Origin of the sequence: Phenylobacterium kunshanense, assembly GCF_003254525.1 — a bacterium.
Taxonomy (GTDB): Bacteria; Pseudomonadota; Alphaproteobacteria; order Caulobacterales; family Caulobacteraceae; genus Phenylobacterium; species Phenylobacterium kunshanense.
The window spans coordinates 56,143-98,663 of sequence record NZ_QFYS01000012.1 but is presented as its reverse complement, the minus strand read 5'-3'; the positions used below and the strand labels follow the sequence as shown (position 1 = coordinate 98,663).

38 protein-coding genes and 1 tRNA gene (1 of these 39 running past the window's edge) are annotated in these 42,521 nt (G+C 70.3%); 26 read left to right on the top strand and 13 right to left on the bottom strand.

What is annotated here, in order from left to right; genetic code table 11:
- The 6 genes from DJ019_RS19695 to DJ019_RS19670 all read left to right on the top strand — a co-directional run bounded on the left by DJ019_RS19695 (nt 1) and on the right by DJ019_RS19670 (nt 7,015).
- Nucleotides 1-77, top strand: a tRNA-Met gene (locus DJ019_RS19695).
- Nucleotides 78-260: 183 nt separating this feature from the next.
- The gene (locus DJ019_RS19690) at nt 261-959 is read left to right on the top strand and encodes an ABC transporter ATP-binding protein (protein WP_240606554.1); all 699 of its coding nucleotides are present in this window, start codon (nt 261-263) and stop codon (nt 957-959) included.
- On the top strand, nt 956-3,325 hold the full coding sequence (locus DJ019_RS19685; protein WP_111278356.1) for an FtsX-like permease family protein: 2,370 nt from the start codon (nt 956-958) through the stop codon (nt 3,323-3,325). The genes DJ019_RS19690 and DJ019_RS19685 overlap by 4 nt, the downstream gene beginning before the upstream one ends.
- A 3-nt stretch (nt 3,326-3,328) precedes the next feature.
- Nucleotides 3,329-4,531 (top strand): efflux RND transporter periplasmic adaptor subunit, encoded by a 1,203-nt coding sequence (locus tag DJ019_RS19680; RefSeq protein ID WP_240606553.1) that lies wholly within the window; start codon nt 3,329-3,331, stop codon nt 4,529-4,531.
- 67 nt (nt 4,532-4,598) lie between these two features.
- The gene (locus DJ019_RS19675) at nt 4,599-6,137 is read left to right on the top strand and encodes a thymidine phosphorylase family protein (RefSeq protein ID WP_111278353.1); all 1,539 of its coding nucleotides are present in this window, start codon (nt 4,599-4,601) and stop codon (nt 6,135-6,137) included.
- On the top strand, nt 6,134-7,015 hold the full coding sequence (locus DJ019_RS19670; RefSeq protein ID WP_111278351.1) for a ribose-phosphate diphosphokinase: 882 nt from the start codon (nt 6,134-6,136) through the stop codon (nt 7,013-7,015). The genes DJ019_RS19675 and DJ019_RS19670 overlap by 4 nt, the downstream gene beginning before the upstream one ends.
- A 1-nt stretch (nt 7,016) precedes the next feature.
- Here the strand turns inward: DJ019_RS19670 and hutU are convergent, their stop codons facing one another.
- Genes hutU through hutI form a run of 4 tightly spaced genes read right to left on the bottom strand, consistent with a single transcriptional unit; the run spans nt 7,017 to nt 12,215 of the window.
- Nucleotides 7,017-8,684, bottom strand: coding sequence for a urocanate hydratase (gene hutU / locus DJ019_RS19665; RefSeq protein ID WP_111278348.1), 1,668 nt, complete (start codon nt 8,682-8,684; stop codon nt 7,017-7,019).
- Nucleotides 8,681-9,493, bottom strand: a complete 813-nt coding sequence (gene hutG / locus DJ019_RS19660) for an N-formylglutamate deformylase (protein ID WP_111278346.1) — start codon at nt 9,491-9,493, stop codon at nt 8,681-8,683. Before hutG ends, hutU begins: the two co-directional genes overlap by 4 nt.
- Entirely contained in the window at nt 9,490-11,019 is a 1,530-nt protein-coding gene (gene hutH / locus DJ019_RS19655) for a histidine ammonia-lyase (protein WP_111278343.1), read from the bottom strand. The genes hutG and hutH overlap by 4 nt, the downstream gene beginning before the upstream one ends.
- A complete protein-coding gene (hutI, locus tag DJ019_RS19650) occupies nt 11,016-12,215 on the bottom strand; it encodes an imidazolonepropionase (RefSeq protein ID WP_111278340.1) in 1,200 nt (399 codons plus the stop codon). Before hutI ends, hutH begins: the two co-directional genes overlap by 4 nt.
- A gap of 59 nt (nt 12,216-12,274) precedes the next feature.
- Between hutI and DJ019_RS19645 the strand changes: the two genes are divergently transcribed.
- Both DJ019_RS19645 and hutC read left to right on the top strand, forming a co-directional pair.
- The gene (locus DJ019_RS19645; RefSeq protein ID WP_111278338.1) at nt 12,275-13,639 is read left to right on the top strand and encodes a formimidoylglutamate deiminase; all 1,365 of its coding nucleotides are present in this window, start codon (nt 12,275-12,277) and stop codon (nt 13,637-13,639) included.
- Nucleotides 13,636-14,340 (top strand): histidine utilization repressor, encoded by a 705-nt coding sequence (hutC, locus tag DJ019_RS19640; protein ID WP_111278335.1) that lies wholly within the window; start codon nt 13,636-13,638, stop codon nt 14,338-14,340. The genes DJ019_RS19645 and hutC overlap by 4 nt, the downstream gene beginning before the upstream one ends.
- A gap of 12 nt (nt 14,341-14,352) precedes the next feature.
- Here the strand turns inward: hutC and pyk are convergent, their stop codons facing one another.
- Complete coding sequence (gene pyk / locus DJ019_RS19635; protein ID WP_111278332.1) at nt 14,353-15,780, bottom strand: pyruvate kinase; 1,428 nt, start codon at nt 15,778-15,780, stop codon at nt 14,353-14,355.
- A 158-nt stretch (nt 15,781-15,938) separates the two neighbouring features.
- Between pyk and DJ019_RS19630 the strand changes: the two genes are divergently transcribed.
- The 6 genes from DJ019_RS19630 (at nt 15,939) to DJ019_RS19605 (ending at nt 22,884) form a co-directional block, all read left to right on the top strand.
- Nucleotides 15,939-16,292 (top strand): DUF1428 domain-containing protein, encoded by a 354-nt coding sequence (locus tag DJ019_RS19630; protein WP_111278329.1) that lies wholly within the window; start codon nt 15,939-15,941, stop codon nt 16,290-16,292.
- Nucleotides 16,293-16,421: 129 nt separating this feature from the next.
- Nucleotides 16,422-18,242 carry a transglycosylase domain-containing protein gene (locus DJ019_RS19625; RefSeq protein WP_111278323.1) on the top strand — a complete coding sequence of 607 codons (1,821 nt, stop codon included), beginning with the start codon at nt 16,422-16,424 and terminating at the stop codon, nt 18,240-18,242.
- Between the two features lie 97 nt (nt 18,243-18,339).
- Complete coding sequence (locus DJ019_RS19620; protein WP_165844090.1) at nt 18,340-20,484, top strand: hybrid sensor histidine kinase/response regulator; 2,145 nt, start codon at nt 18,340-18,342, stop codon at nt 20,482-20,484.
- A 157-nt stretch (nt 20,485-20,641) separates the two neighbouring features.
- On the top strand, nt 20,642-21,313 hold the full coding sequence (locus tag DJ019_RS19615) for a bifunctional 4-hydroxy-2-oxoglutarate aldolase/2-dehydro-3-deoxy-phosphogluconate aldolase (RefSeq protein WP_111278318.1): 672 nt from the start codon (nt 20,642-20,644) through the stop codon (nt 21,311-21,313).
- Between the two features lie 96 nt (nt 21,314-21,409).
- A complete protein-coding gene (locus DJ019_RS19610) occupies nt 21,410-22,003 on the top strand; it encodes a hypothetical protein (protein WP_133255339.1) in 594 nt (197 codons plus the stop codon).
- A 68-nt stretch (nt 22,004-22,071) separates the two neighbouring features.
- The gene (locus tag DJ019_RS19605; RefSeq protein WP_165844089.1) at nt 22,072-22,884 is read left to right on the top strand and encodes an enoyl-CoA hydratase/isomerase family protein; all 813 of its coding nucleotides are present in this window, start codon (nt 22,072-22,074) and stop codon (nt 22,882-22,884) included.
- Between the two features lie 6 nt (nt 22,885-22,890).
- On the opposite strand, the gene DJ019_RS19600 is transcribed toward DJ019_RS19605, so the two are convergent.
- The 3 genes from DJ019_RS19600 to DJ019_RS19590 form a co-directional block, all read right to left on the bottom strand.
- Nucleotides 22,891-23,532: a PEPxxWA-CTERM sorting domain-containing protein gene (locus DJ019_RS19600; protein WP_111278308.1), complete on the bottom strand. Its 642-nt coding sequence runs from the start codon at nt 23,530-23,532 to the stop codon at nt 22,891-22,893.
- Between the two features lie 137 nt (nt 23,533-23,669).
- Nucleotides 23,670-24,434: an SDR family NAD(P)-dependent oxidoreductase gene (locus DJ019_RS19595; RefSeq protein ID WP_111278305.1), complete on the bottom strand. Its 765-nt coding sequence runs from the start codon at nt 24,432-24,434 to the stop codon at nt 23,670-23,672.
- Between the two features lie 5 nt (nt 24,435-24,439).
- A complete protein-coding gene (locus DJ019_RS19590; RefSeq protein WP_111278302.1) occupies nt 24,440-25,252 on the bottom strand; it encodes an enoyl-CoA hydratase/isomerase family protein in 813 nt (270 codons plus the stop codon).
- A gap of 118 nt (nt 25,253-25,370) precedes the next feature.
- Between DJ019_RS19590 and DJ019_RS19585 the strand changes: the two genes are divergently transcribed.
- The 7 genes from DJ019_RS19585 to DJ019_RS19555 all read left to right on the top strand — a co-directional run bounded on the left by DJ019_RS19585 (nt 25,371) and on the right by DJ019_RS19555 (nt 32,294).
- Complete coding sequence (locus tag DJ019_RS19585; RefSeq protein ID WP_111278300.1) at nt 25,371-26,336, top strand: alpha/beta fold hydrolase; 966 nt, start codon at nt 25,371-25,373, stop codon at nt 26,334-26,336.
- Nucleotides 26,337-26,338: 2 nt separating this feature from the next.
- The gene (locus DJ019_RS19580; protein ID WP_111278298.1) at nt 26,339-27,139 is read left to right on the top strand and encodes an enoyl-CoA hydratase/isomerase family protein; all 801 of its coding nucleotides are present in this window, start codon (nt 26,339-26,341) and stop codon (nt 27,137-27,139) included.
- Nucleotides 27,140-27,141: 2 nt separating this feature from the next.
- Entirely contained in the window at nt 27,142-27,780 is a 639-nt protein-coding gene (locus tag DJ019_RS19575; RefSeq protein WP_111278295.1) for a glutathione S-transferase family protein, read from the top strand.
- Entirely contained in the window at nt 27,777-28,571 is a 795-nt protein-coding gene (locus DJ019_RS19570) for a glutathione S-transferase family protein (protein WP_111278291.1), read from the top strand. The genes DJ019_RS19575 and DJ019_RS19570 overlap by 4 nt, the downstream gene beginning before the upstream one ends.
- A 99-nt stretch (nt 28,572-28,670) precedes the next feature.
- Nucleotides 28,671-30,515, top strand: a complete 1,845-nt coding sequence (locus tag DJ019_RS19565; RefSeq protein WP_111278288.1) for an AMP-binding protein — start codon at nt 28,671-28,673, stop codon at nt 30,513-30,515.
- Entirely contained in the window at nt 30,516-31,424 is a 909-nt protein-coding gene (locus tag DJ019_RS19560; RefSeq protein ID WP_111278286.1) for a glutathione S-transferase family protein, read from the top strand.
- 12 nt (nt 31,425-31,436) lie between these two features.
- A complete protein-coding gene (locus DJ019_RS19555) occupies nt 31,437-32,294 on the top strand; it encodes a crotonase/enoyl-CoA hydratase family protein (protein WP_111278283.1) in 858 nt (285 codons plus the stop codon).
- A gap of 4 nt (nt 32,295-32,298) precedes the next feature.
- Here DJ019_RS19555 and DJ019_RS19550 read toward each other — a convergent pair whose 3' ends face one another.
- From DJ019_RS19550 to DJ019_RS19540, 3 genes are all read right to left on the bottom strand, one after another.
- Nucleotides 32,299-32,577 carry a hypothetical protein gene (locus DJ019_RS19550; protein WP_111278280.1) on the bottom strand — a complete coding sequence of 93 codons (279 nt, stop codon included), beginning with the start codon at nt 32,575-32,577 and terminating at the stop codon, nt 32,299-32,301.
- Between the two features lie 159 nt (nt 32,578-32,736).
- The gene (locus DJ019_RS19545) at nt 32,737-33,015 is read right to left on the bottom strand and encodes a hypothetical protein (protein WP_111278277.1); all 279 of its coding nucleotides are present in this window, start codon (nt 33,013-33,015) and stop codon (nt 32,737-32,739) included.
- A gap of 184 nt (nt 33,016-33,199) precedes the next feature.
- On the bottom strand, nt 33,200-33,943 hold the full coding sequence (locus DJ019_RS19540; protein ID WP_111278275.1) for an SDR family oxidoreductase: 744 nt from the start codon (nt 33,941-33,943) through the stop codon (nt 33,200-33,202).
- A 63-nt stretch (nt 33,944-34,006) separates the two neighbouring features.
- Between DJ019_RS19540 and DJ019_RS19535 the strand changes: the two genes are divergently transcribed.
- Nucleotides 34,007-36,007: a TonB-dependent receptor gene (locus DJ019_RS19535; protein ID WP_111278272.1), complete on the top strand. Its 2,001-nt coding sequence runs from the start codon at nt 34,007-34,009 to the stop codon at nt 36,005-36,007.
- On the opposite strand, the gene DJ019_RS19530 is transcribed toward DJ019_RS19535, so the two are convergent.
- Both DJ019_RS19530 and DJ019_RS19525 read right to left on the bottom strand, forming a co-directional pair.
- Nucleotides 36,008-37,222, bottom strand: a complete 1,215-nt coding sequence (locus DJ019_RS19530) for an LLM class flavin-dependent oxidoreductase (protein ID WP_111278269.1) — start codon at nt 37,220-37,222, stop codon at nt 36,008-36,010.
- Between the two features lie 86 nt (nt 37,223-37,308).
- Nucleotides 37,309-38,376: a DNA topoisomerase IB gene (locus tag DJ019_RS19525; protein WP_111278266.1), complete on the bottom strand. Its 1,068-nt coding sequence runs from the start codon at nt 38,374-38,376 to the stop codon at nt 37,309-37,311.
- Between the two features lie 73 nt (nt 38,377-38,449).
- Here DJ019_RS19525 and rlmJ point away from each other — a divergent pair, with 73 nt between their 5' ends.
- The 4 genes from rlmJ to DJ019_RS19505 form a co-directional block, all read left to right on the top strand.
- Nucleotides 38,450-39,277 (top strand): 23S rRNA (adenine(2030)-N(6))-methyltransferase RlmJ, encoded by an 828-nt coding sequence (gene rlmJ / locus DJ019_RS19520; protein WP_111278263.1) that lies wholly within the window; start codon nt 38,450-38,452, stop codon nt 39,275-39,277.
- Between the two features lie 104 nt (nt 39,278-39,381).
- Nucleotides 39,382-39,807: a hypothetical protein gene (locus DJ019_RS19515; RefSeq protein ID WP_111278260.1), complete on the top strand. Its 426-nt coding sequence runs from the start codon at nt 39,382-39,384 to the stop codon at nt 39,805-39,807.
- Nucleotides 39,808-39,847: 40 nt separating this feature from the next.
- Complete coding sequence (locus tag DJ019_RS19510) at nt 39,848-40,408, top strand: sugar transferase (RefSeq protein ID WP_111278380.1); 561 nt, start codon at nt 39,848-39,850, stop codon at nt 40,406-40,408.
- A gap of 138 nt (nt 40,409-40,546) precedes the next feature.
- A protein-coding gene (locus DJ019_RS19505) for an AsmA family protein (protein ID WP_240606552.1) crosses the window boundary here: on the top strand, nt 40,547-42,521 show its 5' portion. 53 nt of this gene lie beyond the right edge of the window; 1,975 of the gene's 2,028 nt are visible here — the first part of the coding sequence; its start codon is at nt 40,547-40,549; the stop codon falls past the right edge of the window.

The following is a 42,521-nucleotide window of genomic DNA, read 5'->3' as shown; positions in this document are numbered from 1 at the left end:
CGCGGGGTGGAGCAGCCCGGTAGCTCGTCAGGCTCATAACCTGAAGGTCACAGGTTCAAATCCTGTCCCCGCACCCAAGCCACATCGGCCCCCGCCCCCAAGCGGGGGCCGTTTGCGTATCCGGAGATGGGCAGAGCAGCGGGTTTTCGCTTGCGGGGGCGCGCCGCGAGACTCCAGGTTGAGCCCGGTCAAGGCCGTGGGACGGCGGACTGGGGCAGGAATGGCGCATGTCGGCGCAGGGCTCATGCAGCAGGAGCGAGGTGGCCTTCGAGGTCCGCGGGCTGTCGAAGGTCTATCGTAGCGGCGCGGGCGACGTGCATGCCCTTCGGAGCGTGGATCTCGACATCCTGGCCGGCGAAACGCTGGTGCTGCTTGGGCCGTCGGGGTCGGGCAAGTCCACCCTGCTCAACATCCTGGGGGGGCTGGACCGGGCGAGCAGCGGCTCGGCGCGGTTCCACGGATTCGAGCTGGCCAGCGCGAGCGAGGTGGAACTGACCCGCTACCGCCGACGGTCGGTCGGTTTCATCTTCCAGTTCTTCAATCTCGTCCCCAGTCTGACCGCGCGCGAGAACGTGGCGCTGATCACCGAGATCGCCGCGGACCCGATGAAGCCGGAAGAGGCGCTGGCGCGGGTGGGCCTCGGCGACCGGATGGATCACTTTCCCTCCCAACTCTCGGGCGGCCAGCAGCAGCGCGTGGCGGTGGCGCGCGCGATCGCCAAGCGGCCCGAACTGCTGCTGTGCGACGAGCCGACCGGCTCGCTCGACAGCGAGAGCGGCGTCCAGGTGCTGGAGGCGATCGCGGACGTGACCCGTGAAGTCGGGGCGACGACGATGATCGTGTCCCACAACACCGGGATCGCCGCCATGGCGGACCGCGTCATCCGCTGCCGCGACGGCGCGATCCAGCGGATCGAGACCAATGCGACCAGGGCGACGCCACGGGAGATGAGCTGGTGAGGCCGGCCCCGCTGGACAGGAAGCTGGCGCGGGATCTCTGGCGACTGAAATGGCAGGTGATGGCCATCGGGCTCCTGGTGGCGTGCGGCGTGGCGGTGGCGGTGATGTCGTTCTCCGCGCAGCAGGCGCTGGGCGAGGCGCAGCGCGCCTTCTATGCCGAGAGCCGCTTCGCGGATGTCTTCGCCCAGGCCAAGCGGATTCCTGTGTCCCGCGTGCGCGACCTGGCGCGGCTGGAAGGGGTGACCGCTGTCGACGGGCGGATCGTCGAGGCCGGCTTGATGGACGTGCCGGGACTGGCGCGTCCGGCCACGGCGCGGCTGGTCTCGCTGCCGGACGATGATCGGGGCGCGCTGGATCGGGTCCGGCTGGTCGCGGGCCGGATGCCGGATCCGAGGCGGGTCGACGAGGCCCTCGCGCTGAGGACCTTCATGGACGCGGCGGGCGTTCGGCTTGGCGACCGGCTGACCGCTGTGATCGAAGGGCGCGCCTTCACCTTCACCATCGTCGGCGCGGCGCTGTCGCCCGAGTACGTCTATGTCCCGGCGCCGCAGTCGATGATGCCGGACGATGCGCACCAGGCGGTCATCTGGGCGCCGCGCCCGGCGGTCGAGCAGGCCACGGGGATGAACGGCGCGGTCAACGCCATCGCCCTGCGTCTCGCGCCAGGCGCGTCCGCTGAGGCGGTCATCCAGCAACTCGACCGGACCCTTGCAAGGTATGGGGGGCGGTCGGCCTACGCGCGCGCGGACCAGCCTTCGCACGCGTTCCTCGACGCGGAGCTGAAGGAGCTGTCGACCTCCGCCTCGATCCTGCCGCCGATATTCCTGATCGTCGCGGCGGCGCTGGTGCATCTGACCATGACGCGCCTGGTCGAGGCCGAGCGCGAGCAGATCGGCCTGTTGAAGGCCTTCGGCTACGGAGACCGGGAGGCCACGGCGCCCTACCTTCGGATGGCGGCGGTCATAGGGCTTTTCGGCGCGGCTGGCGGAGGGCTGGCGGGCGGCCTGCTCGCGGCGGCGGTCGTTGAGCAGTATCGGGAATACTTCCGGTTCCCGGTGCTGGAGATACGTTTCCACTGGGGCGCCTTCGCCGGCGCGGCGGCGGTGGCGGTCGGCGCCACATTGGCGGGATCGGTCGCGGCGGTCCGCCGGGCGGCGGCGCTGTCGCCAGCCATCGCCATGCAGCCGCTGCGTCCGACCGCGTACCGGGAAGGCGTGCTGGACCGGATCGTCCGCGACGGCGCCGTCGACCAGGCGACCCGGATCATCGCGCGCAACCTGGAGCGTTTTCCGCTTCGGGCGACGTTCGCGATCGCGGGCCTGGCGTCCAGTCTCGCGTTGCTGGTCGGGACCCAGTTCCTCTTCGACAGCATCGATAGGATCGTGGAGCAGGCCTACTATCGAAGCCAGCGATGGAGCGAGGCGATCGGCTTCGCCGAAGCGAGGAGCATCGCGGCGATCGGCGCCGTCCGGCGCCTGCCGGGCGTCTTCGCCGCGGAGCCGGTCCGCGCCGTCTCGGCGCGCATCAAGGCGAGCGGCCGCGAGGATCGGATCCGCATCGTCGGAGTGGAGCCGGATGCCTCATTCCAGCGTCCTCTGGACGGCCTGGACCGGCCGGTCCCCATCAAGGGCCACGGCCTGGTGATCAGCGAGGCGCTGGCCGCACGGCTGGGGCTGCAGCCCGGCGAAAGCGCGCGGATCGAGGTGGTGGACGGTTCCGGCCCGACGGCGGATGTTCCGATCACGGGCCTTGCCCGGGACTACAGCGGCTTCACCGCGTACATGGACCGGCGGGCGCTCAACCGGCTCATGGGGGAGGGCGACGTCGCGAATGGCGCCCAGCTTCTGGTCGCCGCCGACCAGCGCCCGGCGTTCTATAGCGCCATCGAGCGGACCCCTCAGATCATAGGCTCGTCGTCGCGGGACGAGACCGTCGCCGGCTGGCGCCAGGCGATGGCGGAAGCCTTCCGGGTGATGATCATGTTCTACGTCAGCTTCGCCGCGGCGATCGCCTTCGGCGTGGCCTACAACACGAGCCGCATCGCGCTGTCGGAAAGATCGCGTGACCTGGCGACCCTGCGCGTGCTGGGCTTCGGCCAGGGGGAGTGCGCGTACATCCTGGTGGGCGAGCTGGCGGTCCTGGCGCTGGTGGCCACGCCGATCGGGGTGATCGGCGGGCAGGCGCTGGCCCACGGGCTGGTGCTGGCCTACTCCCGCGACGAGATGAGGCTCCCGGAGGTGATCAGCGCAAGGAGCTACGGGATATCGATCGTCGCCTATCTGTCGGCGGTGATCCTGGCGGCGGCAATGGTCGGGCGGCGCATCTGGGGCTTCGACCTCGTCGCCGTGCTGAAGACGAGGGAGTAGGGCGTGGCGGGCAAGGTCAGGTGGGTTCGCTGGGCCCTCGGAGGCGGGGTGGCGGCCCTTGCCGTCGCCGCCGTGGTCATGCTGCTGGCGCCCCGGCCCGTGGAGGTGGGAACCGCTGTCGTATCCGTCGGCCCGATCGCCGAGAGTGTCGCCGACCAGGGCTATGCACGGGTGCGCGAAGCCTATGTGATCGCAGCGCCGGTTTCGGGTCGGCTGGAACGGATCGCCCTGCACGTCGGCGACAGGGTGGTGGCGGGCCAGACGGTCGTGGCGCGGATTGCGCCAGCCAGCGCCGACCTGCTCGATCCTCGCACCCGGGCTCAGGCGCAGGCGACCGTCGCGGCCGCACAGGCCGCGGTCGGCGCGGCGGCGGCGCAGCAGGAGCAACTCGCAGCCGAGTCGAGGAAGGCGGACGCCGATCTGCGGCGGGTGAGAACCCTGGCCGAGAAGGGCTATGCGGCGAACCAGGCGCTCGATGCGGCCGAGGCGCAGGCCCGCGCGGCCCGGGCGGCGGTCCGCGCGGCGGCGGCGCAGCTCGCGGTGCGGCGGTCGGAACTGACGGCGGCGCGCTCCGCGCTCCTCGGGCCGGAAGCCGACGGCGGCGGTGCGGTTCCGGTGACGTCGCCCTCGTCCGGCTATGTCACCCGGGTCCTGCAGGAGAGCGAACGCACCGTGGCGATGGGGGCGCCCCTCGTCGAGATCGGCGACCAGAGCGGCCTGGAGGCGGCGGTGGAGTTCCTGACCCAGGACGCCGTGCGAATCCGCGAGGGAATGCCCGCGGAGATCTTCGACTGGGGCGGAGAAGGGACCATCCCCGCGGTCGTCCGCCGCGTCGAGCCCCAGGCCTTCACGAAGGTCTCGGCGCTGGGCGTCGAGGAGCAGCGGGTGCTGGTGCTGCTGCAGTTCGCCGGCGACCCGGCCGGCTGGGCGCGCCTGGGCCCGGGGTACCGGGTCTGGGGGCGGGTCATCCTCCGGCGCGAGCCCAAGGCGGTGAAGGCGCCGCTGGGCGCGCTCGTGCGGGAGGGCGGGCGTTGGGCCGTGTTCCGGGCCGAGGGCGGACGCGCGCGGCTCACGGTCGTCGAGGTCGGGGCGATGACGGACAAGGAGGCCGAGATCCGCAAGGGGCTGAAGGCCGGCGAGCGGGTCGTGGTCTTCCCGTCGGACAAGGTCGGCGACGGTGTCCGGCTCCGGGACCGGGGCGAGTGAGCTCGCAGCACATCGGCAAATACATGTTACGCTGCAACATCATCGGCGCGACTCCTGAGGAGCCTTGATGGACGGCGACAGTTCCTCGGCGGGCCAAAGGCCGACGATAGCCCCAGCAACGCTCGTGGCCCGGCCGCTGGCGCTGGACACCTTCCGCGAGAACGTGGTGCTCCTGGCGCGCAACAACCCGGTCGTCCGACCGGAACGTCTGGCCGGCGTGCGCAAGGTCGAGGTGGTCGCCGGAAGCCTTCGCCTGCTTGCGGTCCCGATGATCTGTGACGATCCCAGCGTGGTGGGGCCCGGCGAGATCGGCCTGCCCCAGCCCGTGTTCCGGCGCCTGGGGGTGACATCGGGCGACGCGATCCACGTCGCGCCGGCGCGCGCGCCCAAGACGCTGGATCTGGTGAAGGCCAAGATCGCCGGCGAGTCCCTGACGGACGACGACTACCGGGCGATCACCCGCGACCTTGCGGGACACCAGTGGTCGGACATGGAGGTCGCGGCCTTTCTCGTCGCCTGCGCCGCCTTCATGACTACCGAGGAGACGCTCGCGCTGACGCGGGCGATGATCGGCGCCGGCGCCCGTCTGGACTGGGGTCGGCCGATGGTGGTGGACAAGCACTGCATCGGCGGCATCCCGGGGAACCGGACCTCGCTGATCGTGACCCCGATCGTGGCGGCGCACGGGCTCACGATGCCGAAGACGTCCTCGCGCGCGATCACCTCGCCGGCCGGCACGGCTGACACCATGGAGGTGTTCGCGCGGGTCGACCTGAACGAGGCCGAGATGCGGAGCGTCGTGGAAGCCTGCGGAGCCTGCGTGGTCTGGGGCGGGCGCGTGAACCTGTCACCCGCCGACGACGTGCTGATCTCGGTGGAGCGTCCGTTGTCGATCGACACGCCCGAGCAGATGGTCGCGTCGATCCTGTCGAAGAAGACCGCCGCCGGTTCGACCCACCTGATCCTTGATGTCCCGGTGGGCCCGACGGCAAAGGTCCGGGACCGCCGGTCAGCCCTTCGGTTGAAGAAGTTGTTCGAATATGTCGCGGACGGAATTGGACTTTCTCTTGAGGTGATGATCACCGAGGCACCAGAGCCGATCGGCCGTGGCGTAGGGCCGGTGCTCGAGGCTCGGGATGTGGAGGCCGTGCTGGCGGGCCGCGCAGATGCGCCGAGCGACTTGAAGGAAAAGGCCGTCTGGCTGGCCGGCCGGGTGCTGGAATTCGATCCCGCGCTTCACGGCGGCGCCGGTGAGCGGCGCGCTCGGGACCTGCTGGAGAGCGGCGCCGCCATGGCCAAGATGGAGGAAATCTGCGCTGCACAGGGCGCTTCACCGATCGCCCGTCGGACCGGGGCGCTGACGCACGAGGTATGCGCGGCCACGGACGGACACGTCGCAAGCATCGATTGTCTCAGGATCGCATCCGTGGCGCGGCTCGCCGGCGCGCCGACTGACCCCGGCGCGGGACTCGAACTCCTGCGGAAAATGGGGGAGCCGGTGCGGGCAGGCGAGCCGGTCTACCGGATCCACGCCTCGGAGCCCGCAGACTTCGGCTTCGCCATAGAAGCCGCCGGCGAGGACAGCGGCGTCAGGATCAGCCGGTGACCGGTCCCGTCCACGCCTTTGCCGATGAAGCCGCGGCGGCGGGGCGCCTCGCCGACGCGCTGGGCGTCGGGCTCGGCCTGGTGTCGGTTCATCGTTTTCCGGACGAGGAGACCCTGCCGACCGTGCCGGAGGCGGGCGCGACGGTGATCGTCTATCGCTCCCTGGATCGGCCCAATCCCAAGCTGATGCCGCTGCTGCAGGCCTGCGACGCCTGGCGGAGGGCAGGGGTCCAGCGCCTCGTGCTGGTGGCCCCCTACATGAGCTATCTCCGCCAGGACAAGGTGTTCGCGCCGGGCCAGCCCCTAAGTCGGGATGTGATGGGCGATCTGCTTGCCCGCAGGTTCGACAGGATCGTGACGGTGGATCCGCACCTGCACCGGACGCCCGACCTCAGCGCGGCCTGGGGCGTGCCGGTCACGGTGCTGTCCGCGGCGCCGGTTCTGGCCAGCGCGCTGGCGGACGGAGGCGCGACGCTGGTGGTGGGGCCGGACGTGGAGGCCGGGCCATGGGCGGCGGCCGTGGCGGCCGAGCTCCGCACCCCGCATCTGACATTGCAGAAGTCGCGGCACGGCGACCGCGACGTTCGCATCTCCCTGGCCGATCCGTCAGCGGTGGAGGGGCAGGCCGTTGCGCTGGCGGACGACGTCTGCTCCAGCGGCTCCACGCTCGCGCGGGCCGTGGAGCTGCTGCTCAAGGCGGGCGCGGCGAGTGTCGAGGTGGCGGTCACCCACGCCCTGATGGAGGACGGCGCAATGGCGCGCCTGCGGGACGCCGGGGCCAGCCGTGTGGTCTCCACCGACTCCTGCATCCATCCGACCAACGCCGCGCCGCTCGCCGACCTGCTGGCGGCGGCCCTGCGCGAGGAACTGACGCCCTAGCTCAGCCGAGGATTCCCGGCAGATCGAGCTGCTTCTCCCGCGCCACCTCGAGCGCGATCTCGTAGCCGGCGTCGGCATGGCGCATGACTCCCGTGGCCGGGTCGTTCCAGAGCACGCGCTCGATGCGGCGGGCCGCGGCATCGGAGCCATCGCACACGATGACCATGCCGGCGTGCTGGGAGTAGCCCATCCCGACCCCGCCGCCATGGTGCAACGAGACCCAGGTGGCGCCCGAGGCGGTGTTGAGCAGGGCGTTCAGCAATGGCCAGTCGGAGACGGCGTCGGATCCGTCCCGCATCGCCTCGGTCTCCCGGTTGGGGGAGGCGACCGAGCCGCTATCCAGGTGGTCGCGGCCGATGACGACGGGGGCCTTGAGCTCGCCCCGGGCGACCATCTCGTTGAACGCCAGGCCCAGCCGGTGGCGATCGCCAAGGCCCACCCAGCAGATGCGGGCGGGCAGGCCCTGGAACCGGATGCGCTCGCGGGCCATGTCCAGCCAGTTGTGCAGGTGCGGGTTGTCGGGGATCAGCTCCTTCACCTTGGCGTCGGTGCGGTAGATGTCCTCGGGATCGCCCGATAGGGCCGCCCAGCGGAAGGGGCCGATCCCCCGGCAGAACAGCGGGCGGATGTAGGCCGGCACGAAGCCCGGGAAGTCGAAGGCGTTCGCGACGCCAGCGTCCTTGGCCACCTGGCGGATGTTGTTGCCGTAGTCGACGGTGGGCACGCCCGCCGCGCGAAAGGCCAGCATGGCCTCGACGTGCTCAGCCATGGAGGCGCGTGCCGCGTCCTCCACCTGGTCCGGCGCCTGCTCGCGCATGGCGGCCCAGCGCTCCAGGCTCCAGCCCTTGGGCAGGTAGCCGTTCACCGGGTCATGGGCCGAGGTCTGGTCGGTGAGCAGGTCGGGCCTCACCCCGCGGGCGTAGATCTCCGGGAGGAGTTCGCAGGCGTTGCCCAGCAGGCCCACCGAGACGGGCGCCCTGTCCCGACAGGACTGCTCGATGATCGCCAGCGCCTCGTCCAGACTCTCGGTGGCCCGGTCCAGGTAGCCGGTGCGCAGGCGCATCTCGATCCGCGACGGCTGGCACTCGATGGCCAGGCACGAGGCGCCCGCCATCACCGCAGCCAGCGGCTGGGCCGCGCCCATGCCGCCCAGCCCCGCGGTCAGCAGCCAGCGGCCGGAAAGGTCGCCGGCGTAATGCTGGCGGCCCATTTCGACGAAGGTCTCGTAGGTGCCCTGAACGATGCCCTGGGCGCCGATGTAGATCCACGAGCCGGCGGTCATCTGGCCGTACATGGCCAGGCCCTTCCGATCGAGCTCGTTGAAGTGCTCCCAGGTGGCCCAGCGGGGAACGAGGTTGGAATTGGCGATGAGCACCCGCGGCGCGTCGGCATGGGTGCGGAAGACGCCGACCGGTTTGCCGGACTGGACCAGCAGGGTCTCGTCGTCGCCCAGGCGGCGGAGGGTCTCCACGATCCGGTCATAGCTCTCCCAGTCGCGCGCGGCGCGGCCGACGCCGCCGTACACGACCAGGTCTTCCGGGCGCTCGGCGACGTCAGGGTGGAGGTTGTTCATCAGCATCCGCAGCGGCGCCTCGGTGAGCCAGCTTCGGCAGGTGAGGTCGCTTCCCATCGGGGGGCGGATGACGCGGGTGGGATCGTGGCGGGTCATGCGGCGGCGAAGTCCAGGCAGGCGGTGAGGACGTGGGCGAGCGCCTGGCGCATCGGCGCGGCGCGGACGGGGTCGTAGGCCGTGGGCCAGACGAGCGAGGTGAGCAGGCCCTCCGGCTCGTCCATGTAGCTGCGGCAGGCAAGCTCCATCTGGATCGCATGGACCCCCTCGCTCGGTCGGCCGTAGTGTCGGGTCGTCCAGCCGCCCTTGAACCGGCCGTTGGTCACGCGCGTGAACCCGCTGGCGTCGCAGGCCGCCTCGACCGCTGCGGCCAGCGCCGGGTCGCAACTCGCCCCTGAGTTTGTGCCGATGTTGAAATCGGGGAGTTGGCCGTCGAACAGGCGCGGGATCACCGAGCGGATCGAATGGGCCTCGTAGAGGACGACCTTGCCATGTCGCGCCCGCAGTCGGTCGAGCTCGGCGCCCAGGGCGGCGTGGTACGGCTCGAACCACTGGGCCCGGCGCTGGGCGACCTCGGCGCTGTCCGGCTCGCCGGTGCGATACAGCGGCTCGCCGTCGAAGGTCGTCGTCGGGCAAAGGTCCGTGGTGGCCTGACCGGGGTAGAGCGACGCGCCCGACGGGTCGCGGTTCACGTCGATCACCGTGCGGCTGATGCCCGTGCGGATCGTGGTCGCGCCGAGCGAGGGCGCGAAGTCGTAGAGCTGGTGGATCCACCAGTCGGCGTCCTTGCGGGCCAGCCAGGGCGAGATCATCCGCGCGGCGACGGCGGAGGGAAGCTCGGTTCCCGTGTGGGGGAAGCTCACGACCAGCGGCGCCTCGCCGCGGTGGATTTCCAGCCAGTCCGTCATGCGACCGCCGGAAGCGGCAGGGCCGCCGCCGAGACGACGGCGCCCGTGCGGACCATGGCGTTGGCCGCCTCCATGTCGGGATGGAACAGGCGGTCAAGGTCGAGGGCCGGGACGCTACGGCGGACCAGCTTCCGCACGGCTTCCAGCGCGTCGCTGGACTGCAGGGGCGCATGGAAGTCACAGCCCTGGGCGGCCGCGAGGAGCTCGATGCCGATGACCGCGGTGGCGTTTTCCGCCATGGCGAGCAGGCGTCGGGCGCCGTGGGCGGCCATGGACACATGATCCTCCTGGTTGGCGGAGGTCGGGATGGAGTCGACGCTGGCAGGATGGGCGCGCTGCTTGTTCTCCGACACGAGCGCGGCGGCGGTGACCTGCGGGATCATGAAGCCGGAGTTCAGCCCCGGGCGCGGGGTGAGGAAGGCGGGCAGGCCCGAGAGGGCCGGATCGACCAGCATCGCCAGGCGCCGCTCCGCGATGGACCCGATTTCGCACACGGCCAGGGCGATCATGTCGGCGGCGAAGGCCACAGGTTCGGCGTGGAAGTTGCCGCCCGAGAGGGCCACGTCTTCGCCGGCGAAGATCAGCGGATTGTCCGACACGCCGTTCGCCTCGAAACCGAGCGTCTGCGCCGCTTGGCGCAGGACGTCCAGGGCGGCTCCCATCACCTGCGGCTGGCAGCGCAGGCAGTAGGGGTCCTGTATGCGCTCGTCGTCCTTCAGGTGAGAGGCGCGGATCGCCGATCCGGCCATGAGCTGGCGGAGGGCCGCGGCGGCCTCGATCTGGCCAGGCTGGCGGCGCAGCGCGTGGATCCGCGGATCGAAGGGCGCATCCGAGCCCTTCGCGGCCTCCGTCGACAGGGCGCCCGTGATCAGCGCGGTCTGGAACAGCCGCTCGGCCTCGAACAGGCCGGCGAGCGCATAGGCCGTCGAGAACTGGGTGCCGTTCAGGAGGGCCAGGCCCTCCTTCGGCCCGAGTACGAGGGGGGGCAGGCCCGCGGCGCGCAGGGCCTCGGCGGCGGGCCGGCGGCCGGCCGGCGTGTCGATCTCGCCCTCGCCAATCAGGGCGCAGGTCATGTGCGCCAGGGGCGCCAGATCGCCTGACGCGCCCACGGAGCCCTGCGCCGGAACGACCGGGATCAGCCCGGCCCCCAGCATCCGCTCGAGCAACTCGACCGTGGCTGGCCGTACCCCCGAGGCGCCCTGGGCCAGGCTGCCCAGCTTCAGCGCCATCATCAGGCACACGACAGGCTTCGGGGTCGGCTCCCCGACGCCGGCGGCGTGGGAGAGGACGAGGTTCCGCTGAAGCGTCTCCAGGTCGGCGTCGTCGATCCGCACGCTGGCGAGTTTTCCGAAGCCGGTGTTGATCCCATAGACCGGCTCATGGCGCGCGAGGATGCGTTCCACGGCGCGCGCGCCCTCCGCTATGACCGGGAGCGAGGCCGGGTCCAGCCTCACCGGCGCTCCAGCGTATATCCGGCGCCACTCGGGCAGCGGCGTATCGCCGGGTTTCAGGACGACGTGGCTCAAATTCCCCTCCAGACGCGCGCATGGAGCGGGTTGAACCCCATGCGGTAGACGAGTTCGGCCGGGCGCTCGATGTCCCAGATCGCGAGGTCGCAGCGGTTGCCGGCCTCCAGCGTCCCGACCTCCCCAGACAGGCCCAGGGCGCGGGCGGCGTTGCGCGTCACGGCGGTGAGGCATTCCTCGACCGTCAGGCGGAACAGGGTGGCCCCCATGTTCAGCGTCAGCAGGAGCGAGGTCAGGGGCGAGGTGCCCGGATTGCAGTCCGTGGCGAGGGCCATGGGCACGCCGGCCGCGCGCAGGGCCTCGACGGGCGGCAGCCTGGTCTCGCGGAGGAAGTAGAAGGCGCCGGGCAGCAGCGTCGCCACCGTGCCGGCCCTTGCCATCGCCTCGATGCCTGTCGAATCCAGATGTTCCAGGTGATCGGCGGACAGCGCGCCGAACTCGGCCGCGAGCGCGGCCCCATTGAGGTTCGAAAGCTGCTCGGCGTGCAGCTTCACCGGCAGGCCATGGCCCCGGGCGGCCTCGAAGACCCGGCGCGTCTGGGCCGCTGTGAAGCCGATACCCTCGCAGAAGGCGTCGACAGCGTCGGCGAGCCCCAACTCGACCGCGGCGGGGATCATCTCAGCGCAGACGAGATCGACATAGCCGTCCGCGTCATCGGCGAACTCCGGGGGCAGGGCGTGGGCGCCCAGGAGGGTGGTGACGATGCTGGCCCGGTCGCCCAGTCCCCGCGCGGCGCGCAGCATCTTCAACTCGTCGTCGGTGGTGAGGCCGTATCCCGACTTGATCTCGACGGTGGTGACGCCTTCCGCGACGAGCGCCTCCAGCCGGGGACGGGCCGTCGCGACGAGGTCGGATTCCGTGGCCGCGCGCGTCGCCGCGACCGTGGCGGCGATGCCGCCGCCAGATCTGGCGATCTCTTCATAGGAGGCGCCCGCCAGCCGCAGCTCGAACTCATGGGCGCGGTCGCCAGCGTGGACGAGGTGGGTGTGGCAGTCGATGAGGCCGGGCGTAATCCAGCGGCCCTCGCAGTCGATGGTCTCGGCCGCGTCGAAGGAGGGCGCGTCCTCCAGGGCGCCGGCATAGACGATGCGATCGCCGGTGGACGCGACCACGCCCCGGTCGATCTCGCCGAGTCCCGCGCGGCTCGTGGCCAGGGTGGCGAGCCGGGCGTTGGCCCAGACGCGATCGCAGCGCATCCCTGTCCTCCGGCTGAAGTCTATTGTATAGACAATAGCGCGCCGAGGGAGGGAGTCCAGTGACCGCAGGCCCCACGACTGTGTGGTTTCAGGAAGCGTTGCTGGAGGACGGCTGGGTCCCGGACGTGCGCCTGACCTTGGCCGATGGGCTTATCGCGCGGATCGAGACGAACGTGCGGCGCGAAGCGGGGGAAGCGAGCCACGGCGTCGCCGTGCCGGGGCTCTGCAACCTGCACAGTCACGCCTTCCAGCGCGGCATGGCGGGCCTGGCCGAGGTCGCGGGGCCGGTAAGCGACAACTTCTGGACCTGGCGGGAGGCGATGTACCGCTTCGTCGATCGCCTGACGCCTGAGGACAACGCCGCCATCGCAGCCTTCGCCTTCGCGGAGATGCTGGAGGCCGGGTTCACGCGGGTGGGGGAATTCCACTATCTGCACAATGACCTGGACGGGACGCCGTTCAGGGACCCGGCCGAAATGATCCATGGGATCGTCGCGGCCGCAGCGGCGAGCGGCATCGCCCTGACCCTGCTGCCGGTCTTCTATGCGCACTCGCAGTTCGGGGGCGCGGCCCCCGCGCCGGGCCAGCGGCGCTTCGTGATGGGCCTCGAGGCGTTCGAGCAGCTCGTCGAGGCGGGGCGCCGCGCGGTTGCCCGCCTGCCGGACCCACTGGTCGGCGTCGCACCCCACAGCCTGCGCGCCGTGAGCCCCGAAGAGCTACGGGTCGTGGCGCGGCTGGGCGACGGCCCGATCCACATCCACGCGGCCGAGCAGACCAAGGAAGTGGACGATTGCGTCGCGTGGTCGGGCGCCCGGCCCGTGGAATGGCTGCTGGCCAACGCGGACGTCGATCGCCGCTGGTGCCTGATCCATGCGACTCACATGACCGGGTCGGAGACCGCAGGGCTCGCGGCAAGCGGCGCGGTGGCGGGTCTTTGTCCCGTGACCGAGGCCAACCTTGGCGATGGGGTGTTCCCGACGGCGGACTATCTGGCGGCGGGCGGCGCCTTCGGGATCGGAACGGACTCCAACGTCCTCATCGACGCCGCCGGCGAACTGCGAGCGCTGGAGTACGCACAAAGGCTGTCGAGGCGGGCGCGCAACGTCCTGGCGGGCGAGCCTGGCGTTTCGACCGGCGGGCGCCTGTTCCGCGGCGCGCTCGCGGGCGGCGCGCAGGCGCTGGGGGGCGCGTCCGGGCTCGAGGTCGGGGCCCCGGCGGACCTCGTCGCGCTCGACGCCGGCCATCCCACGCTAGCGATGAAGCGCGGAGATGCGGTCCTGGACAGCTGGATCTTCGCCTGCCGCCACAGTCCGGTGATGGCGGTCTGGCGACGCGGACGCCAGGTGGTGGCCGAGGGACGCCACGTAGAGCGACCGGCCCTGGAGCGGCGCTATCGCGAGGTGCTAGGTCGTCTGCTGGCATGAGCAGCCTTCACCAGCGCATTCGCGCGGATATCCAGGACCGCATCCTCTCGGGCGCCTGGCCGCCGGGGCACCGCGTGCCGGCCGAGCACGAGTTGATGGCCGAGTACGGCTGTTCGCGGATGACCGTGAACAAGGCCTTGGCCCCGCTGGCGGAGGCTGGGCTGATCGTGCGCCTCCGCCGGGCAGGATCCTTCGTGGCGCGGCCGCGAATCCACTCGGCGGTGCTCGACATTCCCGACATCCAGGCTGAGGTCACCGCGCGCGGCGAGACCTACGGCTACGAACTGCTGTCGCGGGCGGCCCGGGCCGCGAAGGCCGACGAGGCGAGGGCGCTGGACCTGCCGCCGGGCGGGCGGGTCCTGGCGATGACCTGTCTGCATCGGGCCGCGGGTCAGCCCTTCGCCCTGGAAGAGCGGCTGATCAGCCTGTCGGCCGCGCCGGAGGCCGAGGCCGTCGATTTCACGATGACTGCGCCGGGCGGCTGGCTGCTCACCCACGTGCCCTGGACCGAGGCCGAGCATCGGATCAGCGCCGTGAGCGCCGGCAAGGCCGCGCGCCTGCTGAGCCTGGAGCCGGAAGCGGCCTGTCTCGTCCTCGAGCGCCTGACCTGGCGGGGCGAGGTCCGCATCACCCACGTTCGGATGACGTTCCCAGGCGAGGCCTATGACCTGACGGCGCGCTTCTCGCCTCGCAGCGGCTGACCCAGCCCCGTCTCAGGTCACCTGGGCGATCCGCAGGGAATTGGTGCCGCCCGCCCTTCCGAACGGCACGCCGGCGACCACAACGATCTCGTCGCGACGCTTGGCGAAGCCGCTTCGAAGGGCCAGGGCCGCCGCCTGGGCCACGGTCTCGGTCATGGTGTGGTTCGGCTCGCAGGTGAGGGCGTGGACGCCCCAGACCAGCGCCATGCGGCGGGCCGTCTCCACCTGTGGCGTCAGGCCCAGGATCGGCACGTCCGGACGTTGCCTGGCGATCCGCATCGCCGCGCGACCGGTGAGGGAGAAAGCGACGATCGCCTTGGCCTCCAGGGTTTCCGCCACCTGTCGGGCCGCGGCCGAAATGGCGTCAGGCGTGGACTTCTCGGGCTTCGGCCGCATGGCGGCCCGCGAGGCCTTGAGGTCCTCGTCCTCCTCGGTTCGGGCGATGATCCGGTCCATCATGCGGACCGTTTCGACGGGGTACTTGCCGGTGGCGCTCTCGGCCGAGAGCATGACGGCGTCCGCCCCGTCGAAGACGGCGGTAGCCACGTCGGACGCTTCGGCGCGGGTCGGCGCCGGGTTCTCGATCATGCTCTCCATCATCTGCGTGGCCACGACCACGGGCCGACCGAACCGGTGCGCCGTGCGGATCAGGCGCTTCTGAAGGAGCGGCACATCCTCGGCAGGCATCTCCACCCCAAGATCGCCCCGCGCCACCATGATGGCGTCGGAGAGCCGGACCACCTCGTCGATGTGCTGGAGCGCGCCGGGCTTCTCGATCTTGGAAAGGATGAAGGCGCGGTCGCCGACCAGTTCGCGCGCTTCCATGACGTCCTCGGGACGCTGGACGAACGAGAGACCGATGTAGTCGCAACCCTGGTCGAGGGCGAACGTCAGGTCGGACCGGTCCTTCCTGGTCAGCGCGGGGATGGGCAGAGTCAGGCCGGGCAGGTTGACGCCCTTGTGGTCGGAGAGCCGGCCGCCGACGATGACCCGGGTGTCGAGGAATTCCGGCGTCTGGCGCACCACCTCCAGGCGGATACGTCCATCATCGAGCAGCAGGACGGAGCCTGGCGAGGCCGCGGCCATGATCTCCGGGTGGGGCAGTTGCGCCCGCTGGCTGTCGCCAGGCCGCTCCTGCAGGTCCAGCCGGAACGAGCGGCCCCACTGCAGAACCACCGCGCCGCCGGCGAAGCGGCCGACACGAAGCTTGGGACCCTGGAGGTCGGCGAGGATGCCGATCGGGCGACCGGTCTTCTTCTCCACCTTGCGGATCCGCGCGACGACCTCGGCGTGGCCGTCCTGGCTGCCGTGGCTGAAGTTGAGGCGGAACACGTCCGCCCCCGTGCGGAACAGCTCCTCCAGCCGCTCCGGACTGGACGACGCCGGCCCGATGGTGGCCACGATCTTCACCCGCCGGCGGCGCCGGATCGCTTCAGCCACGCGGGGCTACTCCTTCTGGTCGGTCGAATCCAAGGCGCCCAAATTGGCCGTGTGCGCGGTTCGCAGCAAGCAACTGCCGCAGCGGAATGAAAGTTCAGCGTGTCGGGAGCGCCGATGCTCGTTCGTCCTTCGGCCAGTGCAGATCAGAGGAGTCGTCCATGCCCTACGTCGACGGGTTCGTCCTGGCCGTCCCCAAGGCCAATCTGGAAGCCTACAAGGAAATGGCGCGCATCGCGGGCGAGGTGTGGATGGAACTGGGCGCGCTCAGCTACGTGGAGTGCATCGGCGACGACGTGCCCTACGGCGAACTCACGTCCTTCCCTCGGTCGGTCCAGGCGACGGACGACGAGGTCGTGATCTTCTCCTGGATCACCTATCCGGATCGCAAGGCGCGCGACGAGATCCTGGCCAAGGTGATGGGCGATCCGCGTCTTAAGCCGCAGCAGGAGAACATGCCGTTCGACGGAAAGCGGATGATCTACGGTGGGTTCGAGGCGTTCCTGACCCTGTAAGCAGATGCCGTGCAGCCAGCGCGTGCTTCCGTCGCATTAACTCGAATTAGCTTGGCGACGTCAGGTCGTGGCGACAGATAGGCCGGGCGGAGGCGCGCTGGGGGCGTCGTCCGGGGAGTCTGTCGCGCCTTGCTGAGCCTTGCCGCCGCCCTCTCGATGGCCGCCGTCCAGGCGCCCGACCTCCCGCGGATGCCGCCGATCACGCGGGAGCCACAGATCACCTACCTGGACCGCGCCGGCGCCGTGATCGGCGTGCGGGGCGGCCGGTATGCCCCGCCCGTCGACATCGCCAAACTGCCGGCCCATGTGCCTGCCGCCTTCGTGGCGATCGAGGATCGGCGCTTCTACGAGCACGACGGCTTCGACGCGCGCGGCATCGCCCGGGCGGTGGTGGCGGGCATCGGGGCGGGGCGACCGACGCAGGGCGCCTCGACGATCACCCAGCAGTTGGCGCGAAATCTGTTCCTCACCCAGGAGCGGACGCTGGAGCGCAAGGCCACCGAGCTCGTCTATGCGGTCGAGCTGGAGCGCACCTACACCAAGAAGCAGATCCTCGGGCTCTACCTCAGCCGGGTCTATTTCGGATCGGGCGCCTATGGCCTCGAGGCCGCCTCGCAGCGCTACTTCAACAAGGCGGCGGCCCGGTTGAGCCTGAAGGAGGCGGCCATGCTGGCGGGCGTCCTGAAGTCGCCCAGCGGGTACAACCCCGTCGAGCAGCCCGAACGGTGCCTGGAGCGCGCCAGACTGGTGCTGAACGCGATGGTGGAGACCGGGGCGATCACGCCCGCCCAGCGCGACAAGGCCGCGGCGCAGAAGCCGCGCGTGTGGAAGACCGCGCCCAACGGTCCCGCCCAGTATTTCCTGGACTGGGTCGACGGCGAGGTGCGCCGGATGGTTCCCAAGCCGACCCGCGACCTGATGGTGGAGACCACGCTGGATCAGGCGATGGAGGCGGCCGCCGGCACAGCCGTGCGCGCCGGCGTCGAAGCCTGGCGCGGGCAAGGCGCGGACCAGGCGGCTATCGTGGCCATCGACGGGCAGGGCAGGGTTCGTGCGCTGGTGGGCGGAACCAACCACGCCACGGCCCCTTACAACCGCGCCGTCAGCGCGCGGCGGCAGGCAGGGTCCGCCTGGAAGCCGATTGTCTACCTGACCGCCCTCGAACGGGGGCTGACGCCCGACAGCCCGGTGGTCGACGAGCCGGTGACCATCGCCGGCTGGACGCCCAGCAACTACGAGGTCGGCGCCTACCTGGGACCGATCACGCTGGAGACGGCGCTGGCCAAGTCGGTGAATACGGTCGCCGCGCGTCTGGCCGATGAGGTAGGCCGGCCGGCGATCGCCCAGACGGCGCGGCGGATCGGGATCGCATCCACCGTGAACACCGACCCCGCCATGGCCCTGGGAACCACCCTGGTGTCGCCCTTGGAGCTGACCCAGGCCTATGCCGCGTTCTCCAATGGCGGCAATCGCGTGCAGCCCTATGGGATCGAGCGGATCCGGTCCGGCGGGCAGGTGATCTTCCAGAAACGCCCGCCCGCTCCGGCGCCGGCCGTCGCCAACCCCGCGCTCAGCGACCTGAACCGCATGCTGCGCACCGTGATGACGTCGGGGACCGGGGCGCGGGCCGCCATTCCCGGCCATGACCTGGCGGGCAAGACCGGGACCACGTCGGACTACAAGGACGCCTGGTTCTGCGGCTACACGGGGGGGCTCGCGAGCTGCGCCTGGATGGGACGCGACGACGGCCGGCCCATGGCCCGGATCAGCGGGTCGACGGCGCCGGCGCAGATGTGGCGGAGCTTCATGTCCACGGCGCTCAAGCGCATCCCGGCACAGCCCATTCCGGCCGGGCCCCCGCCTGTGGCGCCGCCCGCACAGCCTGCCGAAGAGGCCGTCCTGCCGGCGGTGAGCCCGCCGCCGATCACCGAGGACATGCCGCCCCTGTGAATCCGCGGACGATATGCCGCATCGCACCTTAGCTTTGCGGTTAGGCGACTGATGGCTTCTGGGCGCGATGCAGGAGTCTCCCGCCCCTAGGCCTGGCATGTCGCGCACCGGCGCGCATCCGGGTCTGATCACGCCCCGCTATGTCCGCCCGACATTGCGGCAGGTGATCGACGAGGCTGCGGATGCGCTCCACGAGGTCGCGCTGCAGAAGATCGTGCTGGGGCTGGTGGCCGCGCTCGCCGCCACGCTCGTCCTCGACTGGAAAACGACGGCGGCATGGTTCGCGGGTCTGGTCGCCATCGAGACCTGGGGGTGGTTCGCAACGCGCCCCTCGGCGCCTCGGGACCGCAGACGGCGCAACTACCCCAATGTCGCGGCCGCATACCTGGCCCAGATCGCGTGCTGGCTGGTGCTGGCCACGTTCCTATGGTCGACGGGGGCGCCGCTGGTCCAGGCGGCCGGCGCGGCGGTGTTCATGGTGATCGCCGCCGTCACGATCCTGCTCTTCTACAACACGCCTATGGTTTTCCTGGCCTCCGGAGCCGCGCCGGCGCTGGGCGCGCTGGCGGTGCTGGCGGGGGTGGAGGCGCGGAGTCCCGCCGAGGCCCTGTTGCTTTCCGTCACACTTCTGCTCTGCGGCGCCTTCTGCGTGGGTCGCGCGCTCGACACGCCGTCGACCCAGGAGCAGCAGCGTCGACTGAACGAGAGCCTGGACGCCTACGAGACCCTGGCCGCGAACGTCACCGACGTCATCGCGCGCACGAACCTGACGGGCGAGTTCGTCTATGTCTCGCCGTCGGTGAAGGCGATCCTTGGCTATGAGCCCGAGGAACTGGTCGGCACGTCACGCTGGGACATCACTCACCCGGACGCCGACGTCGCCGAGATGGTGGAAGCCTATCATCGCATGGTGGCCGAGCCGGGCCGGGCCGAGGCCATGACCGTTCAGGTTCGGCACAAGGACGGCCGCTGGCTATGGCTGCAGTCCAGCGCTCGCCTCATCTTCGAGGACGGCGCTCCCGTCGCCACCATCGACGTCTCGCGGGACGTCACGGCCCAGGTGGCGGCCGAGGCGGCGCTGAAGGAGGCCAAGGCAGAAGCGGAGGCGGCGACCCGCGCCAAGGCCGAGTTCCTGGCAAACGTGAGCCACGAGATCCGCACGCCCTTGAACGGCGTCCTCGGCGCCCTGCAACTCCTGCAGGATGAGCCGGTCTCCGCCGAGGGCAGGTCGCTCATGCGCCGGGCGAACGACTGCGGCCGCATGCTGGCGGAATTGCTCAACGACGTGCTCGACTTCTCGAAGATCGAGGCCGGACAGCTGGACCTGTCGCCCGAGCCGCTGGACGCACGTGAAGCGCTCGATGTCGTCGTGGGGCTGCTGGAGGGGCAGGCGCGAGCCAAGGGCGTCGACCTGCGCAGCGCCGTCGATGGCGAGGGCTTCTGGATCGAGGCCGACGCCGTCCGGTTGCGCCAGGTGATGTTCAACCTGGTCGGCAATGCGGTGAAGTTCACGAGCGCCGGCCATGTAGAGGCCCGGCTCAGCGTTCAGCCGATGGGCGATGATCGTCGCCGGGTGCGTTTCGAAGTCGAAGACACCGGCATCGGCATGGCGCCAGAGGTGCAGGCTCGCCTGTTCGAACGGTTCCAGCAGGCCGAAAGCGACACGGCCCGCCGGTTCGGCGGGGCGGGCCTGGGACTGTCCATCAGCCGTGCGCTCGTCCGGATGATGGGCGGTGACATCGGCTTCACCAGCGTCGCAGGCGAAGGCTCCACCTTCTGGCTCGAGTTCGAGGCGCCGGCCGCGACACCTGCCGCGCCGGCCACGGCGGACGAGGCGGTTCTCGCCGGGGTCCGGATCCTGCTTGTGGAAGACAACGCCACCAACCGGCTCGTGGCCCAGACCCTTCTCCAGCGCCTGGGCGCCCAGGTGACGGAGGCGGAGGACGGCCTGGCGGGCGTCCGCGCCGCCGCCACGGGCCGCTTCGACCTGATCCTGATGGACATCCAGATGCCGCACATGGACGGCATCGAGGCTGCGCAATCGATCCGCGGCCTCGCGGGGGCCGCCGGCCAGGTCCCCATCCTGGCGCTGACCGCCAACGCCATGACCCACCAGCGCGCCGAGTACCTGGCGGCCGGCATGAACGGCATCGTATCGAAGCCGATCTCCGTTGCCGCGCTGCTCGGCGAGGTCGGCCGGATGCTCGAGGCTGACCCGGAAATCGAGACCGTCGCCGTCTGAGGGGCCGGATGGACGGCGGGCCTGGTAGCGGCCAGCCTGGTCCCGACGGCTCGGCGGACTTCCTCGCCGGCCGCGCAGCGGATTACATGCAGGCCGTCGCCGTGAGTGGCGGCCGGCTGGCGCGTCGAGCCAGCCCAGGTGCAAGAAAGGACCGCTGATGGCCCGCGATCGCCTCGCCGTGTTGAACGCCATGATGGACCAGGGCGTGATCCCGGTCTTCTACCACCCGGATCCCGCGGTCTGCGTGAAGGTGATCCAGGCCTGCGCCAACGGCGGGGCCAAGTGCATCGAGTTCACCAACCGGGGAGACTTCGCCGCCGAGGTGTTCCTTGAGGTCACCCGCCATTTCGCCAAGGCCGATCCCAGCGTCATCATGGGGGTGGGGTCGATCGTCGACGCGCCGACGGCGGGGCTCTTCATCGCGAACGGCGCGAACTTCGTGGTCGGCCCGCTGCTCAACCCGGACGTGGCCAAGGTCTGCAACCGCCGTCAGATCGCCTATTCTCCCGGCTGCGCCACGCCGACCGAGATCGGCCAGGCCCAGGAGCTGGGCTGCGAGATCGTCAAGGTGTTTCCCGGCGGCTCGGTGGGTGGTCCCGACTTCGTCAAGGCGGTGATGGGCCCGATGCCCTGGACCAAGATGATGCCCACTGGCGGCGTGGACGTGGCCGAGGCCTCCCTCCGGCCCTGGTTCGAGGCCGGTATCGTGGCCTGTGGCATGGGCTCCAACCTCATCACCAAGTCGCTGCTGGACGCCCAGGACTACGCCGGGCTGGAGGCGCGGGTGCGTGACACCGTGCAACTCATCAGGACCATCCGCGGCAAGTGACGGGCGGCTCGCGCCGGCCGGACGTCCGAAGTCCCGGCCTCCGAAACACCGGCTGATCGCCATATCGTCGCCGCCTTGGCGGGGATATGGAGCCCCATGCGCAGATTGATCCTCGCCCTTTCCCTGCTCGCCGCGCCGGCGTCGGCGCTGGCCGACCCGGTGCAGGAGGCGCGCTCCGCCACCGCCGCCTGCCTTTCGGCGGTCATCGACGGCGCTCCCGTCGAGGACATCGACGGCGAGGACGTGGTGATCCGGCGTGGAAAGGATCCGGTGAGTTGCACGGTCAGGGTCGATGCCGGCCAGCCCGTGGTCATCCGCGAGGCGGTGCTGGTGGCGATCAAGCGACGGAGCGAGCTGTTCACGCCGGCCAAGTCGGCCTGGGAAGCGGGCGGCATGGCGAGCCGGGAGACGTTCTGCAACCTGCCGGGCCGGCGCGCCCTGGCGGTTCTGGTCAGTACGGCGCGGCCCGGACAGACGCCGGTGCTGACGGCTACGGTGTTCGAGACGGCGACGCGAGACGCCCGCTGCGACAAGGACCTGGGCCCGCAGACCGTGGCCGTCACCGAGCCCGCGACCGGGGCGACCGACACGTCGCCGGTTGCGGCCCCGATCGCCGAGATCGCTCCGCCGCCGCCGAAGGCGAAGAAGCCGAGCCTGCTGAGGCGGATTCCCGGTCTCCGACGCGACTGATCGCCAAAGGGGCTACCGCTCCCGTCCCTCACGGCCCCAAGATGTCGCCGATTTCAACGGGAGGGCGCATGGGCGAGGAACGGCTGGAGGGCGACTGGACCTACGTCCGGGTCGAGCAGCGGGAGCATGTCGTGGAGGTCGCGCTTGCGCGCACCGAGGCGCGCAACGCGCTGAACGGCGAACTGATGGCCGAACTGACGGAGGTGGCCCGGCGGCTGCGGCTCCGGACCGACGTGCGGGCGGTCATCCTCACCGGCTCGGCCGACTACTTTTCGGCCGGCGCAGACCTATCCGCCAGCGAGGCGCGGCGCGCCCAGCCCAGCCTGATCGAGAGCCGCCGGGCGGTGATGGCTGGGCCAGACATGTGCCGGGCGTGGGCCGAGATCGAGGCGGTCACGATCGCGGCCATCGAGGGCTACTGCATCGGGGGCGGCGCGGCGCTGGCGCTGTCGTGCGACTTCCGCGTCATGGGCGAGGGCGCCTACCTGCGCCTGCCCGAGGTCCCGCTCGGCATGAACATGAGCTGGCGGAGCCTGCCCGGGATCGTGGCGCTGGTGGGCCCGTCGCGCGCCAAGCAGTTCGTGATGTTCGGCGAGGCGGTCGACGCCGCCCGCTGCCTCGACTGGGGTTTCGCGGACGAGGCGGTCGGCAAGGGAATGGCTCTGGCCGCCGCTCGCGCCTGGGCCGCCAAGGTCGCCGGCCTGCCGCCGCTGCCCGTACGGATGACCAAGGAGGCCGTCAACGCGATCTCCGCGGCGACGGCCCAGGCCTCGATCTACATGGATCGCGACCAGTACCTGCTGGCCACCTCCAGCCAGGACTTCCGCGAGGGCGTCGCGGCCTTCCGTGAGAAGCGGCCTGGCCGGTTCACCGGCGAATAGCCGCTGTCACCCCTTCAGGATCTCGATTGGCGCGGGCCGGCGCCGGCGCATGGCCGCGCCCAGCCCGCCAAAGCCGAGGATCATCAGGGCCCATGCCGACGGTTCCGGTACGGCCGCGCCGAAAGTGAAGTTGTCGGCATAGACGCTGGAGCCGCCGTCGCCGACCGATCCGAACGTCACGTACTTGATGCCCGCGGCGGTGATCGCGAGCGTCTTGAACTCGCTCTCCAGTGGCCCGATGAGGAGCTCGACGCGCCCGAGCGATACGTCGCCCGCGTCGAAGGCTTCGAGGAACAGGAGGTCCTCGTCGCCGTACTCCCGGCTGGGCCAGTCGCCGAGGTCGACGCTGACATTCCCCACAAGAGCGTCGAAGTCCGCCCGGAGCGGGTCGAAGACGCCGATGTCCGGGTCGTTTGGATCCTCGACATAGGCGCCGATGATGTTCCGGCTGCCGTTCGGTCCGTTCACCGGGTTCACCAGGCCGCCGACCCCGGACGTGAACGTCACGCCCTGGGTGGAATAGGCGGTGGTCGAGGCGAGAAACGACTCGAAGTCGATCACCGTGCTCGCGGCCGCCGCGCCAGGCGCCGCCAGTCCCAGCGCAAGCGCCCCCGTCAGCCCGGCAAGGGCCTTGTTCCAGCTCCACATGTGATGATCTCCCGCAGGTCCCCGTGGCGACGCCGAACGCAGCACCCCTTGCGCCCGACGTCCCGGACATCATGCGGTCTCGCCCGCGCCGCGCTAGGCGCGGCGACATGCGCCGGGTTGCGGCGCGTTGCGAGGGCTCAGGCGTTGCGGGCCATCAGGCCGCCGTCGACGGGGATCGTCACGCCGGTGATGTAGGACGCGGCCGGCAGGCACAGGCTGAGGGTCATGTGCGCCACCTCTTCCGGACGGCCGTAGCGGCGCAGGGCCGTGCGACGCCGGGCGTAGGTCTGCTTGTCGTCGTCTGGCACGTTCGCCGTCATGCCGGTCAGGATCGGTCCAGGGCAGATGCAGTTGACCGTGATCCCTTCCGGACCCAGTTCGACGGCGAGGGCGCGGGTCAGGCCCGTCACGCCGGCTTTGGCGGCGGAGTAGGGGCTGTCGCGGCTGGTCGCGCCCAGGGCCTCGGTCGAGGCGATGTTGACGATCCGCGGATGGTCCGACTTGCGCAGATGGGGCAGGGCGGCGCGGATGATCCGCTGATGCGAGGTCAGAAGGACGCCCAGCGCGCGCGTCCACACCGTGTCGTACTCGGGATGATCGATCGGGCAGAAGGCCGAGATGCCCGCGTTGTTGACCACGATGTCCAGCCGGCCGAACCGCTGGGCGACCGCCGCCACGACCGCCTCGATGGCGGACGGGTCGGAGACATCCAGCGGCCAGGCCTCGGCGCTGCCGCCTGCGGCGCGGATGGCGGCCACCACCGGCTCGGAGGTCTCGGCCGAGAGGTCGGTGACGGCCACATGCGCGCCCTCGGCCGCGAAGACCTCCGCAGTGGCCTTGCCCATGCCCGAGGCGGCTCCGGTGATGAGCGCGACGGCGCCCGCGACGGATCGGCTGCTCATGTCGTCTATCGTCCCTGGAACACGGGCTCGCGCTTTTCCAGGAAGCTGGCGACGCCCTCCTTGTGGTCTTCGGTCTGCATCAGCAGGCGGATCTTCTCGATCGCCCAGGCGCCGATCTCGCGCGGATCGCCATAGGCGAAGCGGGAGAGGCCGGCCTTCAGGTGGCGCACGGCCAGCGGCGGGTTGGCGGCGATCCGCCCGGCGAGCTCCCGCGCCGCAGCCATCAGTTCGCCGTGCGGCGTCACCTTCGTGACGAGGCCGATCCGCAGCGCCTCGGCGGCGTCGAAGACATCGCCGGTGAACAGCAGCTCGGCGGCCTTCGCCGGACCGACCACGGCGGGCAGGCGGTAGAACCCACCTACGTCGCAGACGAGGCCGCGCTTGACGAACAGCTCGCCGAACTTGGCCTTCTCCGACGCGATCCGGATGTCGGCGAACAGGGCCAGCTCCATGCCCCAGCCGACCGCCGCGCCGTTGATGGCGGCGATCACCGGCTTGTCGCACTCCAGCGCCGCGATGGCGGCGGGCGTCGCCTGATAGGTCACCGGCAGGGTGCGCTTCGACACCGGCTTCGGCCCGGCCATGATCTCGCCCACGTCGTCGCCGGAGCAGAAGGCGGGATCGGCGCCCGTGACGATCACGCAGCGCACCTCGTCATCGGCCGCGCAGAGGCGCAGCGCCTGCTCCAGCTCGTCATAGGCCTGGTAGTTCAGCGCGTTACGCCGCTCGGGACGATTCAGCATCACCGTCGCGACATGGGCCTCCAGCGTGCAGAGGACATGTTCGAACCCGGCGCTCTTCTCGGTCAGCGAGACCATGGGCGCTCCTCCCTTTGCCCGATGCTGGCACGGCGGGAAAAGCGGTCAACCGTGACGCCAGGGCAGTCTTGCCAGCGCAGGGACAGCGGACGAAGCATGCCGGCCGGGAGGACGAACAATGCCGGAATTCCGCACGGTCGACGCGGGGAACGCGAAGATCCGGGTGGCTGTGGAGGGTGAGGGGCCGCTGGTCCTGATGGTCCATGGCTTTCCCGAGAGCTGGTACTCCTGGCGCCACCAGATCGGGCCGATCGCCGAGGCGGGGTTCACCGCCGCGGCGATGGACGTGCGCGGGTACGGCGGCTCGGACAAGCCGAAGAGCGTCGACGCCTACTCGATGGAGCAGCTCACCGGCGACGTGGCGGGCGTCGCCAAGGCGCTGCAGCCCGACGCGCCGGCGATCCTGATCGGCCACGACTGGGGCGCGCCCATCGTCTGGAACACCGCCCTCAGCCGGCCCGAGGCGATCAGTGCGGTCGCCGGCCTGTCGGTGCCCTATACCGGCGTCCCGGCCCGGCCGTTCACGGAGATCTTCGCCGAGGCCTTCACCAGCAAGGGCATCTTCTTCTACCAGGCCTGGTTCCAGGACGTGGGGCCGCCCGAGGCCGAGGCGGAAGCCGACGTCCGCGACTTCCTGCGCAAGTTCTACTACGGCATCTGCGGCGACGCCCCACCCGGCACCTGGCCGCTGAAGAAGCACGGCGCGAGCCTGCTCGAAGGGATGGTGGATCCCGACCCGTTCCCGGCCTGGCTGACCCCGGAGGACCTCGACTACTACGTCGCCGAGTTCGAGAGCTCGGGCTTCTTCGGGCCCATCAGCCGCTACCGGAACCACGAGCGCGACTTCGAATGGCTGCAGGCCTTCAAGGATCGCAAGCTCGAGATGCCGACCCTGCTGATCGGCGGCGACCGCGATCCCGCGTTCAACGGCTTCGGCCGCATTCCCGACCCGTCCGCCCTGATGCGCCAGCACGCGACCGACCTGCGCGGCGCGCACGTGCTCCCGGGCTGCGGACATTGGACCCAGCAGGAGCGGCCGGCCGAGACCACCGCGATCCTGCTCGACTGGCTGAAAGGGCTCTGACCATGGCTGATCTGGAACTTCGGCAGGACGGCGACGTCATCTGGGCGACCATGAACCGGCCCGACCGGCTGAACGCCCTGTCGCGCAACCTGGTGACCGAGCTGCGCGAGTTCTTCGTCGATCTCTACTGGCGGCGGGACGTTCGGGTGGTGGTGTTGCAGGGCGCGGGCAAGGCGTTCTGCGCCGGGCTCGACCTGAAGGAGAGCAACGATCCGGGCGGCTCCCAGCGCTCCATCGGCGCCGGGCTCACCCGGCAGCGCGAGATCAGCGAGATCGTCATCGCCATGCGGCGCTGCCCGCAGCCGATCATCGCCTGCGTGAACGGCGCGGCGGCGGGCGGCGGTTTCGCCCTGGCCCTGGCCTCGGACGTGCGGATCGCCACGCCGAACCTGCGCATGAACGCCGCCTTCATCCGCATTGGTCTCTCGGCCTGCGACATCGGGGTCAGCTACTTCCTGCCGCGGATGGTCGGCTCGTCCGTGGCCGCGGAGTACATGCTGACAGGCCGGTTCATCGACGCCGAGCGGGCCTACCAGCTCGGCCTGGTCAGCCGCGTCGTGCCCCAGGAGCAGCTCGAAGCCGAGGCTCAGGGCTTCGTCGACGACATGCTGCATGCAACGCCTCTTGGCCTGCGTCTCACCAAGGAGGCGCTGAACCACGCCATCGACGCGCAGGGGCTGGAAGCGGCGATCGCCATGGAGGATCGCAACCAGATCCTGGCCAGCTCGGACGGCGACTTCGGCGAGGGCGTCCGGGCGTTCCTGGAGAAGCGCCGGCCTCAGTACACGCGCCGGGAGGGCTGAACGTGATCGAGCTCTGGCACTGTCCTGACGCGCGTTCGTTCCGGCCGCTGTGGGCGCTGGAGGAGCTGGGGCTAGAGTACAGGCTTCACCTGCTGCCGTTCCCGCCGCGCGTCCGTGAGCCGGCCTACCTGGAGGTCAATCCGCTCGGCACCATCCCCGCGATGCGCGACGGGGAGACCTTCATGACCGAGAGCGCCGCCATCGTGCAGTACCTGGCCACGCGCTACGGCCCCAGCGATCTGGCGGTGGCCGTCGACGAGGCCGACTACGGCGCCTGGCTGAACTGGCTGCACTTCGGCGAGGCGACGCTGACCTTCCCGCAGACCCTGGTGCTCCGCTACCGCAGGTTCGAGCCGGGCAAGGCCGAGGTGGTCGCCGACGACTACGCGAAATGGTTCCTCTCCCGCCTCCGGCAGGTGGACCGCGCGCTTGCGGACGGCCGGGAATGGCTCTGCGCCGGTCGCTTCACGGGCGCCGATATTTCAGTGGGTTACGCCCTGCTGCTCGCGCGGACCCTAAAGCTGGACGCGGACTTCTCGCCTGCCATCGCCGCGTACTGGGAACGGCTGCGCGAGCGGCCCGGCTTCAAGGCCGCCAAGAAGGCCCAGAAGATCGAACTCGATGAGGCGCTGTCGTCGTGATCACGCTCTTCGACCACCCGCTCTCGCCCTACGCGCAGAAGGTCAAGATCAGCCTGATCGAGAAGGGCCTGGCGTTCGAGGCCGTGCTCCCGGGCGGGCTGGGGGCCGGCGGCGCGGCCGGCGCGTTCGTTGAGGCCAATCCGCGGGCCGAGGTGCCGGCCATCCTGGACGGCGACGTTCGCGTCTTCGATTCCACGATCATCCTGGAGTACCTCGACGACGCCTACCCGACCCCGCCGATGCGTCCCACCAGCCCCGCGGAGCGGGCGCGGGTCCGGATGCTCGAAGAGGTGATGGACACCCACTTCGAGGCCATCAACTGGGGCCTGTCCGAGATCCGCTGGTTCCGAAGGGCCGAGGGCGCCTCCGCCGAGGCGCTGACGGCGGCGGCGCGCCGTCAGACCGCGGGCTTCTACGCCTGGCTGGAACGCCAGCTCGGCGACCGGACTTGGTTCAACGGCGAGACGTTCGGCTGGGGCGACCTCAGCGTCGTCCCTTACCTCAACGGTTCGGTGGGACACGGACACCCGCCGCCGGCCGGCTCGAAGCTGGCGGCCTGGCTCGCCCGGGCGAACGAACGTCCCTCGGTAGCGGCATGTGTCGCCGACATCGCCGCGCTCAATGCGGGAGGCCCCGTGATGACCAACGTCGCCGAACTCGTGGAGAAGGGGCTGTTCAAGCGCGAGTACCGCGACCACCGGCTGGAATGGATGATCAAGTCGGGCGGCGTCGAGGTGGTCCTGAAGGGGCTGGAGCGCGACAACATCCGCTTCGCGCCCGACTTCGGCTGAGTGGCGCGGAAATCCGCCCGACCTTGACGTGGCGTCCCCGTTGCGGCCCCCGGCCGCTGGCGTAGGCTCCGGCCGGACAACGATACGAGGAAACCGGCCATGAGCCCCGCCGACGACCAGGCGGCCGCCCCGACGCTGGCGCCGTTCAAGCCCCTGCCGCAGAAGGCCCCCGACCTTTCCGTCGAGAAGACGCCGGACGGGACCTACTACGTCCGATCCAACCATCCGCCGGCGGATGGGCCACGGTCGATCGCGCACCTCCTGGCCGAGCGCGCCGCCGAGCATCCCGACCGGCCTTACATCCTGCAGCGTGAACCCGGTCACGGGCCCTGGCGCGGGGTCACCTACGGCGAGGCCAAGCGGGCGGCGGACGGCATCGCGCAGTGGCTGCTCGACCAGGGCCTCACCGGCGCCGACAGCGTCATGGTGCTTTCCGCCAACTCGGTCGAGCACGCGCTGATGATGCTGGGCTGCTACACGGCCGGCGTGCCGATCGCCCCGATCAGTCCGGCCTACAGCCTGATCTCCACCGACCACGCCAAGCTGAAGCACTGCTTCGCCACCGTCCGGCCCAAGGCGGTTTTCGCCCAGGACAGCGCCATGTTCGCGCGGGCGTTCGAGACGCTGAAAAGCCTTGATCCGACCCTCCGGTTCATCACGGTCGACGGGGGGGCGGGTACGACGCCGCTGTCCGAGCTCACCGCCACCGAGCCGACCGCCGCCGTGGAAGCCGCGCGCGAGGCGCTGAACCACGGGACGGTGGCCAAGTATCTGTTCACCTCCGGCTCCACCGGTATGCCCAAGGGCGTGCCGCAGACGCATGGCATGTTCGCGGGCGTCATCGCGGGCACCGAAGGCCTGCGGGACGAGCCGGCGGACCCCGATGTCGTTCCGCAGTCGCTGGAATGGATGCCCTGGAGCCACATCTCGGCCGGCAACATCAGCTTCAACGGCGCCATGTGGGCGGGGGCGACCCTCCACCTGGACGAAGGCAAGCCGATCCCGGGCCAGTTCGAGACCACCATCAAGAACCTCTACGAGGTCTCGCCCATGGTGTTCGGCTCCGCGCCGGTGGCCTTCGGCATGCTGGTGGAGGCCATGGAGCGCGACCCGGCGCTCCGGAAGAGCTTCTTCAAGAACCTGCGCAGCATGGGCTACGGCGGCGCGACCCTGTCGACGGATGTGTCCGAGCGGCTTCAGCGGCTGGCGGTCGCCGAGACCGGCCATCGCATCCCGCTGACGACGATGTACGGCGCCACCGAGACCCAGGGTGTCACGGTGGTGCACTGGATCACCGAGCTCGTGGGCCTGATCGGCCTGCCGCTGCCGGGCATCACCCTGAAGCTCGTGCCCAACGGCTCGAAGCTGGAGGTGCGGGTCAAGGGGCCGACGGTGACGACCGGCTACCACAACGATCCCGAGAAGACGGCCGCCGCCTTCGACGAGGAAGGCTTCTACAAGCTGGGCGACGCCTGCCGCTTCCTGGACCCCGAGCGCCCCGAACTGGGCCTGGTGTTCGACGGACGCGTCACCGAGGACTTCAAGCTGGATTCCGGCACCTGGGTCTCGGTCGGCACCCTGCGGCCCGAGCTGGTCGCCGCCTGCAGCCCCTATGCGTTCGACATGGTGATCGCCGGCCAGGACAAGCCCTTCGCCTCGGCGCTGATCTGGCCGTCGCCGGCGGCGCTGCCGACCCTGGGCGAGAACCCGCTGGCGAAGCTGAACGAGGTGCTGAAGGAACGGATCGCCGATTTCAACAAGACCTCCGGCGGCTCGTCGCGGCGCATCGCCCGCTTCGCCGTGATGCTGGAGCCGCCGTCCATCGACGCGGGCGAGATCACCGACAAGGGCTATGTGAACCAGCGCGCCACGCTGGAGAACCGCAAGGCGCTGGTCGACGCGATCTATGCTAATCCGCCGGGGCCAGGGGTGGTGGTCGTCTAGATGTCGGAGATCATCCTCCACCACTACGATACGTCGCCCTTCTCGGAGAAGGTGCGGCTGATGCTCGGCGTGAAGGGGCTGGCGTGGCGCTCGGTCATCCAGCCGGTGATCATGCCGAAGCCGGACCTGATCCCGCTGACGGGCGGCTATCGCCGCATCCCGGTGATGCAGATCGGGGCGGACGTCTATTGCGACAGCCAGGTGATCCTGGCCGAGCTCGAGCGCCGCTTCCCGGACCCGGCGGTGGTGCGTGGGGCTGACTGGGCGGTGAACCTCTGGGCGGACCGGCTGTGGTTCCAGGCCAGCGTGGCGGTGATCTTCGGCGAGATCGGCGACGCCGTGCCGAAGGAGTTCGTCGCCGACCGCGAGAAACTTTCGGGCCGCCCGTTCGACGTGGCGGCGATGAAGGCTGCGGCGCCGTTCATGCGGGCCCAATGGCGCGCCTACGCCGCCTGGATCGAAGACGGTTTGACGACTGCGGATTTCCTGGGGGGCGCCGCGCCGTCCCTGGCCGATTTGGCCGCCTGGATGAATGTCTGGTGGACCGGGGCAGCGGCGCCCGCCCAGGCGCAGGCCATGCTGGCCGGCTTCGGCCGGACGCAGCGTTGGATCGAACGTCTCCGCGCAATTGGTCACGGACGCCGCAGCGCGATGGCGCCGGGCGACGCGCTCCAGGCGGCCCTGACGGCGACGCCGGACGAGGGTGTCGCTTGCGACCCGGATGATCCGTCGGGTCTGAAGCGCGGGGACAAGGTGGTGGTGCAGGCCGACGACTACGGCCGCGACCCTGTCGAGGGGATACTCGTGGGCCTGACCCGAGACCGCGTCACCCTGGCTCGCGAATGCGGTGAGCTGGACGTGACGCACGTGCATTTTCCGCGCGCCGGCTATGTGCTGGCGCGCCGCTAGGAGGACCTTACGATGAACGACCGCGTGAGCGTGGACATCCAGGGCGGCGTCGCCGACGTGCGCCTGATCCGCACCGACAAGATGAACGCCCTGGACAACGCCATGTTCGAGGCTCTGATCCAGACGGGCGAGCGCCTAAAGGGCGAGGCGGGCCTGCGGGCGGTGGTGCTGTCGGGCGAGGGGCGGGCGTTCTGCGCCGGCCTCGACATGGGCAACTTCTCGCAGATGGCGTCGGGCGAGCGCGCGAAGGGGCAGGGCACGACGGGTGCGCTAGTCACGGCCAACCGCACGCCGGGCGGCTCCAACCGCGCCCAGCACGCGGTGATGGTGTGGCGCGAGATCCCGGTGCCGGTGATCGCCGCGGTGCACGGGGTGGCCTTCGGCGGCGGCTTCCAGCTCGCCTGTGGCCCCGACATGCGCTTCGTGGCCCCCGACACCAAGATGTCGGTCATGGAGATCAAGTGGGGCCTGGTGCCGGACATGGCCGGCCTGGTGCTGATGCGTCAGCTGGTTCGTGACGACATCGCCCGCGAGCTGACCTATTCGGGCCGGATCTTCTCTGGCGAGGAGGCGCTGCAGCTCGGCTTCGCCACGCGGCTGACCGCCGATCCGCGGGCCGAGGCGTTGGCCTATGCGAGGGACGTGGCCGGGAAGAACCCGCATGCGATCCGCGCCGCCAAGCGGCTGCTGAATCTGGCCGCCGAGGCCGATCAGCGGGAAATCCTGATGGAGGAGAGCCGCGAACAGACCGCGCTCATCGGCTCGCCCAATCAGGTGGAGGCCGTGATGGCCAACATGCAGAAGCGCGCGCCGAACTTCGCCGAGGCCGAGGTGGAAACCCCGGCGCCGATCCCCTTCGGCGCGGGCTGAGGCCTTACGAGCCCGGCGTCTGGGTCGCGAGGGCGGCGAGCTTCGGATCGCCGCTCCGCACCATCGCCGTGCGATAGGTGTTGCGGACGCAGGCGCGGTGGGCGTCGATGAGCGTCGTCATCACCGCTTCCTTGGCGCAGGCGCGGTTGGCCGCCTTCCAGACTTCCTTGGAAATCTGCTCGGGCGCCTTTCCGGCGATGGGCAGGGCGCTGGTTTCGGCGAGAGCCGGCGCGGCCAGGAGGGCGCTCGCGGCGGCGGTCAGGGCGAGAACTCGCATCATCATGGTCGTACCTCTGTGATTCAGGGCCAACCCGATCCGGAACGCTCCTCCTGCCGGTGCGGATCTCAAGGTCCAGCTTGCGGCTACGCGATCAGATAGTCGTGGTACGCGAACTCGCAAGGGCCGCTCCGCTATGACGCGAAGCGGCCCTGCGGGAGTGGATTAGTTGGAAGCCAGTTCGAGCTTCGCCGCGGCGGCGAGGGCCGGGTCATTGGCCTTGGAGACCGCCTGGGCGATCGCGGCCTTGAAGCACGAGGCGTACATCTCGCGCGGGAAGCTCGCGCCGACGGTGGCCTGACGGCAGACCTTCTTGGCGGCGGCGGAGATCTCGGTGTGGAGTTGCTCGGTCGACTTGCCCGCGGTGGCGATGCGCACGGACTGGGCGGCGGCCGGCGAGGCGACCAGGGCGGCGACGGCGGCGACGGTCAGGAGACGGATCATGGTTTCGCTCTATGGATCAGGGTTGCTTCAACCCCTTTCCGGCGTTCCTCTCGGTCAGGCGTCGGAGACTGCCGCTCACGATCTAACCTCTACCGATGCCTCATGATTCCGCCGTTCCCAGCAGGGCGCAAGCGCAAAATTGCTGCGTCGCAGCAACAATGTTGCGTCGCAAGGTGAACAATGATCACCCGCGGCCGATGAACGGCATCTGCGTGGCCATCACGGTCATGAACTGAACGTTCGCCGAGAGCGGCAGGCCGGCCATGTAGAGGACGGCGTCGGCGACCGCCGAGACGTCCATCACCGGCTCAGGTTTCAGCGACCCGTCGGCCTGTGGGACGCCCTTCGCGATCGCTTGCGTCATAAGGGTTTGCGCGTTTCCGATGTCGATCTGGCCGCAGGCGATGTCGTAGGCGCGGCCGTCGAGCGAGGTCGACCGCGTCAGGCCGGTGATCGCGTGCTTGGTGGCGGTATAGGCGATCGACCGCGGGCGTGGCGAATGGGCGGAGATCGAGCCGTTGTTGATGATCCGCCCGCCCCGCGGATCCTGGCTCTTCATGAGGCGGAATGCCGCACGGGTGCACAGGAAGGCGCCGGTCAGGTTCACGTCGACCACCCGCTTCCAGTGGTCCAGGGCGTGATCCTCAATGGCCACCGGCGGCGCGCCAGTGCCTGCGTTGTTGAACAGGAGGTCGAGGCGCCCGAACCGGTCGGCGGTGGCCATGAACAGCGCGTCCACCGACGCCTCGTCGGCCACGTCCGTGGGCTGGACGAGGCTCTGGCCACCCTGAGCCAGCCCGGCGGTTTCCTCGAGCTGCTCGCGTCGACGGCCCGCCAGGACGACGCTCCAGTCCTGTCGCAGTAGCGCCAGGGACACAGCCCGACCGATACCCGAACCGGCCCCGGTGACGATGGCGACCTTTGGCATTGCGCTCTCCCGCGGGCGTCTTTAGCCCTCGCCCCCACCTGCCATACCAGAGATACGAGGACCATGGCCGAGCTGCCCCCGCCGCCGACCGAAGTCGAGATCGTCGTTGTTCATCCGCCCCGACTGGCGCCCCTGGGGGGCGAAGCCGTCTTCAGCGCGGTGCGGATCACGCCCGAGACGCTCCGGGCCGAGCCGCGGCTGGACGAGGCGCTGAAGACCGCGCCCGGCGTGTCGCTGTTCCGGCGCACGGGCAGCGGCGCGGCCAATCCCACCACCCAGGGACTTTCCCTTCGCGCCATCGCGCCATCGGGCGCGGGGCGGGCGCTGGTGACTCTCGATGGCGCGCCGCAGAACGATCCGTTCGGCGGCTGGGTGATCTGGAGCGCCCTTCCATCGGAGGGCGTCGAAACGGCCACGGTCGTCCGCGGCGCCGGGGCGGGTCCGTTCGGCGCGGGCGCGCTGACCGGCGTCGTCGCCCTGGAGGAGCGCGCGGCGGTCCGGGGCCTGGCGGCGGCCGAGGTCTCCGCCGGGTCGCGGGACAGCTACCGCGGCGTCGTATCGGGCGGCCTGCCGGGGGTGTTCGCGACCGTCTCGGCGTCCCGGTCTGATGGCTACCACGCGGTGCGCGGCCCGCGACGCGGGGCGGCCGACGCACGCCTTCGGCTCGACGACGCGTCTGCGGCGTTGCGGGTGCAGCACGATTTCGACGGGCTGGAGGCCGCGGTTCGCGTGGCCGCGTTCCAGGTGAACCAGCAGGCGGGACTTGTCGGCGCGCGATCGAACGCCTCGGGGGCGTCGCTGACGGTCACGCTGGCGCAGCCGGCAGACGAGGGGGTGGGGGGCTGGCGGCTCCAGGGCTGGGCCCGGGCCAGCGAGCTGGAGAACAGCTCGGTCGCGGTCGCCGCCAATCGCGCCACGACGACGCCGGCCAACGACCAGTACGACACGCCCGCGGTAGGCTATGGCCTGAACGCGGCCTGGCAGGGGCGGCAGGGTCCGCTCGCCTGGGAAGTCGGCGCCGACATGCGGCTGACCGACGGCAAGGCCAAGGAACTGTTCCGGTTCATGAACGGCGCCTTCACTCGCGACCGGACCGCGGGCGGTCGGACGTTCGTAGCGGGCACCTACCTCGAGGCGGCGCTCGACGACGGGCCTCTTTTGGCGACGGCAGGCATCCGGGTGGATCGGACGCGCGCCTACGACGCTGTCCGGATCGAGCGGGATACGGCGACGGGAGCCGTCCTGTTGAATCAGGGAGGACCGGACCGCTCCGATACGGCGCCGACAGGGCGTCTTGGTCTGCGCTACGAACTGGCGGAGGGACTCCACGTGCGGGGCGCGGCCTATGCCGCTTTCCGGGCGCCGACCCTCAACGAACTGCACCGGCCGTTCCGGGTAGGCAACGACATCACCGAGGCCAATCCGACTCTCAAGCCTGAGACCCTGCAGGGCGTCGAGGCCGGCCTGTCCGGTGAGGGCGCGGTCCGTTGGGCCGCCACGGTGTTCTACAACCGGCTCAAGGATCCCATCACCAACGTCACCATCGGCGTCGGACCCGGCAATTTCCCCACGGCGGGCTTCGTGCCGGCCGGCGGTACGCTGCGGCAGCGCCGGAACGCCGGGGAGATCGAGGCCTGGGGACTCGAAGGCGAGGCGTCTGGCGAGATGGGCCGGACGTTCGATTGGCGGGTGGCCGCCGCCTACACCGACGCCGAGGTCGATGGAGGCGCGAGCGCGCGCCAGCTCACGGGACTGCGACCGGCGCAGACCCCGAAGTGGACGGTGACGGCCGGAATGGCCTACCGCCCCATGTCCGCGCTCTCGCTCTCGATGGATGCGCGCTACGAGAGCGCCCGGTGGGAGGATGACCTCAATACGCGCCGTCTCGGCGCCGGGGTTCAGCTGGACGCGCGCGCCGGATGGCGGGTCTCCGAGACGCTGGAAGCGTTCGTTTCGGCGGAGAACCTCTTCGACGACAACATCGAGGTCGGCGAGACCGCCGACGGCGTCGAGAGCTACTCGGCGCCGCGGACGATCCGGGTCGGGGTCAGCTTCCGCCGCTGATCACTCGGCTTTCGGGGGGGCGGCCGCACCGCCCAGCATCGCCGCGAACTCCGGGCGGATGTCCTTGGAGCCCTTTTCGGCGATGTGCTGAGCGATGCGGGCCCCCATGGCGGCCATGGTCTGGCCGGAGAACTCGGCCTTCTTACCGCCCACCCAGGCGATCGATGCCTCCCGGTTCTCGTTGAGCTGCTGGAACTTTGGGGCGACGTAGCGGGCGATGAGCTCGTAGCTCAGCTTCTTCTGTTCCCACGGGGCCCAGTTGTGGTCCATGAGCAGGAAGGCGCCGAAGCCGCCGCTCTCGTCCACGAGCTGCTGGATCCTGTTCGCGGCGTCCTCGGGCGTGCCGATCACGGCGGTGCCGCTTTCGATCAGCGCCTTCACCGGGTCGGGGCCCTCGGGCACGACGGGCAGGTTCGCGATCTCCCGGAAATAGTAGATCCACTTCTCCAGGCCGAAGCGGATGTCTTCCATGGCCTGCTCGCGGGTGGGCGCAATGTGCATAGGTCCCACGAGCCGCCAGGCCTGGCGGTCCATGGTCTTTCCGTGGTCGGCCGCCAGGTCGGTGGCGATGTTCCAGTTGGAGGCCAGGGCGCTGAACCCGGCCGTGCCCGTCGCGCCCAGCGACAGGAGGCCCAGGCCGTGGCGGCCGGCGGCGCGCGCGCCGGTCGGCGACACCTGGCTCGCCACCGCGATTTCCACCGACGGGCGAGAGTAGGGCGTCATCTGCAGGCGGGCCTGCCAGAGCTCGAACCAGTCGGACTTGTGCGTGACCTCCTCGCCGCGAAGCAGGCGGACCAGGACGTCCAGGGCCTCGTCCATGCGGTCGCGCTGCTTCTCCGGCGGGATGCCCATCATCCGCGCATCCGAGATCAGCGCGCCCGGTCCGACGCCGAACATCACCCGGCCCCGGGTCATGTGGTCGAGCTGGTTGATGCGGTCGGCCAGCATCAGCGGATGGTGGTAGGGCAGGGACGAGACTCCGGTGCCCAGGCGGATGTGCTTCGTGCGCTCGGCGGCGGCGGCGATGAACAGCTCGGGGCTGGCGATCAGCTCGTAGCCCGCCGAATGGTGCTCGCCGATCCAGGCCTCCTCGAAGCCCAGCCGATCCATGTGCTCGACCAGCTCCAGGTCGCGCTGGAGGGCGAGCGTCGGGTTCTCGTCGACGGGATGAAAGGGGGCGATGAAGGCGCCGAAGCGCAGGCGCGGGCCGAACATGAGGATCCTCCGGAGCCGCGGTTCGTCCGCGGGCTGTCGGCTGGAGGATAGCGACGGTTCCCGCGTCTCGCGAGGCTGTCGCAGCGTCAGGCGGCCTTCGCCATGCGGCGTGTCGCGCGGGCGGCGGTAGGGGCGTCGCCGTCGCGCATGGCCTCGAGGAAGCGCAGGACCGCCAGTTCGAACGCCCGGTCTCCCGCGCCGCCGCCCAACTCGAGCCGACCCTGCTCATAGGCGCTGATCACCGCGGGATGGATGTACGCGCTCCGCGCCACCGCCGCCGTATTGCCCAACAGGCCTGCGACAGCCTTGACGCAGGTATTGATGGTCCGCTTCGCCTCGGCCGCCGACGCGCACGGCTCGCTGAGCATGAGGGCCTGCGCCGCCGCGACGGTGCCAGCCCAGGTGCGGAAGTCCTTGGCCGAGAACTCCTCGCCGATCGCCTCCCGGATGTAGGCGTTGACATCAGCGCTCTCGATGGCGCGTCGCTCGCCCTCGTCGTCGAGATATTGGAACAGGCGCTGGCCGGGCAGGTCCTGGCAGGCCCTGAGGATGCGCGCCAGTCGCCGATCATTGAAGCCGGTCCGGTGGACCTTGCCGCTCTTGCCGCGAAACTCGAAGACCGCGCGAGCCGCGCCGATCTTCACATGCCGGTTGCGCAGAGTCGTCAGGCCGAAGCTGTTGTTCTGCCGGGCGTACTCCCGATTTCCCACGCGGATCAGCGTGGTTTCCATCACCCGGACCACAGCCGCGAGCACCTTGTCTCGAGGCAGGCCACGCCGCGAAAGGTCGGACTCCACGCGGCGCCGCAGCTTGGGGAGGGCCCGTCCGAAAGCGATCAGGCGGTCAAACTTGTCGCCGTCGCGCGCCTGTCGCCAGCGCGCGTGGTAGCGGTACTGCCTGCGGCCCCTGATGTCGCGACCGACGGCCTGGATATGGCCGCTTGCGTCCGGGCAGATCCAGACATCGGTCCAGGCGGGCGGGATCGCGAGCGCGCGGATCCGCTCCAGAGTCGCCTCATCGCGGACGGGCCGACCCTCGGCGTCGGCGTAGTTGAAGCCATGACCTCGGGCGGGCTTGCGGCGTATGCCGGGGTCGTCGGCCGTGACATAGGTCAGGCCCCTGGGCAGCGGATCGGCGCTAGTATTGTTCGGCATCCCGGGCCTCTCGTGGCGGCTCGGCAACGTGGTATGCGGGGCCCGAGTTCCTCTCAGTCGTCGCAGGATCAGATTGAACTACCGCCACGCTTTCCATGCCGGGAACTTCGCCGATCTCGTGAAGCATGCGGCGCTGCTTCGCCTGCTGTCCGAGCTGACCGCCGAGGGCGGCCCGCTCACTGTGATCGACACTCATGCGGGTCGGGGCCTCTACGACCTGGCGGGTCCGGAGGCGCGGAAGTCGGGCGAGGCCGAGGCGGGGATCGTGCGGCTCATGCGGGCCGGGGACGCGCCAGCGGAGTTCGCGTCCCTCAAACGCTCCGTTTTGGCGCTGAACCGGGGCGGCGAGGTCAGGCGCTACCCCGGCTCGCCGTGGCTGATCGCCGAGGCCCTGCGCCCTGGCGATCGGTATCTGGCCTGCGAACTGCGGAAGGAAGAGCACGATGCGCTGCGCGCGACGCTCAAGGAGCGACCGCAGGCGCGGACGCTGAACGCCGACGGCTATGCGGCCGCCCCGGCCGAGGCGCCGCCCAACGGCCGCGTGCTGGTCCTCATCGATCCGCCGTTCGAGAAACCGGACGATTACGAGCGCATCGTCGACGCCCTGGTGGCGGTGCGGCGGCGGAATCCCGCGGCCCAGGCGCTGGTCTGGCTGCCGATCAAGGATCTGGAGACGCTCGACGCCTTCCTGCGGGACCTGGAGGACGAGGTGGACGCGCCGATGCTCGTCGCCGAGACGCGGGTGAAGCCCTTGAGCGATCCCATGAAGATGAACGGCTGCGCCCTCGTTCTCGTGGGCGGGCCCGATCTGTCCGGCCCGCTTGCCGAGATCTGCGGCTGGGTCGCGCAAGCTTTGGGCGCCGGTGGGGGCGCACGGGTCTATCCGCTCACGCCACAATAAGTTCGCAACTCACGACGGTCGGGGCGTGTTATGTTGCGGTGCACAATCCGCACAGGGAGACCCCCATGGCGATGTTCGACTTTCCCCCCACATCTGAAACTCGCATGAGCCCACAGCTCCTGGTCGGCGTCGCCTCGCCGCTGTGGAGCTACTTCGGCGCGGCCGCCTCGGCCGGCGTCGCCTACTGGTGGATGACCCGCTGGGCGCGCCCTGCGAACCTGGAAGCGCTGTTCGGCGGACGCGCCCTGGCGCCTGACATGGTGATCGACACCGTGGCGGCGGAGCTCGAACCCGTCGGTGGCGAGTCCGCTCCGATCAGTCCGGTTCTGGAGGCTCTGGCGGATGACGTCGTTGAACCCCCGCCTGCGCCCGTCGCCGAGGTCCTGCCCGAGGAACCGCCGGCCGAGGTCGCGAACGCCGAAGCGGCGATTCCAGCCGTCCCGCTCCTGGACGCGGTCGAGGCTCCAGCGCCGACCGAGGCGAAGATCAAGCCGCGGAAGTCGATCCCGTCGGGCGACGCCGACGCCTGACTTGGCGCGAGGCGCCGGGCAGGGCTAACAAGACCGGGTGCTGAAGCGGGCCTTCGATATCGTCATCGCGACCACCGGCCTCGCGCTGGCCTGGCCGCTGCTGCTGGCGCTCGCACTGGCGGTGCGCCTGGACAGCTCCGGCCCAGCGATCCACTGGTCCCGGCGGGTCGGTCGGGCCAACCGCATCTTCGCCATGCCGAAGTTTCGGACCATGCGTACCGATACGCCGGACGTGGCGACCCACCTGCTGGAGGACCCGGCGCGATGGGTCACGCCGCTTGGCCGGTTCCTGCGACGCTCCAGCCTCGACGAACTGCCGCAGCTCTGGAGTGTCCTCACCGGCGACATGAGCCTCGTGGGGCCGCGTCCGGCGCTGTTCAACCAGGATGATCTCGTGGCGCTTCGTACGGCCGCGGGCGTCGACGACTTGCGTCCAGGCGTGACCGGATGGGCCCAGGTGAACGGCCGTGACGAACTCCCGATCGCCGAGAAGGTGAGGCTGGACCGGGAGTATCTCGACCGGATGTCGTTCGGATTCGACCTCGCGATCCTGCTGGCCACTGCGCGGGTGGCGCTGACGGGTCGTGGCGTAAGTCACTGAAAGAACGGCAACGGAGGCCCGGCCGAGGCGTTCTGACGGCTCCCGGAGATCCCGCCCGTGAGCCAGAATCCGCTTCAACCTCCCCAGGCCCGCCGGCCAGCGGCCCGCAACAGGCTCCAGCAGACGGAGCGGCGCTCGTTGAGGGCGCGTGTCTGGACGCCGCTGCGCCAGCGGGGCCCGTCGATCCCCCGGCCAGGCCGCAAGGCGTTGACGGTCGCGGGCTCCGTCGTCGCGCTGCTGGCCGTCGCCGCGGCGATCCTCGTGGCCATCTGGGACTGGAACTGGTTCCGCGGGCCCCTGGAGCGGCTCGCGTCGGCGCGCCTCAACCGGCAGGTGGAGATCGCCGGCGATCTGAACGTCAGCCTGTGGTCATGGCAGCCAGGCATGACGATCGAACGCATCAGCATCGCGAACCCGTCGTGGGCCGGCCCGGCGAAGCTCGGCTCGATCGAGCGCCTGGCGGTGAAGGTCCGGATGATCCCCTTGCTATGGGGGGACGTGGATATGCGCGTGCTCAGCATCGATCGCCCCTCCTTCGCGCTGATCGCGGACAAGACCGGCCGACGGAACTGGGACTTCTCGGACGGGCGCGTCCGTGAGCCTGCGCGGTTGCCGCCGGTCCATAGCTTCCTCATCAAGGACGGGCGGCTCAGTTATCTCGACGCCCGCCGCGACGTCCGCTTCCAGGGCGCCATCAGTGCGCGCGAGCAGCTTGGAGGCGGCAATCGCGGCTTCGAGCTCGTGGGGCAGGGGACGATCAACCGGGCGCCCTTCCGCGCGGAAGTGACGGGCGGCCCCCTGCTGAACATCGAGCGGAGCCGGCCGTATCCCTTCGACGCCGAGATCCGCGCGGGGCGGACGTTCATCACCGCCAGAGGCGACGTGCCGCGTCCGTTCGATCTCGCCCGGTTCCAGATGGTCGCGACGGCGCGCGGGCCGGATCTGGCCGACCTGTTCCCACTGACGGGCGTGGCCCTGCCGAATACGCCGCCCTACAGCCTGCGAGGCAGGATCGTGCGTGACCAGCTGGTCTGGCGCATCGAGAACCTCGCCGGCCGGGTCGGGGACAGCGATCTCGCCGGCGATGTCTCGGTGGATACGGGTGCGGAGCGCCCCTTCCTCAAGGCCGAGCTCCGCTCGACCAGCCTGGATTTCGACGACCTCGGTCCATTGTTCGGCGCCGCTCCCAAGACAGGTCCAGGTGAGACCGTATCACCCGAACAGGCCGTCATCGCACGGAGGATGGTGGCGCAGCGGCGGCTTTTCCCCGATGCGCCGCTCGACGTGTCCCGCATTCGCGCGATGGACGCCGATGTGAGCTATCGGGCGCTGTCGATACGCGACACGCCGGTCAAACTGACCGCGGGGCAGGTGCGGGTGAGGCTCACCGACGGGCTGATGCGGGCAGATCCCGTGCGGCTCGATCTGCCCCAGGGCCGCGTGGAGGGCCAGGTCGTGCTGAACGCCCGTGGTCCGACGCCTGCCACCGATCTTGACCTTCGGCTCCTCAATAGCCGCATCGAGACACTGATCCCTGTGAGCTACGACGGCGGTTCCGCAGTGCGTGGTCCGCTGGTGGGGCGAGCCAAGCTGTCGGGCCGGGGCGATAGCGTCCACAAGACCTTCGCCAGCGCAGAGGGCCAGGTCGTCGTCGCGTCCGCCGATGGCGAGATCAGGAAGGCGTTCGCCGAGCTGATGGGCGTGAATGTGGTGAAGGGGCTGGGTCTGTTGCTGGAGAAGGACACCTCCACGACGCCCATCCGCTGCGCCGTCGCCAGTTTCCGGACCCGCGATGGCGTTATGCGCGCCGACAATATCGTCTTTGACACCGGCCCTGTCCTGGTGAAGGGCGAAGGCGTGGTGAACCTCGCGTCCGAACGGATCGACCTGCGCCTGCGCGGGCACAACAAGAAGTTCCGGCTGGTGCGGGCCCTGGTCCCCGTGAAGGCCGAGGGGCCGCTGATGGCGCCGAGGCTGGGCGTCGAGGCGGGGCCGGTGGTGGCGCAGGGCGGCGTCGCGGCGGGGCTTGGCGCCCTGCTGTCGCCGCTGGCCGCCATCCTGCCGTTCGTCGACCCTGGCCTGGCCAAGGACGCCAACTGCGCCGCATTGATGG

What these genes read in the sequence shown, in the direction of transcription:
- DJ019_RS19675 (WP_111278353.1), top strand. Translation starts at nt 4,599, where the DNA reads ATGGACGGCGACAGTTCCTCGGCGGGCCAAAGGCCGACGATAGCCCCA.
- hutU (WP_111278348.1), bottom strand. Translation starts at nt 8,684, where the DNA reads ATGACCCGCCACGATCCCACCCGCGTCATCCGCCCCCCGATGGGAAGC.
- hutG (WP_111278346.1), bottom strand. Translation starts at nt 9,493, where the DNA reads ATGACGGACTGGCTGGAAATCCACCGCGGCGAGGCGCCGCTGGTCGTG.
- hutI (WP_111278340.1), bottom strand. Translation starts at nt 12,215, where the DNA reads ATGCGCTGCGATCGCGTCTGGGCCAACGCCCGGCTCGCCACCCTGGCC.
- hutC (WP_111278335.1), top strand. Translation starts at nt 13,636, where the DNA reads ATGAGCAGCCTTCACCAGCGCATTCGCGCGGATATCCAGGACCGCATC.
- DJ019_RS19630 (WP_111278329.1), top strand. Translation starts at nt 15,939, where the DNA reads ATGCCCTACGTCGACGGGTTCGTCCTGGCCGTCCCCAAGGCCAATCTG.
- DJ019_RS19620 (WP_165844090.1), top strand. Translation starts at nt 18,340, where the DNA reads ATGTCGCGCACCGGCGCGCATCCGGGTCTGATCACGCCCCGCTATGTC.
- DJ019_RS19615 (WP_111278318.1), top strand. Translation starts at nt 20,642, where the DNA reads ATGGCCCGCGATCGCCTCGCCGTGTTGAACGCCATGATGGACCAGGGC.
- DJ019_RS19610 (WP_133255339.1), top strand. Translation starts at nt 21,410, where the DNA reads ATGCGCAGATTGATCCTCGCCCTTTCCCTGCTCGCCGCGCCGGCGTCG.
- DJ019_RS19605 (WP_165844089.1), top strand. Translation starts at nt 22,072, where the DNA reads ATGGGCGAGGAACGGCTGGAGGGCGACTGGACCTACGTCCGGGTCGAG.
- DJ019_RS19600 (WP_111278308.1), bottom strand. Translation starts at nt 23,532, where the DNA reads ATGTGGAGCTGGAACAAGGCCCTTGCCGGGCTGACGGGGGCGCTTGCG.
- DJ019_RS19595 (WP_111278305.1), bottom strand. Translation starts at nt 24,434, where the DNA reads ATGAGCAGCCGATCCGTCGCGGGCGCCGTCGCGCTCATCACCGGAGCC.
- DJ019_RS19590 (WP_111278302.1), bottom strand. Translation starts at nt 25,252, where the DNA reads ATGGTCTCGCTGACCGAGAAGAGCGCCGGGTTCGAACATGTCCTCTGC.
- DJ019_RS19585 (WP_111278300.1), top strand. Translation starts at nt 25,371, where the DNA reads ATGCCGGAATTCCGCACGGTCGACGCGGGGAACGCGAAGATCCGGGTG.
- DJ019_RS19580 (WP_111278298.1), top strand. Translation starts at nt 26,339, where the DNA reads ATGGCTGATCTGGAACTTCGGCAGGACGGCGACGTCATCTGGGCGACC.
- DJ019_RS19565 (WP_111278288.1), top strand. Translation starts at nt 28,671, where the DNA reads ATGAGCCCCGCCGACGACCAGGCGGCCGCCCCGACGCTGGCGCCGTTC.
- DJ019_RS19560 (WP_111278286.1), top strand. Translation starts at nt 30,516, where the DNA reads ATGTCGGAGATCATCCTCCACCACTACGATACGTCGCCCTTCTCGGAG.
- DJ019_RS19555 (WP_111278283.1), top strand. Translation starts at nt 31,437, where the DNA reads ATGAACGACCGCGTGAGCGTGGACATCCAGGGCGGCGTCGCCGACGTG.
- DJ019_RS19550 (WP_111278280.1), bottom strand. Translation starts at nt 32,577, where the DNA reads ATGATGATGCGAGTTCTCGCCCTGACCGCCGCCGCGAGCGCCCTCCTG.
- DJ019_RS19545 (WP_111278277.1), bottom strand. Translation starts at nt 33,015, where the DNA reads ATGATCCGTCTCCTGACCGTCGCCGCCGTCGCCGCCCTGGTCGCCTCG.
- DJ019_RS19540 (WP_111278275.1), bottom strand. Translation starts at nt 33,943, where the DNA reads ATGCCAAAGGTCGCCATCGTCACCGGGGCCGGTTCGGGTATCGGTCGG.
- DJ019_RS19535 (WP_111278272.1), top strand. Translation starts at nt 34,007, where the DNA reads ATGGCCGAGCTGCCCCCGCCGCCGACCGAAGTCGAGATCGTCGTTGTT.
- DJ019_RS19530 (WP_111278269.1), bottom strand. Translation starts at nt 37,222, where the DNA reads ATGTTCGGCCCGCGCCTGCGCTTCGGCGCCTTCATCGCCCCCTTTCAT.
- DJ019_RS19525 (WP_111278266.1), bottom strand. Translation starts at nt 38,376, where the DNA reads ATGCCGAACAATACTAGCGCCGATCCGCTGCCCAGGGGCCTGACCTAT.
- DJ019_RS19515 (WP_111278260.1), top strand. Translation starts at nt 39,382, where the DNA reads ATGAGCCCACAGCTCCTGGTCGGCGTCGCCTCGCCGCTGTGGAGCTAC.